Source organism: Streptomyces sp. NPDC003248 (assembly GCF_055563235.1).
Genome location: NZ_JBVHDT010000006.1, coordinates 396,354 through 452,340 on the forward strand (window position 1 = coordinate 396,354; position 55,987 = coordinate 452,340).

Sequence of the window (55,987 nt, forward strand, 5' to 3'; positions counted from 1 at the left end):
GGCCAGGTCACGGGCCAGCTCGTCGGAGAAGTAGGTGCCGGGCACGCTCTGCGCGACGGCCCGCCCGAACAGGCCCCGCGCGCTCGGCACGGCCAGCAGCGCCGCCACCGAACCGGCGCCCGCCGACTCCCCGAAGACGGTCACCCGGCCCGGGTCCCCGCCGAAGGCCGCGATGTTGTCCCGCACCCACTCCAGGGCGGCGACCTGGTCGAGCAGCCCCCGGTTGGCGGGGGCGCCGTCGATCCGGGCGAACCCCTCTATGCCGACGCGGTAGTTGAGGGTGACGACGACGAGGTCGCCGGCGCGGGCGAGGTGCTGGGCGTCGTAGCCGGGGCTGCCGGAGTGGCCGATCTTGTAGGCGCCGCCATAGATCCAGACCATCACCGGGCGGGGCGCGGCGGAGGGACTCGGGTCCGGCGTCCAGACGTTCACCGTGAGCCAGTCGTCGCCGGTGGGGGCGGCTCCCCCGGGGCCGAGGAGGCCCGCCTCCTGCGGGGGCGGCGGGCCGAAGGCGTCCGCCTCCCGGACGCCCTCCCAGGGGACGGGCGGGCGGGGGGCCTGGAAGCGGTCCGCTCCGACCGGGGGCGCGGCGAAGGGGATGCCCCGGAAGACGGCCAGACCGTCCTCCCGGCTCCCGCGCACCGCTCCCGCGGCGGTCCGTACGACGGGTGCGGGCGCCTGCTCCCGGTGTTCGGCTGTCGTCATCGCTTCGCCACTCCTCACTGCGGGGCTACAGGGGCTCTCCGGGGAACGGAGCGGCGGCGCGGAAAGTGCCGGGCGGCCGCCGTCCCGCCGGCGCGGGCGGCCTCGGCGCGGCGCCCGGCCGTGCGCCGCGCCCACGGCGGCCGCCTCGCCAGGCCCCCGCCCCGACATCCCGACACCCCCTCGGCCACCCCTCCCGTTTCCCGACATTTCATCGCCAATTCGCCGTCCGTTACGGGATGTTCCCGGCTCTCCTCACGTGGAGCAGCACCGCTGGGCACCTCGTCGCCGACCGGCTCAGGCTCGTGGTGGAACCCGATCCGAAAGGCCATCACCCATGCCCGTACACGGTTTCGCCCTGACGTCCGCCGCCCTCGCCCTGTCCTCCGTGTCCCTCCTCGCGCCCTCCCCGCACTCCGCGCCCGCCGCCGCCGCGGCACAGGCCACGCCCCTGATCATCGGACACCGCGGCGCGGCCGGCCTCGCCCCGGAGAACACCCTGGAAGCCATCGACCGGGCCGACCGGGCCGGCGTCGACTGGGTCGAAGTGGACATCCAGCGCAGCAAGGACGGCGTCCTGGTCGTCATGCACGACCAAGACCTCGTCCGCACCACCGACGTCCGCACGGTCTTCCCCCACCGCTCCCCCTGGAAGGTGGGCGACTTCACCATGGCGGAACTGGGCAGGCTCCGCGCGGGGGCCTCGCCCCAGTGGAAGGGGACCGCGTACGCGTCGGCCCGTATCCCGACCCTCGGCCAGGTGCTCGACCGGCTCGACCGCAACGGCCAGGGGCTGCTGCTGGAGGTGAAGTGGCCGGGGAACTTCCCCGGCGTCACCCGGGACATCCTGAAGGTCCTCGACCGGAAGGGCTGGCTGGACGCCCACCACGTCGACGACCGCCTCTACGTGATCAGTTTCCTGGCCGGCGCCCTGAAGGAGGTCCGCGCCAGGCGTCCCGACATCAAGCTGGGCATCTGCGACGAGACCCCGTCGTCGGGCGAGCTGGCGTCGTACGCGACGTTCGTGGACGTCATCAACCCGGACCACCGTGCCCTCACCCAGGGCTATGTGCGCAAGGCGCAGGCCCTGAAGGGCCCGCACGGCCGGCCGCTGAAGGTGTGGCCATGGACGGTGAACACCGCCGGGCCGGCCCGCCTCCTGCGCGACTGGCACGCGGACGGCATCACCACCGACGTCCCCGACACGATCGGGAAGGCGCTGGGACAGGGCTGACGGGGGATCACCCGCCGCGCCGGGCGGTCCTGGCGGGCACGGCGGGGCGGCGGGGCGGCGGGGGGCGGGCACGGCAGGCCGGCGGCCCCGGCCCCTGCCCCTGCCCCTGCCCGGGAACGCCCGAGGGCGGCACCCCCTGTGGGAACAGGGGATGCCGCCCTCGGTACCGCGGACGGGTCCGATCCTCGGGAGGATCAGAAGTCCATGTCACCGCCCGGCATGCCGCCGCCGGCCGGGGCAGCGGCCTTCTCCGGCTTGTCGGCGATGACGGCCTCGGTGGTGAGGAACAGCGCGGCGATCGACGCGGCGTTCTGCAGCGCGGAGCGCGTCACCTTCGCCGGGTCGATGATGCCCTCGGCGACCAGGTCGACGTACTCGCCGGTCGCGGCGTTCAGGCCGTGGCCCGGGGTCAGGTTGCGCACCTTCTCCACCACGACGCCGCCCTCGAGGCCGGCGTTGACCGCGATCTGCTTCAGCGGGGCCTCGAGCGCCAGCTTGACGGCGGCGGCACCGGTGGCCTCGTCGCCCTCGAGCTCCAGCTTCTCGAAGACCTGGGAGGCCTGGAGCAGGGCCACGCCACCACCGGCGACGATGCCCTCCTCGACGGCCGCCTTCGCGTTGCGGACGGCGTCCTCGATGCGGTGCTTGCGCTCCTTGAGCTCGACCTCGGTGGCGGCACCGGCCTTGATGACGGCCACGCCGCCCGCGAGCTTGGCCAGGCGCTCCTGGAGCTTCTCGCGGTCGTAGTCGGAGTCGCTGTTCTCGATCTCGGCGCGGATCTGGTTCACGCGGCCCGCGACCTGCTCGGAGGAGCCGGCGCCGTCGACGATGGTGGTCTCGTCCTTGGTGATGACGACCTTGCGGGCCTTGCCCAGCAGGTCGACGGTCGTGTTCTCGAGCTTGAGACCGACCTCCTCGGAGATGACCTCGCCGCCGGTGAGGATGGCGATGTCGTTCAGCATCGCCTTGCGGCGGTCGCCGAAGCCCGGGGCCTTGACCGCGACGGACTTGAAGGTGCCGCGGATCTTGTTGACGACCAGGGTCGACAGGGCCTCGCCCTCGACGTCCTCGGCGATGATCAGCAGCGGCTTGCCCGACTGCATGACCTTCTCCAGGAGCGGGAGCAGGTCCTTGACGTTCGCGATCTTGGAGTTCGCGATCAGGATGTACGGGTCGTCGAGGACGGCCTCCATACGCTCCATGTCGGTGGCGAAGTACGCCGAGATGTAGCCCTTGTCGAAGCGCATACCCTCGGTGAGCTCCAGCTCCAGACCGAAGGTCTGGGACTCCTCGACGGTGATGACGCCTTCCTTGCCGACCTTGTCCATGGCCTCGGCGATGAGCTCGCCGATCTGGGTGTCGGCGGCGGAGATGGAGGCCGTGGAGGCGATCTGCTCCTTGGTCTCGACGTCCTTCGCCTGCTCCAGCAGGGCGGCGGAGACGGCCTCGACGGCCTTCTCGATACCGCGCTTCAGGGCCATCGGGTTGGCACCGGCGGCGACGTTGCGCAGACCCTCCTTGACCAGGGCCTGGGCGAGAACGGTCGCGGTGGTCGTACCGTCACCGGCGACGTCGTCCGTCTTCTTGGCGACTTCCTTGACCAGCTCGGCGCCGATCTTCTCGTACGGGTCCTCGAGCTCGATCTCCTTGGCGATGGAGACACCGTCGTTGGTGATCGTGGGCGCGCCCCACTTCTTCTCGAGGACGACGTTGCGGCCCTTGGGGCCGAGCGTCACCTTCACGGCGTCCGCGAGCTGGTTCATGCCGCGCTCGAGGCCGCGCCGCGCCTCCTCGTCGAACGCGATGATCTTGGCCATGTGAAGTGGTCCCTCCAGGACTGGGGGTGATTCCTTCGGACCGCGCCCGCGCCCGCGACGGACGGCTCGCCTGCCTCGTGGTTCCTTCCCCACCCGGCCTGCGGGCCTCACCGACCCGGTCCTTCGTTGTCACTCTCACCTTCAGAGTGCTAACGCCAATGATTAGCACTCGGGCATGCCGAGTGCAAGCGCCTCGGGGGGATCGTCCCCGGCGCGAACCGGACGAAGGCACCTGCACCACCCCGGTCGCACGGCCCCCGGACCGGAGCGTCCCGGCCCGCCCGGCGCTGCGGAAGGCCTCCCGGAGCGCCCCGGCGCGGGCGGGCAGCACGAAGGGCCCGCACCCCCGTCGGGGTGCGGGCCCTTCGTCGAAAAACGTTGAAAATCGTTCAGGCGGTGACGCGAACCATGTCGGCCTGCGGGCCCTTCTGACCCTGCGAGATCTCGAACTCGACCCGCTGGCCCTCTTCCAGGGTGCGGTAGCCGTCCATCTGAATCGCGCTGTAGTGGACGAAGACGTCCGCACCACCGTCGACCGCGATGAAGCCGTACCCCTTCTCCGCGTTGAACCACTTGACGGTGCCCTGAGCCATGCCTAACTCCCCTATTACTGGCCCTTGCACAGATCCACACTTCGCGGATCCGGGTCAGACCTCACCCCCCAGTTGATTGGAGGCGTGCGCCGGAACGCGTCGACCGCGGCTGAATGTATCTGCCCCACTGCCGTCTGCAACAGGTCAATCGGACGAGAATTCTGGACGTCGACGGTCCGGAATATGGTGAGAATTCTCCCGAATTCAGGGCAATTCGGGCCACATAAAGGGAACAGAAGGCGCAAAAGACCTGCACACTTTGGCTACTTCTCACCGCATGTGAAGTCCGGGCTCATATGCGTTCGGCATGCGATGGGCGGCGCGTTCCCCAACTGTACCGTGCTCAACCACATTGAATTGCCTCCTCCGCTTCTCTTACGGAGGAGGCAATTCGATGAACTCTGGGTAATCGGCGTTACCGAGGGTTACTACCGGTGGGTAGGGAGTGGGCGTCAGCCGCCGGCGACGGCCGGGATGATCGAGACGCCGGCGCCGTCCGGGGTCGCCGTCTCCAGCCCCTGCTCGAACCGCACGTCGTCGTCGTTGACGTACACGTTGACGAACCGGCGCAGCTTGCCCTGGTCATCGAGGACGCGCGCGGCGATACCGGTGTGGTTCTTCTCCAGGTCGGCGATGACCTCGGCGAGGTTCGTGCCCTCGGCGGCGACCTCGGCCTGACCGCCCGTGTAGGTGCGCAGGATGGTAGGGATGCGGACGGTGACGCTCACGGTGTTTCCTCCGGACGGGTAGGCGCCCAGCGGGGCGCGGGGAACTGCGCGACCAGCCCCCGCGGCCCGCAGACGTACAACGGCCTCTCTCAGGCGAGACCGGCCTCGTGGAACGACTCCAGGTTCGGGCGGATGGTGGCCGTCAGCCCGGTCCCGGCGACCGCGTCCAGCGTCTTGAGGCCGTCTCCGGTGTTGAGCACGACGGTCGTCAGCGTCGGGTCCAGCAGACCGGCCTCGATCAGCTTCCTGGTGACGCCGACCGTCACACCGCCCGCCGTCTCGGCGAAGACGCCCTCGGTCCGCGCCAGCAGCTTGATCGCGTCGACCACCTGCTCGTCGTTCACGTCCTCCACCGCACCGCCCGTGCGGCGCGCGATGTCGAGGACGTAGGGGCCGTCGGCCGGGTTGCCGATGGCGAGGGACTTGGCGATGGTGTCCGGCTTCTGCGGGCGGACCACGTCATGGCCGGCCTTGAAGGCCACGGACACCGGGGAGCAGCCCTCGGCCTGCGCACCGAAGATCTTGTACGGCCGGTCCTCGACCAGACCGAGCTTGATCAGCTCCTGGAGCCCCTTGTCGATCTTCGTGAGCTGCGAGCCGGAGGCGATCGGCACCACGATCTGGTCCGGGAGCCGCCAGCCGAGCTGCTCGCAGATCTCGTACGCGAGCGTCTTGGAGCCCTCGGCGTAGTACGGCCGCAGGTTGACGTTGACGAAGCCCCAGCCCTCGCCCGCCGGGTCGCCGATGAGCTCGGAGCAGAAGCGGTTGACGTCGTCGTAGTTGCCCTCGATGCCGACGAGTTCGCCGCCGTAGACCGCGGCCATGACGACCTTGCCCTGCTCCAGGTCGTGCGGGATGAACACGCAGGAGCGGAAGCCGGCGCGGGCGGCCGCGGCGCCGACGGCGCCGGCCAGGTTGCCGGTGGAGGAGCAGGAGAGGGTGGTGAAGCCGAAGGCGCGGGCGGCCTCCAGGGCCTGGGCGACGACACGGTCCTTGAAGGAGTGCGTCGGGTTGCCGGAGTCGTCCTTGACGAAGAGCTTCCCGGCCTCGACGCCCAGCTCGCGCGCCAGGTTGTCGGCCTGGACGAGCTTGGTCCAGCCGGGGTTGATGTTCGGCTTGTCCGCCACGTCGGCCGGGACGGGCAGCAGCGGGGCGTAGCGCCAGATGTTCGCGGGGCCCGCCTCGATGCGCTTGCGGAGCTCTTCCGGGTCGTACCCGGAGAAGTCGTAGGCGATCTCGAGCGGGCCGAAACACTCCTCGCAGGCGAAGACCGGGCCGAGCGGCACGCGGTGACCGCACTCGCGACAGGAGAGCGCCGCGGCCGGACCGAGATCGACGGAGGGGGTGGTGCTTGCAACTGTCTGCGCAGCCATGTGAGGCGAGGCCCTTTCTCCTCATCTTCCCCACGACGCATCTCGCCGTGAGACGGAATTGGCACCTTCCCGAGCCGGGAGCCTCGCGGTGATCGTCGACTGCCTGTGGCAGCGATCCGTACGAGACCGGCTGGAGGGTTGCCGGGGCTTCATCGGGCCGTGTCCCTCTGCCCCTCTGGATGAGCGGTATGTGGTTGTGAGCGCGGGCGACCCCGGACATGCGATGGTCATCCGCGTTGTTCAAGACTGTAACCGAAGGCCAGGACAGTTGAGGGAGACGTCCGAACCGCGAGATGGATCACACTGTCACCTCGCGTGTACCTGGTGTGATCACAACAGTGAGGAGCCGCAGACCGTGCTGGAAGAAGTCGAGCGCTGGCTGGCCGCCCGCTCCTGGTCCGTGACCGATCGCCCGCTGCACCGGATCCTGGCCGCCAAGCGCGCCTCGGGCCAGACGGTGTCCGTCGTGCTGCCCGCGCTGAACGAGGAGGAGACGGTCGGCGACATCGTCTCCGTCATCCGCCACGACCTCATGCACCAGGTACCGCTGGTCGACGAGATCGTCGTCGTCGACTCGGGATCGACCGACCGCACCTCCGAGGTGGCCGCGGCGGCCGGGGCCCGGGTCGTCCACCGGGACACGATCCTGCCCCGCCTCCCGGCCGTGCCCGGCAAGGGCGAGGTCCTGTGGCGCTCACTGCTGGTCACCACCGGGGACATCGTCTGCTTCGTCGACGCCGACCTGAAGGAGTTCTCCTCCGACTTCGTCTCGGGCATCGTGGGCCCGCTGCTCACCGATCCGGGCGTCGACCTGGTCAAGGCCATGTACGACCGCCCGCTGGCCGGCGGCGCCGGCCAGGGCGGCCGGGTGACGGAGCTGATGGCCCGCCCGCTGCTCAACATGCACTGGCCGCAGCTCGCGGGGTTCGTGCAGCCGCTGGGCGGCGAGTACGCGGCCCGCCGCCGCCTGCTGGAGCAGCTGCCCTTCCCCGTCGGGTACGGCGTGGAGCTGGGGATGCTGGTCGACGCCCTGCACCTGGTGGGCCTGGACGCGCTGGCCCAGGTCGACGTCGGGGTGCGCAAGCACCGCCACCAGGACGGGCAGGCGCTCGGCCGGATGGCCGCGGCGATCTACCGCACGGCGCAGCTGCGGCTGGCCCGCGGGCACCTCGTCCGCCCGTCCCTGACCCAGTTCGAGCGGGGCGCGGACGGCTTCGAGCCGCGCACCTACTCGGTCGACACGGAGGAGCGGCCGCCGATGGCGGAGATCGCCGAGTACGCGACCCGCAAGGTCGCGTGACCCGGCGACGACGCCCCGGCGGACGCGCCGTATACGGCCGGACACGACCGGTTCACGCCCCCCGTCCGTACGTTTGAGCGGATCGAGTCCGGGCTAGGTTGAGGCGTATGGCTTCCACGCACGGTCCTGCTGCTCAGGGTGCTCAGGTGCTGGTCGCGTCCAACCGCGGCCCGGTCTCGTACACCGTCGGCGAGGACGGCTCGCTGCACGCCAGACGCGGTGGCGGCGGGCTGGTCTCCGGGCTGTCGGCGATCGGCCCGGACGCGGGCGCCCTCTGGGTGTGCTCGGCGCTGTCCGAGGGCGACCGGGAGGCGGTCCGGCGCGGGGTCGGCGAGGACGGCGTGCGCATGCTGCCCGTCCCGGCCGACGTGCACGCCGACGCGTACAACGGCATCGCCAACTCGGTGCTGTGGTTCGTCCACCACCTGCTGTACCTGACCCCGCTGGAGCCGGTCTTCGACGCGGAGTTCCGGCGCCAGTGGGCCTCGTACGAGACGTACAACCGGGCCTTCGCCGAGGCGCTGGCGGAGGAGGCGGCGCAGGGGGCCGCGGTCCTCGTCCAGGACTACCACCTGTGCCTGGTGCCGGGGATGCTCCGCGAGCTCCGCCCCGACCTGCGCATCGGCCACTTCTCGCACACGCCGTGGGCGCCGGTGGACTACTTCGGGCTGCTCCCCGGCGACATCCGCGTCCAGCTCCTGCGGGGCATGCTCGGCGCGGACCGGCTCGGCTTCCTGACCCGCCGCTGGGCGGACGCGTTCGCCGCGTGCTGCGAGGAGTTCACCGGCGGCACGGGCGGCACCGAGATCGGCGTGCACGGCCTGGGCGCCGACGCCGACTTCCTGCGCGTCCGCTCCCGCGAGCGGGACGTCGAGGAACGCCTGGCGGCCCTGCGCGAGGAGATCGGCACGGCCCCCGACGGCGGCGCCCGCAAGGTGATCGTCCGGGTGGACCGGACCGAGCTGTCGAAGAACATCGTGCGCGGTCTGCTGGCCTACCGGCAGTTCCTCGACGACCACCCGGAGTGGCACGAGCGGGTCGCCCACGTGGCCTTCGCCTACCCCTCCCGCCAGGACCTCGCCGTCTACCGCGACTACACGGCCGAGGTGCAGCGGCTGGCCGGGGAGATCAACGAGCGGTACGGCTCCGCGGGCTGGACCCCGGTCGTGCTGCACGTGAAGGACGACTTCGCCCGCTCCCTGGCGGCGTACCGCCTCGCGGACGTGGCGCTGGTCAACCCCATCCGCGACGGCATGAACCTGGTCGCCAAGGAGGTGCCGGTCGTCTCCGACCGGGGCTGCGCGCTGGTGCTGTCCCGGGAGGCCGGCGCGTACGGCGAGCTGCGCGAGGACGCCCTCACCGTCAACCCCTACGACGTCCTGGAGACCGCCGGTGCCCTGCACGAGGCGCTGACCATGGCGCCGGAGGAGCGGGCGCAGCGCACCAAGCGGCTGGCGGCCGCCGCGACCGCGCTGCCTCCGGCCCGGTGGTTCCTGGATCAGCTGGAGGCGCTGCGGGGGACGCGGGCCAGCTGATCCGCCAGCGCCCGCAGCAGACCGACCACGCCGGCCGGGCCGTCGACGACCAGGTCGGCGCGCTCGGCGAGTTCGGTGACCTCCGTGCTGCCGCTGGCGACGAGCAGGCCGGGGACGCCGTCGGAGCGGAGTTTCTCCACGGCGGCGAAGGCGGGCAGGTCGCCGAGGTCGTCACCGGCGTAGAGCACGGCCTCGGCGCCGGTCTCGCGGGCGTGCTCCAGCAGCGCCACGCCCTTGTCCACGCCCGGCGGCCGCAGCTCCAGGACCATCCGGCCCGGCTCGACGATCAGTCCGTGGCGGGCGGCGAGGTCGCCGAGGGGCTGCCGTACGGCCTCGAAGGCGGCCTGCGGGTCCTCGGCCCGGCGGGTGTGCACGGCGACGGCCCGGCCCTTCTCCTCCACCCAGGTCCCCCGCCACGCGCCGGCCGCCTCCAGCACGCCCGGCAGCTCGGCACGGGCCGCGGCGACGCCGGGGTGCGGGGCGGGGGCGCTGACGGTGTCGGTCCGGGCGTCCCACCGTTCGGCCCCGTAGTGGCCGAGCACGGTCAGGTGCTCCAGCCCCGGCACACCGGCGAAGCCGCCGTTGCGCACGGCCACGGCGGCGGGCCGCCCGGTGACGACGGCGACCGAGGCGACCTTCGGGGCGAGCCGCGCGAGGGCGGGAACGGCGTCCGGGTGCGCCCGCGCGTCGTCCGGGTTCTCGACGATCGGCGCGAGCGTGCCGTCGAAGTCCAGACCGACGAGCGTCCCGGCGGGCCGCGCCAGGATCACGCGCAACGCCTCCCGCCCGGCGGCGGTGACGGGTTCGGGGAGTGCGGGTTCCGTGGAGTACGTCTCTGGGGTGCCCATACGGCGACGATAACCGGCAGCAGCCGCCGCCTCACAACACCGGCCGGGGCAACCCAGCCCGTCCGGCCTTCGAAGAGCAGCGGCCCCTCACAGCGCCGGCCGCCGCAACCCAGCCCGCCCGGCCTTCGAAGAGCAACGGCCCCTCACAGCCCCGGCCGGGGCAACTCAGCCCGTCCGGCGTTTGAGGACGAGGCCCGTCCAGGGCCGACCGGGGGTGCGGGGGCGGAGCCCCCGCATACCGCGGGCCGCACCGCGTCAGCGTTCGGCCCGCCGAGCCTCCCGCACGCGCCGCAACCGGTTCACCGTGACCGGATCGTGGGCCAGCGCCCGAGGGTCGTCCAGCAGCGCGTTGAGCAGCTGGTAGTAACGGACCGGGGACAGGTCCAGCTCCTCACGGATCGCCCGTTCCTTCGCTCCGGGCGCGGAGATCCCGCGCCGTTCCAGGGCGAGGATGTCCCGCTCCCTCGCCCCCAGTTCCGCCTCCGGCCGCTGCATGCCCGCACCGTAACCCAACGGCTCAGCCGGTGGCGCCGCTCTCCGCGGTGGTCGCCGTCGCCTCGATCTGGCCGAGGACGCCCGCCGGGCTGCCGTCGGCGGTCACGGCCTGGCCGATCCGCTTCTTGATGTCCGCGCTGACCGTCGCCCACGAGGTCCGCCCCACCGGATACAGCTCGGACGACGGGAGCTGGTCCAGGAACGGCTTGAGGTCCGCGTCCTCCGACGCCGTGCTCATGACCTGGGAGGCGGAGGTGGTGACCGGCAGCAGGTCGTACTCGCGGGAGAAGGAGAGGACGTTCTCCTCGCTGTAGACGAAGTCCAGGAACTCACCGATCTGCTCGGCGTGCCCGTTCTGCTTGAAGGCGGTCATCCAGTCGGCGACGCCCAGGGAGACCTTGGAGGGGCCGTCGACGCCGGGCATCGCCACCATGCCGAACTTCACGCCCTTCTTCTCGGCCGCCTTCATCAGCGAGGGGTGCCCGTTGAGCATGCCGACCTTCCCGGCGGTGAACGCCTCGAACGCGTCGGCCCGGTTGAGCTTGCCCGGCGCGACCGGCCCGGTCAGGCCCTCGCCGACCAGCTCGTTCTTCAGCCAGGTGAACGTCTCGACGTTCTCGGTGGAGTCGATGCTGTAGCCGGTGGCGGTCGCGGTGTAGCCGCCCCCGCCGCTGAGCAGCCACTGCATCGTCTCGGCCTGTGCCTCCTCGGAGCCGAGGGGCAGCGCGTACGGGTAGTCGACGCCCTCCTCCTCGAGCGCCTCGGCGTCCTCGGCGAGCTCGTCCCAGGTGGTGGGCGGGGTGGTGATCCCGGCCTTCTCGAAGAGGGTCTTGTTGTAGAACAGCAGCCGCGTCGAGGAGGCGAACGGCATGCCGTACTGCACGCCCCGCACCTCGCCCGCGTCGGCGAGCTGCGAGACGAAGTCGGCCTGGACGGGGATGGAGAGGACGTCACCGGCCTTGTAGAGCAGGTCGTCGGCGGCGTAGTCGGCGTACGAGCCGATCTGCGCCATGTCGGGCGCGTCGCCGTCGTCGACCATCTCCTTGACCTCGCGGTCGACGTCGTTCCAGGAGTGGACGGTGACCTCGACCTTGATGCCGGGGTGGTCCTTCTCGAACTCCTCGACCAGCGCGTCCCAGTACTTCTGGGAGCTGTTGGCGCTGCTGTCGCCGTAGTCGGCGGCGACGAGTCTGAGGGTGACGTCTCCGGAGTCGCCGGTGACCCCGCACCCGGCGAGGACCGCCGTCATACCGAGGGCGGATGCCACCGCGATCGTTCCTGACCTGCCTGCCCGCCGCTGCACTGCGCTTCGTCTCCCCAACTGCTTCGTGCGTCCGTTGTCCGCACTCTGGACAACTGATTGCTCATACCAATGGACCGGAATCCGAACTAAGGTCTACACCACCTCTGTGGACTAGACCTCTCGCGGGCCTCGCACCGCCCTCGCACCGCCCCTCGCACCGCCCTCGCACCGCCCCTCGCACCGCCCTCGCACCGCCCCTCGCACCGCCCCTCGCACCGCCCCTCGCACCGCCCTCGCACCGCCCCCGCGCCGCCCTCCCGCGGACCCCGGACGACGCCCCGGCACCCCCCGGACGGACCCCTCCCGACCCCGCACAGCGCACCCAAAACCGTGCAAGTGGACTAGACCTCTCCTGGGTCCTCGGGCCACACTGTCCCCCGTGAGACATGTCATCGCCCTCGACGTGGGCGGCACCGGGATGAAGGCCGCCCTGGTCGGAGCGGACGGCACGCTGCTGCACCGGGCCCGCCGGGCCACCGGACGCGAGCACGGCCCCCAAGCGGTCGTCGCCGGCATCCTCGACTTCGCCGCCGAGCTGCACGCCCACGGCGCCGCACACCTGGGCGAACCCGCGGCGGCCGCCGGCATCGCCGTCCCCGGCATCATCGACGAGGCCCGGGGAGTCGCCGTCTACGCGGCCAATCTCGGCTGGCGGGACGTCCCCCTGCGCGACCTGCTCGCCACCCGCCTGGGCATCCCGGTCGCCCTCGGCCACGACGTGCGCACCGGCGGCCTCGCCGAGGGGCGGATCGGCGCGGGCCGGGGCGCCGACCGCTTCCTGTTCGTGGCGCTGGGCACCGGTATCGCGGGCGCCATCGGCGTCGACGGCCGGGTCGAGGCGGGCGCGCACGGCTTCGCCGGCGAGATCGGCCACATCGTCGTACGGCCCGGCGGCACGCCCTGCCCGTGCGGGCAGCGCGGCTGCCTGGAGCGGTACGCGTCCGCGGCGGCGGTGAGCGAGGCGTGGGCGGCGGCCTGCGGGGATCCGGGGGCGGACGCGGCGGACTGCGCGAAGGCCGTCGCGTCCGGCGACCCGGACGCCGTCCGGATCTGGCAGGAGGCCGTGGACGCCCTGGCCGACGGCCTGGTCACCGCGCTCACCCTGCTGGACCCCCGCACGCTCGTCATCGGTGGCGGGCTCGCCGAGGCGGGGGAAACCTTGTTCACACCACTACGGGACGCCGTCCGGCGGCGCCTCACCTTCCAGAAACTGCCGACGATCGCCCCCGCCGCCCTGGGCGACACCGCCGGATGCCTGGGCGCGGGACTCCTGGCCCGGGATCTCCTGAAGACGACCGACGGTACGGAGGTAACGCCCTGATGGTCACCCACGCAGGGGCGCGGGGAACTGCGCGACAGACCGCACACCACCCGCGGCCCGCGGCCGGCGGGGCGCCCTTCGTCCTCTCCGGCGCCGACGTGGTCCTCCCCGGCGGAACGGTCCGCGGCGGCAGGCTGGTCGTCGACGGCACCCGTATCGCCGCCACGGCCCCGGACGGCGTCCAGGTGATCGACGCGAGGGGGCACTGGCTGGTCCCCGGCTTCGTCGACCTGCACAACCACGGCGGCGGCGGAGCCTCGTTCTCCGGCCCGGCCGAGGACGTCCTGCGGGCCGTGCGCACCCACCGCCGGCACGGCACCACCACCCTCGTCGCCTCCACCGTCACCGACGACATGGACCTCCTCGTCCGGCAGGCGGGACTGCTGTCGGAGCTGGCCGAGCAGGGCGACATCGCGGGCATCCACTTCGAGGGGCCGTTCATCTCGCCGTGCCGCAAGGGCGCGCACTCCGAGAAGCTGCTGCGCGACCCGGACCCGGCGCAGGTGCGCAAGCTGGTCGACGCGGCGCGCGGCCGGGCGAAGATGGTCACGCTGGCCACGGAACTGCCGGGCGGCCTGGACTCCGTACGGCTGCTCGTCGAGCACGGTGTGATCGCCGCCGTCGGCCACACGGACGCCACCTACGAGCAGACCGTCGAGGCGATCGAGGCGGGCGCCACCGTCGCCACCCACCTCTTCAACGCGATGCCCGTCCTCGGACACCGCGCCCCCGGCCCGATCGCCGCGCTGCTGGAGGACGAGCGGGTCACGGTCGAGCTGATCAACGACGGGGTCCATCTGCACCCGGCCGCGCTGGAGCTGGCGTTCCGTCACGCGGGCGCGGGGCGGGTGGCGTTCATCACGGACGCGATGGACGCGGCCGGCAGCGCCGACGGCCGCTATCTGCTCGGCCCGCTGGAGGTGGAGGTCAGCGGGGGCGTGGCCCGTCTGGTGGACGGCGGTTCCATCGCCGGCTCCACCCTCACCCTGGACCGCGCCTTCCGGCGCGCGGTGACGGTCGACCGCCTCCCGGTCGAGGACGTGGTCGAGGCCCTGTCCGCCACCCCGGCCCGGCTGCTGGGCGTGGCCGACCGCGTGGGCTCCCTGGAACCCGGCAAGGACGCCGACCTGGTCCTGCTGGACGAGGACTTCGCGCTGAAGGGCGTGATGCGGCGAGGGGAATGGGTGGTCGATCCCCAACTGGCCTGAAACGTCCGCCCGCTGGGAGACGGCGGACGGGCCGGGGTCTGGGCCGTCCGCCGTCTCTTTGGCATGATCGAGCCCCCGGAAACCCGGGAAGAAGGACACAGAAGGCGAACGCGCGCCATTTCGGGGGAGGTCACGGTGATCCTCACGGTCACGCTCAACACCGCTCTCGGCATCACCCACCGCGTCCCGGCCCTGCGCCCGCACACCAGGCACCGGGTGACCGAGGTGACGGAACGCGCCGGCGGCAAGGGCCTGGACGTGGCGCGGGTGCTGGCCGCGCTGGGACACGAGGTGACGGTCACCGGCTTCGCGGGCGGGGCCACCGGGCGGGAGGTGCGCGACCTCCTCACGGGCGTCACGGGCGTCACCGACGCCCTCGTCCCGGTCTCCGGCACGACCCGCCGCACGGTCGCCGTCGTCGACGAACGCACCGGTGACACCACCCGGTTCGACGAACCCGGCCCCGTGATCACGCCCGCCGAGTGGTCGGCCTTCCAGCGGACGTACGAGGCCCTGGTGGCCGGGGCCCGGGCGGTCGCCCTGTGCGGCAGTCTGCCGCCGGGCGTACCGGTCGGCGCGTACGCGGGGCTGGTGCGCACCGCGCGGGCCGCGGGGACGCCGGTCCTGCTGGACACCGGTGGGGAGCCGCTGCGGCGCGCGGTCGCCGCCCGCCCGGACCTGATCACGCCGGACGCCGGCGAACTGGCCGAACTGACCGGCTCGCACGAGCCGTTGCGCGCCACGGAGGACGCCCGCCGGCGCGGCGCCCGCGCCGTGGTGGCGTTCCTGGGCACGGAGGGCCTGGTCGCGGCGGCCCCGGAGGGCCGCTGGCGGGCCCTCCCGCCCGCCCGGCCGCGCGGCACGCCGGTGCGTGCCGGCGACCGCGTCACCGCCGGTCTGCTGTCGGGGCTGGTGGACCGGCTGCCCTGGCCGCAGCGGCTGGCCCGCGCGCTCGCCCTGTCCGCGGCGACCGCGCCGTCCCCGGCGGCCGGCGGGTTCGACCGGGCCGCGTACGAGGAGCTGGTGGCGCGGGTGGCGGTGACCGGCGAGGCCGGCGCGGCCTGAGCGCTACTCGGTGACCTGCCCCTGCTTCAGCCACAGCTGGTCCAGGAGCGCGTTGCACTTGTCGCCGTTCTCGCAGGAGAGGCTGACGGTGTTGGTGCCCTTGGTGAGGGTCGGGTAGGCGTAGGTGGTGGTCCAGCCCTTGGCGAAGTCCCCGTCGGCGGCGTTCGCGTAGTTCTTCATGCTCAGCGGGGTGCCGAACTTCTTGCCGTTGATGGTGAGCGTCATCGACTGGTCGTCGCCGGCGGTGCTGTAGTGCGCGAAGAGGGTGTAGGTGCCCTCCTCGGGGATGCCGTCGACGGTCCAGGTCACGGAGCTGCCGACCTGGTTGAGGTTGGCGACGTAGATGCCGCCGTCCGCCTGCGCGCCCTCGACGTCGGAGGCCAGCGCGGCGGCGCCGCCGAGGCGCAGGGCCTTGGCGTCGATCGTCGGCAGTTCGGCCTCGTCGTCCGCGTCGTCGGCGCCGGACTCGCTGGGCGAGGCGCTGGCGGTGGCGGTGGGGGCGGTGGACACCTGGTCCGCGGTGTCCTGGCTGTCGTCGTCGCCGCTGCCGTTGGCCATGACGACGGCGATGCCCACGACGACCGCGGCGAGGACCGCGACGGCGCCGATCAGCAGGCCCTTGGTGTTGGGGCCGCGGCCCCGGCCGCCGGAGGGCGCCGGCCGGCGTCCCCCGGGCGCGTTGCCGCCGGGGGCGGTCCCGGGCGCGCTGTGGCCGTTCGGCTGCCCGTACGCACCCTGCTGCGGCACCGTCGGCTGGCCGTACTGCCCGTACTGCGCGGTCTGCTGCTGCGGCTGCTGCCCGTACCTGCGCTCGCCGACGGTGCGCACGCGGCTGACGGAGTTCGGGTAGCCGTAGCCGCCCGAGGGGGGCTGGGCTCCGTTGGCCTGGCCGTCGGCGTAGAGATAGCCGAACGGGTCGTCGTCCTCGGGCGTGCTCGCGCCGTTGTTGCCGGGCGTCATCCTCTCGTACTCCTCAACAGGTGCGGGGCGGATGCGTACGCGTGTGAATAGGTGCGGAGAAGAGCGAGCCTACCCGGTCCGTGGGCCACGAACGGGTGACCCGGATCGCACGAACTCGCCCATCAGGTCCCTGACCTGCGGATCATCCGGCCCGCCTGTGCTGTTTGGGACGAGATCGTTTCTCGACGTACATCCGCTCGTCCGCCGACTTCAGGACCTCGTCGGCGGTCATCCCGCAGTGCGCCCAGCCGATGCCGAAGCTGGCGCCGACGCGCACGGCCCGGCCCTCGGCGCGGATCGGCTGGATGATCTCGTTGCGCAGGCGTACGGCGAGGTCCTCGGCGTCGGCGCGGCCGAGTCCGTCGGCGAGGATCACGAACTCGTCGCCGCCGAGCCGGGCGACGGTGTCGCCGTCCCGGACGCCGTGGGAGAGCCGTCGGGCGACCTCGACGAGGACGGCGTCGCCCGCGTTGTGCCCGAACCGGTCGTTGATCGACTTGAAGCCGTCGAGGTCGCAGAAGAGGACCGCGAGCCCCTTGGTGCCGTCGTCGCGGCCGCTCTCCTCGGGGGCGACGGTGTGCACGTGGTGGTCGTAGGCGTCGTAGGCCTCGCCGCCGCCGGACGGGTGGTAGTCGAAGCCGTGCCCGCCGCCGGTGTCGAAGGCGGGGTGGTCGTAGGCGGCGTCCATCGCGTCGACGGCGGTGGGGTGGGTGGACTGCGGGCGCCGGCAGAGCCGGGCGGAGAGGCGGGAGCGCAGTTCCGCGGAGTTCGGCAGGCCGGTGAGGGAGTCGTGGGAGGCGCGGTGGGCGAGCTGGAGCTCGCGCCGCTTGCGTTCCTCGATGTCCTCGACGTGGGTGAGGAGGAAGCGGGGTCCGTCGGCGGCGTCGGCGACGACGCTGTTGCGCAGCGAGACCCAGACGTAGCTGCCGTCGCGGCGGCCGAGGCGGAGCTCGGCGCGGCCGCCCTCGGCGGAGGTGCGCAGCAGGGTGCCCATGTCCTCGGGGTGGACGAGGTCGGAGAAGGAGTAGCGGCGCATCGCGGAGGCGGGGCGGCCCAGCAGGCGGCACAGGGCGTCGTTGGTGCGCAGGATCCGGCCGTGCTGGTCGCCGCCCATCTCGGCGATGGCCATGCCGGAGGGGGCGTACTCGAAGGCCTGCCGGAAGCTTTCCTCACTGGCGCGCAGGGCCTGCTGCTCGCGTTCGAGCCGGACCAGGGCCCGCTGCATGTTCGCCCGCAGACGCGCGTTGCTGATGGCGATGGCGGCCTGGAAGGCGTACATCTGGAGCGCCTCGCGGCCCCAGGCGCCGGGCCGCCGGCCGTTGCGGGGCCGGTCCACGGAGAGGACGCCGATCAGTTCGCCGCAGGCGCCGCCGCCGGGCGAGGCGGGCATGTACATGGGCGCGAAGAGGCGGTCGGAGGGGTGCCACTCGTCCTCGAAGCGCGGGTCGGGCCCGTCGGTGTACCACTGCGGGACGTCGTCGTCGTCGAGGACCCAGCCCTCGGTGTGGGATATGAAGACCAGGTCGCCCCAGTTCTCGCCCATGGCCAGGCGCCGCTCCCAGGACTCCCGGGAGCCGACCCGGCCGGTGATGAGGGCCTCGGCGGCGGGGTTGCCGGAGAAGGCGGCGACGACCAGGTCGCCGTCGGGGCGTACGAGGTTGACGCACGCCAGCTCGTAACCGAGCGCGTTGACCACTCCGTCGGCGACGGTCTGCAGTGTGTCGGCCAGGCTCCGTGCCGTGTTCATGTCGGCCATGACCTGGTGCAGCTGTCGCAGGGACGCAAGACGGACGTACGGCTCCGACTCGGTCTCCATGCTTCGCCCTCCCCCCGAGACTTCGCAGCGAATCAAGGGTTGTCTTCGGCGTGACGTCGTTTCTCTTCGTCGTGTCTGCCGTTGTTCCGACGCCGTTCCGGCGCCGTTCTGCCGGGTGTCTGAACCAGTGGCGTCTCCGCCACTGAATCACAGCGTGCTCCCCACTCGGTACACAGGGTCAACAATTCCCGACTCTTGTGACTCAAGTCACATAAAAACGTGAGCAATTACGTGGAGATTCCGCGTCTTCCCTGTGCGTTTACTGAGCACATGGCCGTGCACGGCCGAGCGTACGCGAATCCGTCCGCGGACCTACGACCCGTCCTACGACCGTCCCGCGGCCGTTCTCGGGCGGAGGTCCGATGCGGCGCGGACCACGCGGACACTAGCCTCCGGGATGTGCCTCCAGACGTGTCCAAGACGCTCCCCGCCCCCGCCGCCCCCGCCGCCTCCGGGCATGCTGAGGGGGTGAGCGACGACGAGTTCCGCGCCGCGATGTCCCGGCTCGCCGGCGGTGTGGTCCTGGTGACCTCCCAGGAGCCGCCGCTGGACCCGGACGACCCGCGGGCGCCCGAGGGCGAGTACGCCGGCATGACGGCCACGGCGTTCCTGTCCGTCTCCCTGGACCCGCCCCTGGTCCTGGTCAGTCTGCGCACCGGCTCCCGCATGGACGACCTGCTGGACGAGCAGCCGCTGTGGGGCGTGTCGGTCCTCGCCGAGAGCCAGCGCCACATCGCCGGCCGCTTCGCGATGAAGGGCCGCCTCAGCGACCGCCTGCTCTTCGAGGACATCCCGTACACCCCCGGCGAGGCCACCGGCGCGCCCCTCGTCGGCGGCGCGCTGGCCACCCTGGAGTGCCGCACCGAACAGCGGGTGGCGGCGGGCGACCACACCCTCGTCATCGGCCGGGTGCTGCGGGCCCGGGTACCGAGCGCGCAAGGCGGTCCGCTCCTCTATTTCAAGGGCCGTTACCGCCAGTTGAACTGAACGCCAATTCAGTGGCCGTTCCCCGCTCGCGCGCCCTACGGTGCCCGGATGACGAGCAACCGGGGAACGGCGGCGGGAACAGTGACGACGACGGCGGGAACGACGGCGGGAACGACGGCGGGAACGACGCCGGCCGCGACGGTGGCCGCATTGGGAACGGCGTCTTCCGTCAGGCTCGAGGAAATAACTCCCGCGAATATCGAAACCGCGCTCGCCATTCGGGTCCGGCCCGAGCAGGAATTCGCGGTCTCCCCGGTGGTGAAGTCCCTCGCGCAGGCCTACGTGTACCCCGCGGCCGCCTGGCCCCGCCTGATCGTCGACGGGGACCGGCCGGTCGGCTTCCTGATGGCGTTCCTCGACATCGACTGGAAGGAGGACGGCGGCAGCCTCGTCCGCTCCGGCCTGTGGCGCCTGAACATCGCCGCGCGGGAGCAGGGCCGCGGCTACGGGCGCTTCGCCGTGCGATCCGTCGCCGCGGAGATCCGCCGCCGCGGCGGCACCGGGATGTACGTGACCTGGCACCCCGGCGAGCACGGCCCCGAGGGCTTCTACCTGGGCCTCGGCTTCCGGGACACCGGGGAGCGGGCGGCGGGGGAGACGGTGGGGGTGCTGGCCCTGGCCTGACCATCCGACCGGCCCGCGGGCGGGTCCCCTCAGCCCCAGTCCCGCCCGTTCCTCCCCCGCTTGGTCTGCGACCGCTGCTTCTTCTCCCGCAGCCGGCGTTCGTTGATCCCGCGCGGGATGCGGGTGGGCCGGCGCGGCTTCGGCGGGGGCGCGGTGGCCTCGGAGAGGAGGGCGGCGAGGCGTACGGCGGCGGCCTCGCGGTTGCGCCACTGGGAGCGGTGCTCGGAGGCGCGTACGCTCACCACGCCGTCGACCAGGCGCCCGGCGAGCCGCTCCAGCGCCCGCGCCTTCCACACCTCGGGCAGCGCCTCGGTGCGGGCCAGGTCGAAGCGGAGCTCGACCTGCGAGTCGCTGGTGTTGACGTGCTGCCCGCCGGGCCCCGACGACCGCGAGAAACGCCACATGAGCTCGGCCTCGGGGAGCGAGACGGAGCCGCGGACGGGATAGGGACCGGACATGCCGTACATGTTCCCGCCTGTGACCGGTCCACGTCACCCCAATATCCGGCCCCGTCCGGCTCGCCGCCTCCGATTCGGTAAAGAAAGTAAAGACACGGGGAACCTTGGGCGCCCTTCGCCGCGTTCATAGGGATAGCTGTAGCTTCGTGGCGCACGAAGCCTCTACGCACCGAGGGAAAGGACTCCCAACCATGGCTGTAAGCCTGTCCAAGGGTGGCAACGTCTCGCTCACCAAGGAGGCTCCGGGCCTGACCGCCGTCACCGTGGGCCTCGGCTGGGACGTCCGCACGACCACCGGCACCGACTTCGACCTGGACGCCTCCGCGATCGCGGTGAACACCCAGGGCAGGGTCTACTCGGACGCCCACTTCGTCTTCTTCAACAACAAGCAGACCCCGGACAACACCATCGTCCACACCGGCGACAACCGCACCGGCGAGGGCGCGGGCGACGACGAGGCGATCAACGTCAACCTGGCGGCCCTCCCGGCCGACATCGACAAGATCGTCTTCCCGGTCTCCATCTACGACGCGGAGAACCGCTCGCAGAACTTCGGCCAGGTCCGCAACGCCTACATCCGCATCGTCAACCAGGCCGGCGGCGCGGAGGTCGCCCGCTACGACCTGTCCGAGGACGCGGCGACCGAGACCGCCATGATCTTCGGCGAGCTGTACCGCAACGGCGCGGAGTGGAAGTTCCGCGCGGTCGGCCAGGGCTACGCCTCGGGCCTGGTGGGCATCGCCCAGGACTTCGGCGTGAACGTCTGACCGACGGCTCGCCCGTCCCGACGGCTCGCCCGCCCCTGTCGCACGGGAGCCCCTTGCCTTTCCGGCGGGGGGCTCTTCGCGCTGGACGAAGGCATGCGGCCCGCGTCGAGCACCCTCCCTGCGCCCCGGCGCCTACGCCCCGGCCTTGAGACGGCGTATCAGGCCCAGCAGGCCTGCGGGAGCCAGTTCGAGTACGGCTTCGGGGGCCTCGCTCTCACGGAGGAGGAGAAGAGGTTCGGCGGAGGCGACTTCAATGCAGTTCCCACCCTCGACCCCGGAGAACGACGACTTCTGCCACTGCACGGACACGTGTGAACCTCTCAGAGCTCTCGGACAATGCGATGGATGAGCTGCCGGGACTCCAGCACGCTCAGCGACGAGCGCTCGGCGATGTCGAGCAGCATCCGGTACCTGGTCAGCTTGGCCTCGTCCACCAGGAAGAGCACGCCCAAGGGGCTGTCCACCTGCACTGTGTCCAGCTGCGGTACGACGCCCCCGGCATACATCGGGGCATCCGTCGCCTCGATGAACTCCTCGCAGTTGAAGGGAAGTACCCGAAGCGTCACCGTCGGCCACTCCGACGCTTCCAGCAAGTACTCAAGCTGCCCCTTGGCGACCTTGCGCCCTCCAAAGCGCATGCGCAGCGCGGCTTCGTGAACGATGACTTCGAAGGGCAGCGGATCCTCCCTCTCGAAGATGCAGCGCCGCGTCAGCCGAAACGCAACCCGTTCGTCCACGTCCTCCGCGGGCAGCACAGGCCGGTAACTGCGGTGGATCGCCCGGATATAGTCCTCGGTCTGGAGGATCCCCGGCACGTTCACCACGTGGACACTGCGCAAGTACGTCGCGTGGTACTCCGCTTCGGCGATGTCGAGGAAACCGGGGGCGAGAACACCCCGGTACTCCTCCCACCACCCCTTCACTCGCTCCTCGGCCATCGCGCAGAGCGCTTCGACCAGTTTCTGGTCCGAAGCCGAGTACAGCGTGGCCAGCTTCCGCACGCGCTCCGCGCTGACGCCCCAGCGGCCCGCCTCGATGTGGCTGATCTGTGCCTGATTACCGCCGAGGAACGCTCCCGCCTCACGAGCCGCCATCCCCGCCGCTTCACGCAGCTTGCGTAGCTCCGCACCCAATCGGGCCTGACGAGCGGTGGGGTTGCTCCTGGGTGGCATCTGTCCCTCTCCTCATCGAGCGGTCCAAGTCTGCCGCGCGCACGTACGACAGGTCCACTCACTTGAGTGGCTTTTCCGGCACATCCATGTGACGGCGCATGGATGTGCCCTACTGTCGTCCTCGTCAGCGCGCGGCACGCCAGTGAACCGCAGTGCAGGCACTCCACGGTGCCCGAGCCACGGTGGCCCACCCGCGCATCCCCTCGACAAAACCCGGAGCCGAATCCATGGACACCACCCCGCAGACCTACCACCTCACCACCCCCAACTCGCCGCTCAGTCCCCGCATCTGCCGCGACACCGTCGCCCTGCTCCTCACCACCAGCGGTCACGCCCCGCACCTCGCCGACACCGCCCGCACCCTCGTCTCCGAGGTCGTCACCAACGCCGTACGGCACACCTCGGCCCCCACCATCCACCTCACCACCGCGGTCACCAGGGACGGTGTGCGGGTGGCGGTGTATGACGACGGGCCGTTGCCGAATCTGGTGCCGTCCGCGCCCACCGTCAGCGACGAGAACGGCCGCGGCTTACTCCTCGTCCAGGCGCTGGCGCAGGCGTGGGGTACGGGTCCGGCCCACGATCCCGGCCGGCCCGGCAAACACGTCTGGTTCGAGCTGTCCGGCTGATCCGCCCACCGGCCGCCCACTAGCCTGCACGGGTGATCCTCAGTCCCCTCCCCCTCACCCCGGACCGCCGCATCCCCGCCGCCCTCCTCGCCGAGCTCACCGCCCTCTACGCCTCCCAGCGCGCGTTCCACGCGCTCAGCGGCGACTTCCCCGACCCGGACGGGATCCGGCCGGAGCAGGTGGCGGAGTCGCTGGCCAAGGAGGCGGCGCATCCGGACGGGGAGGTGCTGCTCGCGCGGAGCGAGGGGCGGCTCGTCGGGGTCGTGACCACCCTCGGGCGCCATCCCGACCCCGCCGACCCCGATCCCTGGATCGGGCTGCTGATGGTGGACGCGGCCGTGCAGGGCCGGGGGCACGGGCGCCGGATCGCCGAGGCCGTCGAGGACCGTTTCCGCGCCGCCGGCCGCGCCGCCGTACGGCTGGCCGTGCTGGACGCCAATCCACGGGGGCTCGCGTTCTGGCAGGCGCTCGGGTACGAGGTCGTCGACCACCGGTCCGACCTGCGGCTCGGCCGGCCCTGCGCCGTGCTGCGCAAGCCGCTCCGCACCTTCCGGCGCGCGGCCCGCGTCGCCGTGGTCGCCCCCGACGGGTCGGTCCTGCTCTTCCGGTACGACAACGTCGAGGTCGGCGTGCACTGGGCGCTGCCCGGCGGCGGGCTGGAGGAGGGCGAGTCGCCGCGCGAGGGCGCCCTGCGGGAACTGGCCGAGGAGACCGGGTGGACGGACCTGGAGCCCGGACCGCTGCTGTGCACCTGGGAACACGACTTCACCCGGGTCGCCTCCCGCGGGGGGACCCGCGTCCACATCGCCGTCCGCCAGCACGAGCACGTCTACGTCACGCCGGGCCCGCGCCGGGAGCCCTCCGGCGCCGACCTGGCCGCCGCGCACGCCGCCGACGCCATCCTCGCCTGGCGCTGGTGGACACGGGAGGAACTCGCCGAGGAGGCGGAGCCGGTGTGGCGACCGGGCTCGCCCGCCTGCTGGACGAGTGGGACGCCGACGCCTCCCGACGGCGGTGATCCGTGCTCCCGCCACCAGGCGCGGGGCGGCCCCGAAGCGGGGCGGGTCCGGAGCGGGGCGGGTCCGGAGCGGGGCGAGCACAGAGGCAAGGCGGGCGCGGGGCGATGCGGGCGGGGCGCGGAGTCAAGGCGGGCCCGGAGCGAGAGCGGCGCGGGCCCGGAGCGAGAGCGGCGCGGGCCCGGAGCAAGGGCGGCGCGAGGAGAAGGCGGGCCGCGGAGGCAGGGCAAGCGCGGGGCGTGACACCATCGCCTACGTGCTCGACATCGGCTACGCCCTCTCCAACCGCTTCCCCGACCCTCCGCAGACCGACTACCGCCGCGCGGACGTCCACGCGCTGCGGCACGACCTGTTCTGCGGGGACGTCTACCTCGCCGACACCAAGGCGGACCGGGAGCTGTCCACAGCCTGGGGATGGGTGCCGGTGCTCGACTTCGCGTGGGCGCTGTGCGACATCGTGGAGCGGATCGACCGCGACCCGGCGGGCTCCCGCGCCTCCCGCCCGCAGTACGCCGAGCTGGACTTCACCGAGTCGACCGACCGCATGCTCTTCGAGCGCCGCTTCGGCTGGGTGGACGTCGAGGCCGACTGGATGCCGGCCGAGGAACCCCCGCTGACCTTCTCGCACGCGGAACTGCGCCGCGAGGCCCGCGACTTCCTGCACGACCTGATCGCCGATCTGGTCGACCTCCACGAGGACCTGGGCGAGAACCCGGCGATCTGGACCCTTCAGGCGAAGTTCCCCCGGGTGGGGTGACCACCGGACGGCCCCGCCTCGGTCCGCCGCCGGACCCCGGCGCCAGTCCGCACCCGGCCCCCTGTCTCAGCCCTCCACCCTGATCCCCAGCTCCGCCGCCAGCACCGGTGCCAGGTCCAGCAGCTGCGCCGCGCTGATCACCGCGCCCGCCAGCCGGTCGACGCCGCCCGCGACGCCCAGTTCCGTCGCGCCGCGCAGGTCCACGTCGGTCAGGGTGGCCGCGCTGAAGTCCGCCGCTCTCAGGGCGCAGTCCACGAACTCCACCCGCTCCAGCCGGGCACCCCCGAAGTCGGGCTCGACCAGGACGCAGCCCTCGAAGACCACGTCCCGCAGCCGCGCCTGACGCAGGTTCAGGTAGTCGATCTTTCCGCCGCGCACCAGGACCCGTTCCCAGACCGCGCCGTGCGCCTGGCTGCCGCCGAGGCGGGCGTCGACGAGCTCGACGTCCCGCAGGGTCGACCCGGCCAGGTCGGTGCCGACGCCCCGGACGCCGGTGAGGACCGAGTCGAGGAAACGAGCGCGGGACAGCCGTGTCCCGTCCAGGGCGCAGCCGGTCAGCGCGCAGTCCAGGAACCGCGCCCCCGCGCCGTCCTGCCCCGCGAGGTCCGTCCCCGCGAACTCCACCCCGTCGTAGTCCCCGTCGGGCTCCACCTCCCCGCCCCCGTACGCCTCCAGCGCCGGCAGCCGCACCTCCGGCCGCCGCGCCCCCTTCACCCTGCCCGCACCCGCACCCGTCCTTGCACTCGCACCCATCCTCGCCATGCCCCCCATCCTGCACCCCGCCACTGACAATCCCCCGCCGCCAGCCGCCCGCACCGCCACCGACCGCACGCCCGAGCCACCGGCACCAGCACCGCCACCGCCCCGCCGCCGGCACCAACACCGCCACCGCCCCGCCACCGGCACCAGCACCGTCACCGCCCCGCCGCCGGCGCCAGCACCGCCACCGGCCCCCGCCCCCACCGCCACCCGCCCCCACCGCCGGCGGCACCGCCGGCGCCGATGTCACGAACCGCCGCGCCCCGCCGTCATACCGGTACAGGCGCCCCCGACCGGCAAGGAGCCCTCCATGCGCCATCTCACCGTCGTCGGCGGCGGCCTCGCCGGCCTCACCGCCGCCATCGCCGCCGCCGAGGCGGGCGTCAGGGTCACCCTGCACGAGGCCCACCACAGCCTCGGCGGGCGGGCCCGGACCGCCCCGGCCCCGTACCGGACGAACGAGGGGCCGCACGCCCTCTACAACGGCGGCCCGCACTGGACCTGGCTCAAGCAGCGCGACCTCATCGGCCCGCTGGCGCCCCTCCCGCCCCTGGAGGCCGCCCGCCTCCGGCTGCGGCACCGGGGCGTGCTGCGCCGCACCCCGCCGTTCGCGATGCTCAAGCTGCTGCGTCCCGGCATCCGCCGCGCCCCCGTCGACGCCGACTTCCTCACCTGGGCGACCGGGCTGGCCGGCGAGGAGGGCGCCCGCGCCGCCGCCCACTACTCCGCCGTCGCCCTCTTCCACCACGACCCCGGCGCCCTGTCCGCCGCCTTCGTGCAGGAGCGTCTGCGCCGCGCCACCAAGCTGCCGCCCGAGGCGCACTACCCGCGCGGCGGCTGGGACTCCCTCGTCGACCGGATGGCGGCCCGCGCCTGGAACCTGGGGGTGCGCATGGAGACCTGCTCCCGCGTCGACACGCTCCCCACCGGCGCCCCGGTGATCGTCGCCACCTCCCTCGACGCCGCCCGCCGCCTCCTGGGCGACGACTCGCTGACCTGGCCGAGCGGGCGTACGGCGCTGATCGACCTCGCGGTCCGCACCCGGCGCGGCGACGCCTTCGCCGTCTCCGACCTGGACGCGCCCGGCTGGATCGAACGGTTCACCGCCCAGGACCGCACCCTCGCCCCGGCCGGCGAGCAGCTGATCCAGGGCCAGGTCCCGATCGCCCCGCACGAGTCCAGGGCGGCGGGCGTCGCCCGCGCGGAACAGCTCCTCGACCTCGGCCTCCCCGGCTGGCGCGACCGCGTCACCTGGCGGCGCGAGTCCCTCGCCGACGGCCGTACGGGCGCCGTCGACCCGCCCGGGACGAGCTGGCGCGACCGCCCCGCCGTGGACCGCGGCGACGGCGTGTACCTGGCCGGCGACCGGGTCGCCGCGCCCGGCGTGCTCTCGGAGGTCTCCTTCACCAGCGCCCTGACGGCCGTCTCCCTGGCCCTCGGCCGGAACACCCTTGACCTCAAGCATGCTTGAGGTCGAACAGTGGGTCCGTACACGTCGGACGACAGGGGACCCCATGCGCGCCATCCGTCTGCACACCTTCGGCCCCGCCGAGAACCTGACCTACGAGATGGTCGATGATCCGCGCCCCGGCCCGGGCCAGGTCCGCGTCGCCGTCCGGGCCGCCGGGGTGCACCTGCTGGACGCCGCGCTGCGGGAGGGCGTGCAAGGCCCGCTGCCGGAGCCGACCGTCCTGCCGACCGTCCCGGGCCGTGAGGTCGCCGGTGTCGTCGACTCGCTCGGCGACGGCGTCGACGCGGCGTGGCTCGGCCGCCGGGTCGTCGTCCACCTGGGCTTCGTCCCGGGGGGCTACGCCGAGCTGGCCGTCGCCGACGTGGCCCGCCTCCACGAGATCCCGCCGAACCTCGACGCCGCCCAGGCCGTCGCCCTGATCGGCACGGGCCGTACGGCGATGGGGATCGTGCAGTTCGCCGAGCCGGGCCCCGGCTCCGTGGTCGTCGTCCCGGCCGCCGCCGGCGGCATCGGCACCCTGCTCGTGCAGTACGCCCGGAACGCGGGCGCCACCGTCGTCGGCCTGGCGGGCGGCCCGCGGAAGACGGCCCTCGTCCGGGCGAACGGCGCCGACCTCGCCGTCGACTACACCGAACCGGCCTGGCCGGAGAAGGTCCGCGCCCACCTCGGCGGCCGGCCCGCCACGACCGTCTTCGACGGCGTCGGCGGCGACGTGGCCCGCGAGGCCACCGCCCTGCTCGGTCCCGGCGGCCGGCACATCGTCTTCGGCTGGTCGGCGGAGGGGCTGCGCGACGGCACGCCGTACCTCGTCGAGGGCGTCTCCGAGCAGGTCCTCGGACCGGTGATGCTGGAGCGGGCGGGCGGCCCCGACCCGCTGCGGACCCTGGAGCTGCGCGCCCTCGCCGAGGCCGCCGCCGGCCGCCTCACCCCGGCCGTACACCGCTTCCCGCTGTCCGAGGCGGCCGCCGCCCACCGGGCGCTCCAGAGCCGGGGTACGACGGGCAAGGTGGTCCTGGAGCCCTGACGACTCCCCGACCCGGTTCGGGGCGCCTCCCACGACTCCCCCGAACCGGCCCCGGGACACGGCCGCATCCGGAGTGCACAGCCGTCCGTTCTGTGATCTTCTGTCCGCGTGAGTGGCGCCTGGACAGAGGAACCCGACGCGGAGCCGGACCCCCGCCGCTGGTGGGGCCTGTGGACCATCGCCCTGGCCCAGCTCATGGTCGTCCTGGACGGGACGATCGTGAACATCGCGCTGCCCTCCGCGCAGCGGGACCTGGGCATGTCGGACGGCAGCCGCCAATGGGTGATCACGGCCTACGCCCTCGCCTTCGGCGGCCTGCTCCTGCTCGGCGGCCGGATCTCCGACCTGGTGGGCCGCAGGCGCACCTTCGTCATCGGCCTGATCGGCTTCGCCGCCGCCTCCGCGTTCGGCGGCGCGGCCACCACCCCGGCCATGCTGTTCGGCGCCCGCGCCCTCCAGGGCGTCTTCGCCGCCGTTCTGGCCCCGTCCGCCCTCAGCCTGCTGACCACCACCTTCACCGACCCCAGGGAACGCGGCCGGGCGTTCGGCATCTACGGCACGCTCGCCGCCAGCGGCGCGGCCATCGGCTTCATCGTGGGCGGACTGCTCACCGAATACCTCACTTGGCGCTGGTGCCTGTACGTCAACGTGCCCGTCGCGGTCCTCGGCGTGGTCGGCGCCCTCACCCTCCTGCACGACCGTCACGCCCGTGCGGGCACCCGCCTGGACGTGCCCGGCGTGCTGCTGGGGTGCGGCGGGCTGGTCGCGATCGTCGCCGGCTTCGGCGAGGCGGAGCCGCGCGGCTGGACCGACCCGCTGGTGCCCGCCCTGTTCGCGGCCGGGACCGCCCTGCTGGCCTCGTTCGTGTGGTGGCAGACGAAGGCGGCGGTGCCGCTGCTGCCCCTGCACGTCCTGAAGGACCGCACCCGCCTGGGCTGCTACCTCACCATGGCCCTGGCGGTCATCGGCATGTTCGGGATGTTCCTGTTCATGACCTACTACCTCCAGACCGTCCTCGGCTACTCCCCCGTGCGCACGGGACTCGCCTTCCTCCCCATGACCGCCTCGATCCTCACCGGCTCCACCCAGATCTCCGCCCGGCTGATCCACCGCGTCCCGCCCCGCGCCCTGATGGTGCCCGGCATGCTCCTCGCCGCCACCGGCATGCTGTTCCTCACGCGGATGACGGTCCACAGCGACTACGCCACCGACATCCTGCCCGCCCTGGTCCTGATGGGCCTCGGCATGGGCCTGACGTTCATGCCGGTGTTCTCCACGTCGACCGCGGGCGTCGCCCCAGAGGACTCCGGCGTCGCCTCGGCCATGCTGAACACCTCGCAGCAGGTCGGCGGCTCCATCGGCACGGCGCTGCTGAACACCGTCGCCACCTCCAGCGCCGGCGCGTACGTCGCCGCGCGCCTCGGCGAGGCGCACCGCCCGGCGGACCTCACCGCGCAGGGCACGGTGCACGGCTACACGGTGGCCATCTCCTGCGCCGCCGCCATCATGCTGCTGGCCTCGCTGTCCGCGGGACTCCTGGTCACGGCGCGGCCGCCGCGACCGTACACCGCGACGGACGCGCCGGTGCCGGAGTCGGTGGCCTGACCGGCGGGGGGGCTCGGGGGGGCAGCGGGCGCTCGGGGGGGCAGCGGGCGTGACGGCGGCAGCAGGCGTGGCAGCGGCAGCGGGAACTCCGCCGGCAGCAGCAGACGTGACGGCGGCAGCGAGGACTCCGGTGACGGCGGGCGTTGCGGACGTCGCGGGCGTTGCGGACGTCGCGGGCGTTGCGGACGTCGCGGGCGTCGCGGGCGTCGCGGGCGTCGCGGTGTCAGTGCCGGCCCGCCACCCGGTCCGCGACCCGCGCCAGCCGCGACGAGCCCGCGCTGTGCCGGGCGGTCTCCCGCCGGTCCGCCGCCCGGTAGGTGGCGTACATGCCCTGCACGCCGAGCCAGCGCAGCGGCTCCGGCTCCCACCTGCGGACCTGGTGGCCGACCCACGGCAGGCCGGTCAGCTCGGTCGGGCGGCCCTGCCCGGAGTCGAGCCGGACCAGGTCGCACAGCGTGCGGCCGGCGAGGTTGGCGGTGGCGACGCCGGAGCCGACGTAGCCGCCCGCCCAGCCCAGACCGGTCGAGCGGTCCAGGGTGACCGTCGCGCACCAGTCGCGGGGCACGCCCAGCACCCCCGACCAGGCGTGCGCGACACGCACCCCGGCGAGGGCCGGGAAGAAGCCGGTCAGGATCTCCCGCAGCGCCGCCACCGTCGGTTCCTGCGTCCGCCCGTCGCTGTCGGTCCGCGAGCCGAAGCGGTACGGCACCCCGCGCCCGCCCAGCGCGATCCGTCCGTCCGCGGTGCGCTGCGCGTACATGTAGGCGTGCGCCATGTCCCCGAGGGTCTCCCGGCCCGTCCAGCCCACCGCCTCCCACTGTCTGTCGCTCAGCGGCTCGGTGGCGATCATCGAGGAGTTCATGGGCAGCCAGGTGCGCTTCTGGCCCTTCAGCGACGCGGTGAACCCCTCCGTGCAGCGCAGCACGTACGGCGCGCGCACGGTGCCGTACGGCGTGACGGCCTGCCGGGGCCCGATCCCGGTCACGGGGGTCGCCTCGTGGATCGTCACCCCGAGCGACTCGACGACCGCCGCCAGCCCCTTGACCAGCTTCACGGGGTGCACCCGCGCCCCGTGCGGCGTCCACGTCGAGCCGACCGCGCCGGCCACCCGGATCCGCTCCGCGGTCTCCCGCGCCCCGTACAGCTCGCGGTCCTTCTCCCCGAACGCCAGCTCGTGCGCGTGGAAGTCCCGCAGCCGGGCCAGTTGGGCCGGCGTCCGCGCCACCTCGAGCACACCGCCGCGGTGGACGTCGGCCTCGATGCCCTCCTCGCCGGCCACCCGGACGACCTCGGCGACCGTGTCGTTCATCGCCCGCTGGAGCCGTACGGCGGCCTCCCGCCCGTGCAGTCGCGCGTACCGGTCGCGGCCCGCGATGCCGTTGTACAGCCAGCCGCCGTTGCGCCCGGAGGCGCCGTAGCCGCAGAACCGCTGCTCCAGCACGGTGATCCGCAGGGACGGCGCCGCCTTCTTCAGGTAGTACGCGCTCCACAGGCCCGTGTAGCCGCCACCGACGATCACCACGTCCGCGTCGGCGTCACCGGCCAGCGGCTCCCGCACCGCGGGGAAGCCGTCGTCCGCGTACCAGAAGGAGACCCCGCCGTTCACGACACCGCTCATCGAGCTGCTCATGGCCGGACGCTACCCGCCCGGACCGCGGCTGTCCCCTTCGGATTTCGTGGTTCTCCCGCAGGTGGGGACGGCCTCCCGACGCGGTACGGGCGTGCCCGCGCGAGGCCGGCGGGCACGCAGGCACCCGCGGAGGGTGTGCGCGGGGTCCGCCGGGTTCGGGGTGCGCATCAGGGAAAAGGGACTGTCACAGGCTCCGGCTATCGTCGGCCGTACGGATCAAGGCGCACTGCTCGCGGAACTGGAACAGGCCGGACGGGACAAGGAGTTGACGGCGCGGATCGTCCGCCGCCTGGCCGAGCCGGGCGCCGACGCCGCACCCGGCCTGGTCGCCGCGCTGGGCACGGCCTCTTCGAGGCCATGGGGCTGCACGACAGACGGCCCTGCACGGTCTCGATGGGACTGTCCGCCATGGCGAACGACACGGCGGTCGTCACGGCCCCCGACGGCACGAAGCGCACGGCGTACCGCGTGTTCGTCACGCCGGAACTGGACGGCTGGCGGCTGGTCTACGCCGACACCCCGCTGTGGGAGATGCACTGGGACGTCGAGGCCCTCCTCGGCCGGATCAGCGCGGCGTGCGGCCAGGCCCAGCACTTCCTCCAGGACGACCACAGCGACTCGATGATCTGGATCCTCGTCCTCGACGGAGCGGTGCGCCGCGGCTACTGCCGCTACGGCGACCCGGAGTGGCAGGGCGAACCCCTGGACTGGGAGGAGCCCCTCAGCGAGGACCCCGCCTTCGACCCCGACGGCGACCACGACCCGAACGCCACCCTGGCGTCCAGCGTCGACGCCGCCGCCCGCGAACTCTCCCTCGACCCGACCGGCGTCGGCGAGCACACCCCCCTGCGCGGCCACGGCTGGCTGGCTATCACGGAGGAGGGCGTGGGCCACGGCCCGTTCACCGGAATGCTGCGCATCCAGGGCGGGCCGCCCGGACCCGCCACACCCGCCCCGCGCGATCCGTGCGACACCGGCGGGGCGGGAACAGAGCCCCCTGTCGGACTCGAACCGACGACCTTCGCTTTACAAGAGCGGTGCTCTACCAGCTGAGCTAAGGAGGCGTGCACACAGGTGCCCGTGCAGTGTACCCAGCCCATGGGGGTGCCCCGTCGAAAATTTCCGCGAAGTTCACCTCGTCCCGGGTACTGACAGATCAGGCGAACGCCAGGTACGGTCCTGAGCCAGTTCACCCGTGTGGACTACACCAACCACCTTCCTACAACGGATCGTCCGGCACGTTCCTGCCGGTAGAAGGGGGCCCATCACCATGGCCACTGTCACGTTCGACAAGGCGACCCGCGTTTACCCGGGTTCCACCAAGCCCGCCGTCGACGCGCTCGACATCGAGATCGCGGACGGCGAGTTCCTCGTCCTGGTCGGCCCGTCCGGCTGCGGCAAGTCCACCTCGCTCCGGATGCTCGCCGGTCTCGAGGACGTCAACGGCGGCGCCATCCGCATCGGCGACCGCGACGTCACCCACCTGCCGCCCAAGGACCGGGACATCGCCATGGTGTTCCAGAACTACGCGCTCTACCCGCACATGACGGTCGCCGACAACATGGGCTTCGCGCTCAAGATCGCCGGCGTCAACAAGGCGGAGATCCGGCAGAAGGTCGAGGAGGCCGCGAAGATCCTCGACCTCACCGAGTACCTGGACCGCAAGCCGAAGGCCCTCTCCGGCGGTCAGCGCCAGCGTGTCGCGATGGGCCGCGCCATCGTGCGTGAGCCGCAGGTCTTCCTCATGGACGAGCCGCTGTCCAACCTCGACGCCAAGCTCCGCGTGTCGACGCGTACGCAGATCGCCTCGCTCCAGCGCCGCCTCGGCATCACCACCGTCTACGTCACCCACGACCAGGTCGAGGCCCTGACGATGGGCGACCGCGTGGCGGTCCTCAAGGACGGTCTCCTCCAGCAGGTCGACACCCCGCGCAACATGTACGACCGCCCCGCGAACCTCTTCGTGGCCGGCTTCATCGGCTCCCCGGCGATGAACCTCGTCGAGGTCCCGATCACCGACGGCGGCGTGAAGTTCGGCAACTCGGTGGTGCCGGTGCAGCGTGACGCGCTCTCCGCCGCCACCGACAAGACGGTCACCGTCGGTGTCCGCCCCGAGCACTTCGACGTGGCCGGCGCCGACTCCGACCAGGGCGTCGCGGTCACCGTGAACGTGGTCGAGGAGCTCGGCTCGGACGCGTTCGTCTACGGCACCGCCCGGGTCGGCGGCGAGGACAAGGACCTCGTCGTCCGCGTCGGCGGCCGTGACGTCCCGGAGAAGGGCAGCACGCTGCACGTCGTCCCGCGCGCGGGCGAGACCCACGTGTTCTCGACCTCCACGGGCGCGCGCCTCTCCGACTGAGGACACACCACGGGGTGAACCCCCGGTTTTGACGAGAAGGGCCCCGCGGACCGCCGCGGGGCCCTTCTCGTCGTGGTCGAAGACCCCGCACACCGGGTGATCCCGACAGCGCGCGTCAACCCCTTACCCAAAAAGACGCACGACCTCATCCCCCGACCGGGTGACGCGACGTCGCCACACCGTTACCCCGCGCTACCCTCACACGCGTGAAGCACTCCGTGAAGCACTCCAGCACCCCACAGACGCGACGCGGCCGGGGCCCCGCCCGGCGGATCGGCCGCTCCCTCGCCCTCGTCCTGCCCGTCGTCATGGTGCTCTCGGGGACCCTCGCGGTCACCCGGGTCAACTGGACGGGGAACCCCTCCTCCGACTCGGTGCTCACCGCCGCCGACGTCTCCACCGGGCACCGCGCCGCGCGGGGCGCCGCCAAGGCCCCGCAGGACCTCCTGCGCGACCGGCTGCTGGCCGAGCTGCACGAGGAGGACCCGGGCGTCGCCCTGACCCACCTCCAGGCGGCGGTGAACGGCAAGCCGTCCCTGGCGAAGCACTGCGCCGACATCGCCCGCGCCCTGGGCCGCGCCGCCGTACGCGTCTACGGCCCCTCCCGCGCCCAGTCCTACTCCCGCCCCGTCTGCGACACCTCCTTCGCCTCGGGCGTCCTGGCGGCACACAGCTAGCCGCCCCTGCGCGGACGAACCCGCCCCCGGGTCCGGGACACCGGCACCCCTGCTGCCGGCCTGGGGGTGCCGGGGGCCTGGCCCCGAAGCTCCGGCGCCCCGGCACCCTGGCACCGCCGAGGGCAGGCCTGGCCCCGAAGCTCCGGCGCCCCGGCACCCCGGCACCGCCGAGGGCAGACCTGGCCGGATGAGCCCGTACCGCACACCCACCGCGCGACCTCCACCGCAGACCTGCGACCGCACCCCCACCGCACACCTGCACCGCACCCCTCCACCGCAGACCTGCCACCGCACACCTTCCAGCACCCCCCACCGACACACGCCGGACACCTGCCCCTCTCCTCCAGCCCGCCCGGGCGCCGTGCGGCCGTCCGGGGGACCCGCACTCGCCCGAAAGGGTGCCGCGTACAGTGCGGGCATGACCCATCCGCACGCCGCGTCCCGCCCCACGCAAGCCGTCGTCCTGGCCGGTGGCCAGGGGTCCCGGCTGCGCCCCTACACCGACGACCGGCCCAAGCCGATGGTCGAGATCCCGGGGACGGGAACGCCGATCATCGGGCACCAGCTCGGCTGGCTCGCCGAGGAGGGCGTGACGGACGTCGTCGTCTCCTGCGGCCACCTCGCCGACGTTCTGCAGACCTGGCTGGACTCCGCCGATCTCCCCGTGAAGGTCACCACGGTCGTCGAGAGCGAGCCCCTCGGCCGCGGCGGCGGCCTGAAGTACGCGGCCGCCCGCCTCCCCCACCCCGACCGGCCCTGGTACGCCACCAACGGCGACATCTGGACCCGCTTCTCGCTGCGCGACATGGCGGACTTCCACACCGAGCGCGACGCCGTCGCGACCCTCGCGCTGGCCCGGCCGCGCATCCCGTGGGGCGCCGTGCAGACGGACGGCTTCGGCCACATCACCGACTTCATCGAGGCCCCGCCCACGACGTACGAGATCAACGCGGGCGTCTACGTCTTCTCCCCCGAGTTCGCCGACCTGCTCCCCGAGCGCGGCGACCACGAGCGGACCACGTTCCCCCGCCTGGCCCGTGAACACCGCCTGGCCGGCTTCCCGATCCCGCAGGGCGCCTACTGGCGCGCGATCGACACCGCGAAGGACCTCACGGAGGCCGCGAGGGAACTGGCGGCGCTCGGCCGCTGACCGGGCCCGCCCGCAACGGCCAGGACGACGGGGTCCCGCGCGTTCTCACGCGCGGGACCCCGTCGTCGTGATCCATACACCTAGGGCCTGTCGTTCGGATCACGCCGCAGACGCGGGGCCCTAGCCGCCGAGGAGGCCGCCCACCAGGCCGGGCCGGCCTGAGGAGGGGGAACCGCCGTCCTCGGAGCTGCCGGTCGAGCCGCCGCCGGAGCCGGTGGATCCGCCGGAGGTGGGCCCGGAGCTGGTGCTGGGCGCCTGCTCGACGGGGGTGGACACCTCCGGCGGGGCCTCGCCGCCGGTGCCCTGGGTCTGGCTGGGCGCGCCGGTGGTGGCGCTCTCCGTGTCCCGGGTGGCGCCCGGAGCGGACTCCTCGTCCCGCGTCGGCGCCGGCGAGGTGGCGTCGTCCTGGGGCGGCGCGGTGGACGCGGACGGCTTCTCGCCGGGCCGCTGCCGCCGGTCGGACTCCTCGGGGAGCGGGGAACCGGGCAGTTCGTTGCGCGGGGCCTCGCCCGGGCCGGGCACGACCACCCGGTCGGCGTCCCGGACGGCACCGCCGAGCAGGGACCCCACGAGCAGGGTGAGTCCGACGACGATCGTGGTGACGAGGGCGCCGCGACGCAGGACGTAGCGGCGCAGCTCCCACAGGTCGGCGCGCGGGCCCAGCCGGCGCCAGGCGCTGCCGGCGAGCCGGCCGTCGATGGAGTAGACGGGCGCGCCGGCGATGATCAGCGGCGACCAGGCGGCGAGGTAGATGATGTCGGGGGTCTCGTAGACCGGGACGGTCTTCCAGCTGACGGTGACGAGGAGCGCGGCGGAGAGCGTCGCGCCGCCGACGGCGGCGACCCGCTGCCAGCAGCCCAGGACCGTCAGAACGCCCACGACGACCTGGAGGAAGGCGATGACCAGCCCGGAGCCGACGGGGTGGTGCAGGGCGAACTGGCGCAGCGGCTCGGCGACCTCCCACGGGTGCAGGGTGTTGAGCCACTTCACCATGGAGCCGCGCTCGCCGCCGTCGAAGTAGACGGGGTCGCACAGCTTGCCCATGCCGGCGTAGACGGAGATGAAGCCGAGCAGGACGCGCAGCGGGAGCAGGACCACGCCGAGGTTCAGCCGGCGGTCCGGGAAGTAGGCATGCCGGGCGTGGTCCTCGGCGTGCCGCCGGGACCGCGGGCCGGCCTGCGCCGCGACGGCTTCGACGAAGTCCTCGAAACCGTCGCCGTCGAAACCGTCGCCGCCGAAGCCGTCGCCCTCGAAGCCGATGTCGGCGTGACCGGACCGGCCGTGGCCCGAACGGCCGTGGCCCGAACGGCCGTGGCTCGAACGGCCATGACCGGATCGGCCGGGACCGGGCCTGCCCCGGCCGGGCTGGTCGTGTCCGGCCTCGCCGTAGTCGGGGGCGCCGTATCCGGTCTCGTCGAAGACAGGTCCGTCGTAGACAGGTCCGTCGTAGACAGGTCCGTCGTAGGTGGGTTCGTCGTAGGCGCTGCCCACGGTGCGCATCTGCGGCAGGATCCGCTGTTCGCCGGCGCCGGGCGCGCGCGGGGGGCCGACGACCGGGGTCTCGAGGGTCTGCGCGGTGAGGTCGCCGTCATAGCCCTCGCCGACGCGGGGAATGACCTGGGTGGCGCCGGCATCGGTGGCGGGCGCGTCGCCGTGGCCGACGCTGCCCGCCCGCACGGCCTGGAGGAGACGGTGCGCGCCGGTGTCGTCCGGGGCCGACCTGCCGCTCCAGACGACGGGCCGGCGGCGGGCCCCGGCGGCCGGAACGGCCGGGGCCCCCGTGCCCGCTCTGCCCGCCGCCCCGACGACGGGGATGCGCGCGGTGTCCTGGGTGGCGCTCAGGTGCCGGGCGATCCGCGGGGATTGGCCGCGCCGTGCCGACGCGCCCAGCTGCACGCGGAAGCTCGCGTGACTGACGATGACCTGCGCCGGATCGCTCGGCACCTTCACCATGCTCAGCGCGGGAGCGTCGTCGAATCCCGACGAGCGGTCCCCCGTGGGTGTGCGGGGTGTTCTGGTGTCCACACTCATCTAACCGAGTGACGTGTGATTAGGACACTGCCGTGACCCGCCGGATCTGTCCGGACCCCGTCAAGGATGTCCCGCACGCCGGAATTAACCCGTTCGGGTGATCCGACGGACAGGCGTTCAGCCCCTTCGGCGCGCCGCCTCGTACAGCACGATGCCCGCGGCCACACCGGCGTTGAGCGATTCCGCGCCGCCCGGCATCGGGATCCGCGCCCGGAAGTCGCAGGTCTCGCCGACCAGTCGGGACAGTCCCTTGCCCTCGCTGCCGACGACGATGACGACCGGCCCCTCCAGGGCCGCCAGTTCACCGATCTCCGACTCGCCGTCGGCCGCGAGACCGACGACCACGACGCCGGCCTTCTTGTAGGCCTCCAGGGCGCGGGTGAGGTTGGTGGCGCGGGCGACCGGGGTGCGGGCCGCGGTGCCCGCGGAGGTCTTCCAGGCGCCGGCCGTCATCCCGGCCGCGCGGCGCTCGGGCACCACGACGCCGTGTCCGCCGAAGGCGGAGACGGACCGGACGACGGCACCGAGGTTGCGCGGGTCGGTCACCCCGTCGAGGGCGACGAGCAGCGGGTCCTCGCCCTCGTCGGCGGCCGCGTCGAGGAGGTCCTCGGGGTGGGCGTACTCGTAGGGCGGCACCTGGAGGACCAGGCCCTGGTGGTTGAGGCCGTTGGTCATGCGGTCCAGCTCGGGGCGCGGCGCCTCCATGAGGTTGATGCCGCCGCGCTCGGCCGCGAGTTGCAGCGCCTCGCGGACCCGCTCGTCGTTGTCGATGAACTGCTGGACGTAGAGCGTGGACGCGGGCACGCCCTCGCGCAGCGCCTCGACGACCGGGTTGCGGCCGACGACCAGCTCGGACGTCGACCTGCCGCCGCGTCCGCGCGGCGCGGGGCGGCGTGCGGCCTGCTTCGCCTTGGCGGTGGCGAGGCGGTTCTTCTTGTGGCCCTTGCGCATCTCGGCGGGCGGGGTCGGGCCCTTGCCCTCCAGGCCCCGGCGTCGCTGGCCGCCGCTGCCGACCTGCGCGCCCTTCTTGCCGGACATGCGGCGGTTGTTGGCTGCCATGACCTACCCGTCTGTCGTGCGGTGTGTGTGCGTACGTAATGCAGTGTGCCGCCCGGACACCCGGGCGGCACAATCGATCAAGAATCGATCAGTTTCCCTCAGCGCGGGCCGAGCGACCAGCGCGGTCCCTGCGGGCTGTCCTCGATGACGAGTCCGGACTGGTTGAGCTGGTCGCGGATGGCGTCCGCGGTCGCCCAGTCCTTGCGGGTCCGCGCCGCCTCCCGCTGGTCGAGGACGAGGCGTACGAGGCTGTCGACGACGCCGTGCAGGTCCTCGCCCCGGTCGTCCTCCCCGGCCCAGTGCGGGTCGAGGGGGTCCAGGCCGAGGACGCCGAGCATGGCGCGGACCTCGGCGAGGCGGGCCACCGCGGCTTCCTTGTCGTCGGCGGCCAGCGCGCTGTTGCCCTGCCGGACGGTGGTGTGCACGACGGCGAGCGCCTGCGGGACGCCCAGGTCGTCGTCCATCGCCTCGGCGAAGGCGGGCGGCACGTCGGCGGCCGGCTCGACGACTCCCCCGGCCTTCTCGACGACGCGCTGCACGAAGCCCTCGATCCGTGCGAACGCCGACTCGGCCTCGCGCAGCGACTCCACGCTGTACTCGATCATCGAGCGGTAGTGGGGCGTGCCCAGGTAGTACCGGAGCACGATGGGCCGCCACTGCTTGACCATCTCGGACACCAGCACCGAGTTGCCCAGCGACTTGGACATCTTCTCGCCGCGCATGGTGACCCAGGCGTTGTGCACCCAGTACCGGGCGAAGTCGTCGCCGTAGCCCTTGGCCTGGGCGATCTCGTTCTCGTGGTGCGGGAAGATCAGGTCGAGGCCGCCGCCGTGGATGTCGAAGGCGCTGCCCAGGTACTTGTGCGCCATCGCCGAGCACTCCAGGTGCCAGCCGGGCCGGCCGCGGCCCCACGGGGTCTCCCAGCTCGGCTCGCCGGGCTTGGCCGCCTTCCACATCGCGAAGTCGCGGGGGTCCCGTTTGCCGGTCTCGCCGTCGCCGGAGGGCTGGAGCAGGTTGTCCAGCTCCTGGTTGGACAGCCGGAGGTACTCCGGGAAGGAGCGCACGTCGAAGTAGACGTTGCCGTCGGCCTCGTAGGCGTGGCCCCGCTCGATGAGACCGCGCATCATCTCGATCATCTCGGGCACGTGTCCGGTGGCCCGCGGCTCGTACGTCGGCGGGAGGCAGCCGAGCGCCTGGTAGCCGTCGTTGAACGCCCGCTCGTTCTCGTACCCGATGGACCACCAGGGGCGGCCCTGCTCGTGGGACTTGCTGATGATCTTGTCGTCGATGTCGGTGACGTTGCGGACGAACGTGACGTCGTAGCCGCGGTGGGCGAACCAGCGGCGCATGATGTCGAAGTTGAGGCCCGAGCGGATGTGCCCGATGTGCGGGGCGGCCTGCACGGTGGCACCACACAGGTAGATCGAGACACAACCCGGCGTGAGCGGGGTGAAGTCACGGATCTGCCGGGCGCTGGTGTCGTACAGGCGAATCGTCACCACTCCAGGGTAGTGGGCGTGGGGCGGTGCCCCGCGCCCTTCCGCCCGAAGGCCGCACATTCGTGCCGCGGCGCTCCGTCCCGCGACGCTCCGTCCCGCGACGCTCCGTCCCACGGCTCTCCGTCCCACGGCTCTCCGTCCCGCGACGCGGCACGTGCCGGCGGGTGGGCGCCACCGGCTGCCGGCCACCGGCTACCCGCCACCGGCTGCCCGCCAGCGGCTGCCGACTGCCGGCGGGTGCCCGCGCGCCGGCGGTCGGCGGGTCCGCGCCGCGGGCTGCCGGCGGGTCTGGGCCACCGACCGCCAGCAGGTCCGGGGCACCGACTGTCGGCGGGGCCGCCCCACCGACCGCCAGCGGGTCCGGGACACCGACCGCCAGCAGGTCCGGGACACCGACCGCCAGCAGGTCCGGGACACCGACCGCCAGCAGGTCCACGCCACCCACCGTCAGCAGGTGCCCGGCACCGACCGCCGGCACGTGCCCGGCACCGACCGTCAGCGGGTCCGCGCCACCAGCGCCGTCGCGACCGCCATCAGGCCCTCGTCCCGGCCGGGGAAGCCGAGCCCGTCGGTCGTCGCGCCCGACACCGAGACGGGGGCGCCCGCCGCCCCGGAGAGGATCTTCTGCGCCTCGTCGCGCCGCTTGCCGATCTTCGGCCGGGGGCCGACGACCTGGACGGCGATGTTGCCGATGGTGAAACCGGCCTCGCGGACGATCCGGGCGGCCTCGGTGAGCAGGGTCACCCCGGAGGCGCCGGACCACTCGGGCCGGCCGGTGCCGAAGTGCTGGCCGAGGTCGCCCAGTCCGGCGGCGGAGAACAGCGCGTTGCAGGCGGCGTGGGCGACGACGTCGGCGTCGGAGTGCCCGGCCAGACCGGGGCCTTCGCCCTCCCACTTCAGGCCGGCGCACCACAGTTCGCGGCCGTCCTCGAAGGCGTGGATGTCGGTGCCGATGCCGACCTGGGGGAGCGTCAGGGGCTGGTCAGAAGCCATCGTTGAGCCTCCTGCGGGCCAGGACCGCCTCGGCGAGGACCAGGTCGAGCGGGCGGGTGACCTTGAAGGCCTCCTCGTGGCCGGGGACGACCACGACGGTCGGGCCGAGCCGCTCGACCATGCTCGCGTCGTCGGTGACGTCACCGGTGACGGTCTCGTGGGCGCGGACGAGGGTGGCCCGGTCGAAGCCCTGCGGGGTCTGCACGGCGCGCAGGCGGGCGCGCTCGGGGGTGGCGACGACCGGCTCGGGGTCGCCCGGTGCGGCGGCCGGCTCGACCTCCTTGACGGTGTCGGCGAGCGGCAGCGCCGGGACGACGGCCGGGGCGCCCTCGCGGACCGCCTCGATCACGGCGTCGACGGTGTCGACGGGGACCAGGGGGCGGGCGGCGTCGTGCACCAGGACGATCTCGTAGCCGGGCGGCAGCGCGTCGAGGCCGAGCCTGACCGACTCCTGCCGGCTCTCGCCGCCGGGGACGACGAGGAAGTCGGTCCGGTCGGGCAGCGCGTGCGCGTCGAGCAGCGACTTGACCTCGGCGGTGCCGTCCGGCGGCGCCACGACGACCACGAGGGAGACGGCGCGGGAGGCGGCGAGGGCGCGCACCGCGTGGATCAGCATGGGTGTCCCGCCCAGCGCGCGGAGCGCTTTGGGGGCGCCCGGGCCGAGGCGTACGCCCCGACCGGCGGCCGGAATCACCGCGGCCGTGCGGGTGGGGGCGGGGGCGGGAAGCGAATCGTCAGACATCGGTTCCTGTCAGGTTTGTGTGCTCGCCATACGTGGGTACGGAGACAGCGTGCCGGGCGCGACGCCTTGACCGGACCCTTCCGTGACGCGCCGGTCGAGCCAGCTGCCCGGGCCCGGCACACACAGGGCGGGGGATCGTTCCCCCGAGGGGACCAGTCGTTTCCCCAAGGGCTCGGTCGTCCCCCCGAGGGGCGGTCGTCCCCGCGGGGAGGTCAGTGGTCATCCCTGGGGGTTCAGGCGTACGGCGTCGGAACGCGACATGCCGCAGCGCCCGGCGACAGGAGATACGTCATCGGGCACCGCGGCATTTCAGTGTGCTGAGCCTGCTGTGCTGAGCCTGCTGTGCTGAGCCGAGGCCGGCTGCGTCGGCGTCAGGACGCGAGGACCTCGTCGAGGAGCGCCTCGGCCTTGTCCTCGTTCGTGTTCTCCGCGAGGGCGAGCTCGCTCACCAGGATCTGGCGCGCCTTGGCGAGCATGCGCTTCTCACCGGCGGAGAGTCCGCGCTCGCGCTCACGGCGCCACAGGTCACGCACGACTTCCGCGACCTTGATGACGTCGCCGGAGGCGAGCTTCTCGAGATTTGCCTTGTAGCGACGCGACCAGTTCGTGGGCTCCTCGGCGTACGGCGCACGCAGCACCTCGAAGACCCGGTCCAGCCCGTCCTGACCGACCACATCACGCACGCCGACGAACTCCGCATTGTCCGCTGGCACACGTACCGTCAGGTCACCCTGGGCGACCTTCAGCACCAAGTAGGTCTTGTCCACGCCTTTGATCTGGCGAGTTTCGATGGCCTCGATCAGCGCGGCCCCGTGATGGGGATAGACCACGGTGTCGCCAACCTTGAACGTCATGTGACAGGTACCCCTTCCGTGGCTATCCAGGGTAACACGGAAACGGCGGTTCCTGAATGGCGTTTTCGCAGGTCAGGGCATATCTCGGGGCTTGACAACAGCAACAGGAACGTGCTGCGGACGGGCGGCGGAAGCAGGTATTCGCAGGTCGGAGCGGCTGTCCAAGGGGGACGAAACACGCACGTCACAGTCTTCCGGAGGCCGTTCCGAACGGCCGAACATCCCCATATGTCCGGTTCCGGACGTGCGACTTCCGCTACTCCGTTCGGTGTCCGGGGGCGGATCCACGCCGTTTCCGGAATTGATCACACCATCGGCCGAACAGGGCGTGATCAATTTTCCGGACGGCCCCGCATTCCGGTCCGCAAAAACGCGCCCGCCCCGGTGAGCGGCGCTTATGTGAATGGGGGGCGACGTCCGGGCGATCGAGAAGAAGCCGATGTGACTCGCGGGTCACTTGTGGCTGCCGTGACGGGAGTGGCGACAGTCCCGCCGTGGCGGTCATCGGGGCGCTGGAGCACGCTAGAGGCGGGTCGGGTGCGGTGGCGTGAGGACGGCTCGGTAACCTAAGGCCCGCTGACAGACCCTTAGGGCGGCTTTATGAGGTGAGCTGCCCGTGCGTTTCAAGGAGTTGCCGCCGCCGTGAGCAGCAGCCTTCGACGCGGCGCCCTCGCCGCCTCCGCCCTCGCGTTCTCGATCGCCACGCTCGCCGCCTGCGGCGCGGGCAACGACGCCCAGACCCTTCAGATCAAGCCGGACAACGCTGCCACCACCGTCGGCGACATCAAGCTGCAGAACGTCGTCGTCATCACCCAGCCCGACCCGGAGTCGACGGGCCCGGCCGCGGTCTCGGCGACCGTCTTCAACAACAGCGACGCCGCCCAGACGCTGGAGTCGATCACCGTCGAGGGTGTCGACGAGCCGGTGGAGATCAAGCCCGCGAAGGGGGACGGCGAGCTGACCGTCCCGGCCGGCGGCTCGGTCGTCATCGGCGGCGCGGACAACGCCTCCGCCGTCCTGCCCGGCGCCAGCGAGGCGGTCCAGGACGGCAACGCCCAGAAGGTCACCTTCACCTTCAGCGAGACCGGTGCGGTCAGCCTGCGCGCCTTCGTCGTCCCCGCCGAGAGCTACTTCACCGAGTGGGGTCCGAGCGAGGTCCCGACCGCCCCGGAGTCCGCCTCCGCCTCCGCGACCCCGTCCGGCGAGGCGTCGGCCACCGAGTCGCCGGCCGAGGGCACCACGGAGGGCTCGACCGAGTCGCCCGCCGCCGCCGAGTCGGCCGACGCGAGCGCCTCGGAGTCGGCCGCCGCGGAGCACTGAGCGCCGTAGCGCCCCTGACGACCGGAGGGCGGCACCCCACGCGGGGTGCCGCCCTCCGGTCGTGCCGCCCGCCGACGTCACGACGTCACACAGCTCAGCGGCTCACTGCTCACTGCTCACTGCTCACTGCTCACTGCTTACTGCTTACCGCTCACCGCCTACCGCTCACGGCTCACGGCTCACGGCAGGTGGCTCGTGGCTCGTGGCTCACGGCTCGAACTTGTAGCCGAGACCGCGGACCGTCACCAGGTAGCGGGGCGCGCCCGGGTCCGGCTCGATCTTGGCGCGCAGGCGCTTGACGTGCACGTCGAGGGTCTTGGTGTCACCGACGTAGTCGGCTCCCCACACCCGGTCGATGAGCTGCATACGGGTCAGGACCCGGCCCGCGTTGCGCAGGAGCATCTCCAGCAGGTCGAACTCCTTGAGCGGCAGGTCGACCTTCGAGCCCGAGACCGTGACGACGTGCCGGTCGACGTCCATCCGGACCGGCCCGGCCTCCAGGGCCGCCGGGGTGACCTCCTCCGGCTCCCCGCGGCGGCGCAGCACGGCCCGGATCCGGGCGACCAGCTCGCGCGAGGAGAACGGCTTGGTGACGTAGTCGTCGGCTCCTATCTCCAGGCCGACGACCTTGTCGATCTCGCTGTCCTTGGCGGTCACCATGATCACGGGCACGTTGGAGCGGCCGCGCAGCTGCCGGCACACCTCCGTGCCGGGCAGCCCCGGCAGCATCAGGTCGAGCAGGACGAGGTCGGCGCCGTTGCGCTCGAACTCGTCGAGTCCGTCGGGCCCTGTGGTCGCGACGGCGACCTCGAAGCCCTCCTTGCGGAGCATGTACGACAGGGCGTCGGAGAAGGACTCCTCGTCCTCGACGACGAGCACTCGGGTCACGGAAGGACCTCCGGGGCGGAAAGCGTGTGGTACGCGGTGGAGTCGGGGGATGAATCGGCGGGGATTCCTCCGGCGGGCCCGCCCTCGGCCGCGGTGTCGTACGCGTCGAGGTCGGGGTGCTGGCGGACGCGGTCACGGACGGCGCCCGCCTCCGGCAGCCGGAGGGTGAACGTGGAGCCCTGTCCCTCGGCGCTCCACACCGTGACCTCCCCGCCGTGCGAGGCGGCCACGTGTTTGACGATGGCCAGTCCGAGGCCCGTGCCGCCGGTGGCACGGGAACGGGCCGGGTCGACACGGTAGAAGCGCTCGAAGATGCGCTCCTTGTCCTTGTCGGAGATGCCGATGCCCTGGTCGGTCACGGCGATCTCGATCAGGTCCCCGCCGGGGGTGGCCACCCGGCGGGCGGCGATGCCGACGCGGGTGCGGGCGGGTGAGTAGTTGACGGCGTTCTCGACCAGGTTGCCGAGGGCGGCGGCGAGCTGCCCGCGGTTGCCCCACAGGCGCAGCCGGGCGGTGTCCGTCCGGCCGCGGTCGCCGCGGTCGCCGCCCTCGGCGGACGGCTCCTCGGGCTCCTGGATCGCGGCGGCCATGGTGATCTGCTTGGTGCCCGCCTGGTGGCGGCAGCGGTCGATCGCCTCGGCGACGAGCTCGTCGACGCTGACCGGTTCGGCGTCCTCGAGGGGATCGTCGTTCTGGACGCGGGAGAGGTCGATGAGCTCCTGCACCAGGTTGGTCAGCCGGGTCGCCTCGATCTGCATGCGGCCGGCGAAGCGCTGCACCGCCTCCGGGTCGTCGGAGGCGTCCATGACAGCCTCGGAGAGCAGGGAGAGCGCGCCGACCGGTGTCTTCAGCTCGTGGCTGACGTTCGCGACGAAGTCGCGCCGTACGGCCTCGATGCGGCGGGCCTCGGTGAGGTCCTCGACGAGGAGGAGGACCAGCCGGGAGCCCAGCGGCGCCACGCGCGCGGAGACCGCGAGCGCCTCGCCGCGTCCGGTGCCGCGCCGGGGCAGGTCCAGCTCGACCTGGCGTATCTCGCCGTCCCGTCTGGTGTCCCGCGCCATCTGGAGCATGGGCTCCACGGCCAGCTCACCGCCGCGGACGAGCCCGAGGGCGTACGCGGCGGAGCTGGCCTTGACGACGGCGTCGGCCTCGTCGAGGACGACGGCCGAGGAACGGAGGACGGAGAGGACGGTGTCCACGCCCGGCGGCAGCACGGGATCGGTGTGCAAGGAGGTCCTGGTGGGTCGGTTCTGGTCGCGTTCGCTCCAACGGAACGCCAGCATGGCGATGACACCGGTGAGCACCCCGGCGATCGCTGCCGCTGCGGCGACCGCCGCGTTCACGTCCATGCGTCCAGGTTAGGCATGCGATCCTCCCTGGCCACAGCCATCGGAGTGGGACCTCGAACACTCGTCGCCCAGAGTTCACCTTGGCGCCAGGGGTGGTTCATTTGGGGTGACGGAAACCGACGCGTACGGGGCGGACCGTGGCACCGTGGGGTTCACAGCGCCGGGTGCCCCGAACCCCTGAACCGATATGCGACATCACGGCATTGCCGATACTCCGGCATCACGGCATTGCGAAGCCCCGGAAGTACCAGTACGAGAGGAACCCCTGATGCGGGACGCGTACCACGAGGAACTGGACTCGATCGGCGACAGTCTGGTGGAGATGGCCCGGCTCGTCGGGTCGGCCGTCGGGCGCGCCACGACCGCCATCCTCGACGCCGATCTGAAGCTGGCCGAGAGCGTGATCGAGGCCGACCAGAAGATCGACGAACTCCAGCACGACCTGGAGGCCCGGGCCATAGCGCTGCTGGCGCGGCAGCAGCCGGTGGCGACCGACCTGCGGATCGTCGTCACGTCGCTGCGCATGTCGGCCGACCTGGAGCGGTCCGGCGACCTCGCCCAGCACGTGGCGAAGCTGGCGCGGCTGCGCTTCCCCGAGCGGGCGGTGCCGCGGGACCTGCACGCCACCATCCTGGAGATGGGCCAGCTCGCACAGCGCCTGATGGCCAAGGCGGCCGAGGTGATCATCACGAAGGACGTCGACCTCGCGCTCCAGCTGGAGACGGACGACGACGCGATGGACCTCCTGCACCGCACGCTCTTCCAGCACCTCATCGACGAGCGCTGGAAGCACGGCATCGAGACGGCCGTGGACGTCACCCTCCTCGGCCGCTACTACGAGCGCTTCGCCGACCACGCGGTCGCGGTCGCGAAGCGGGTCGTGTTCCTGGTGACGGGCGAGCACGCGGACGACTTCCAGCCGGACCTGCCGAACGAGATCCAGTCGGTCGAGGGGGCGTAGGCGAGCCACTCGGGGGCGTTCGAACCCGCCGGGGGCGCGGGGAAGCCCCCATGCGCCGTTGATGCGCCGGACACAACGGGCATGGAATGGGCACAGGCGCCCTAGCCTCCGGGAGGAACCCATGGCCGAAGCCCCCAGCACCTCCACCCCCGACCCCACCCAGGACCATCCGACCGAACAGCCCGTCGCCGTCCGGAACCTCATGCTGATCGGCGCGTGCGGCTGCGGCTCGGGATGCGGCTGCGGCTGCCAGTCGGGCAATCCCTGCCAGTGCGGCTGAGGACCTCACCTCACCGCCGTACAGGCCGTACGGGAGAGGGGCCGGGCGCTCCGGCGCCGGGCCCCTCGTCCGTCCCCGGACGAGGGCGGACAGGATGCGGCATGAATGAGGCATGAGGCGCGAGACCATGAGGTGTGAGGCCATGAGGCATGAGGCATGAGGCCATGACCGGGTCGCCGTTGCCCGGAGGCTTCGTCAACGCCGTCGTCCGGGTCGGGAACACGGTACGCCGTACGGTGTCCGCACGGACGCCGTACGTCGGTGACCTGCTGGGACTCCTGGAGACCGCGGGCTGGGACGGAGCGCCCCGCCATCTCGGTGTGGACGAGCACGGCCGGGAGGTCCTCAGCCACCTCGACGGGCACGTGGCCTGGGAACCCCGGCAGCCCGCCGCCGTCTCGTCGGACGCGAGCATGGTGGCGGTGGCCCGGCTCGTGCGCGCGTTCCACGACCTGACGGCCGGCACCGCGCTCGCCGGGGACCAGGAGGTCGTCTGCCACAACGACCTGTCACCCAAGAACACGGTCTACCGGCCGGTCGGTGGCGAGCTGCGCCCGGTGGCGTTCATCGACTGGGACCTCGCGGCGCCGGGCGAGCGCATCCACGACGTCGCCCACGTCTGCTGGCAGTACCTCGGCCTCGGCCCGTCCGTGGCCGACGCGACGGAGGCGGCCCGGCGCATGAGGCTGATCGCCGACAGCTACGGGCTGGAACGGCGGCACCGGCGCGGCCTCGTGTCCACGGTGCTGTGGTGGCAGGACCGCTGCCGGCGCGGCATCCAGGCCGGGGCCGACGCGGGGGACCCCGCGATGCGGCGGCTCCGCGACGCCGGGGCGGTCACGGAGGTGCGGACGGCCTACCGGTGGGTGTCCGATCACCGGGACGTGCTGGAGAGGGCACTGGGGTGAGCCGCGGCCACGCCCCCTGAGTGCCCTCGCCATGCGGTGCGTCGCCGGGTCGGGGGATCAGGGGGGCAGGGGGTCAGGTGGCGCTGGTGAACGTGGCGCACTTGGTCCACTTGCTGTTGGTGTTGGCCGGATCGCCCTTCACGAGGGAGACGATGATCCTGACCTTCCGCTTCTCCGGGAGATCGAGGTTCCACGTGTAGCTCTTTCCCGCGCCTCGGGTGACGTGGAAGGTGTCCCAGAAGTAGGGCTTGCCACTGGCCGCTTCGAGGTTGACGAAGACGGTGCGGCCGTCGGCCTTGCGGTCCTTGACGTAGAGGTAGTCGCCCTTCGACGTGTACTTCGCGTATCCGCCGGCGCATCCGTCCGAACCACTGGCCTGCGCCGCCGGGGCTGCCGCGAGGCCGCCCGCGAGGACGGCGGCGACGACGACCGGAATGACGGTGGCGGCGCGCCGCTTGAGTGCTGCCTTCACTCTGTTCCCTCCGTGAATCCGTACATCCGGCTGCGTCGACGACGGCCGGACCGTTGATCACTCTAGGGAACCGACATGGTGATCAAATGGGCGTGTTGAGGCGGAACGGTGGGGCCTGGCCCCCGGCCTCCCCACACCGCGCCCTCCGCCCACACCCTCCGCGCCAAGAGATCTGAGCAGACAAACCGCTCGACAAATAACGTGCGAAGTAAGTGCGGATGACTTTAATCAAGAACGCTCTCCTCAAGATTTCCCCCACGCCAGGGTCACTCATTTGCCGCGCATCTGGAGGAGTGGGAGCGGCGTTAGCGGGATATGGCGAAAGCAGCAAGGTTCCATGGCTTGCCTCACCGCGGCGTGAGGAAGGATAATCTGCCTGCGACCCGTGATGCGACAGCGGGAAAATACACTTACACGCCTGGTGTGGCACTCTCGGCACGTGAGGGCGGCGCCTTCCACGGGACCGGCATGCGGGTCGAACTCCAGGTCACCGAGTCACTGCTCCGCGAGTTCCTCGTCCTGCTGGAGGCGGCCCAAGAGGAACTCAACCAGCGGTGGAACGGCCAGGAAAAGTCCGGCTGTCACGCCGACCGTGCGTGACGGGAGCGGATTTCCATGAATCACGACTATGCGGATCCTCCCTTTGTACGGCATGAATGGTATTCCGATTCATATTCCTATGGTTCCGGCGCCGGGCGGCACGGCGGCCCCGCCGACGCCCTGAACGTCGGAGATCCCTTGGTGCCCCCGGACTCGGCCTGGGACCCGGTCGAGGAACTCGCCTATCTCCTGCAAGAGGCTGTTCCCACGGAGCCGGAGGCCATGGTGCCGCCGCCTCGCGGTGAGGCGTCGCCCGGTGTCGACTACGCCGACCCGATGGAGGGCCTGGCGCAGATCACCGCCCAGTTGCCGCCCATCCGACGTTCTCCCACCGGGCATCGGAAGATCCGGGTCCGAAAACTCCGGCTGAAGTGGATGCAGACGGGCAGCGTCGTCATCGTCGCGTTCGTTTCCGTCATCGTGGCGATGGTCAGCGTCTTCTGCGGCGTGGTGGCCTACGGACCGTTGCAGAGCATCACGTCCGAAACGAAGAGCGGGCTGATTCCCTGGTGGCCCCTTCTCGTGTACGGCCCGTGGACGGTGGCCTCTCTCTCCATTCTGCGAACCGCCCTGCATCAGCGCCGGGCGTTCAATTCATGGTTCATCGTCCTGCTGTTCTCCTCCGTCGCGATGATGCTGTGCGTGGCACAGGCCGAGAGGACCTTCACCGGCATCGCCGGAGCCGCCCTCCCCGCCCTCGCCTGCCTGGCCTGCCTCCAGCAACTCGTCCGGCAGATCACCCTGACCCTGCCCCCACGCAAGGGCAAGCCCCGGCACCGCCAGTAGCGCGGCAGCCGACCTGGACGGCTCCCGCACAGCGACAGGCCCCTGCCGGCGGATCGACCGCCGGCAGGGGCCTGTCCGGACTCACGCGCCGGGGGAGCGAAAGGTGACCTGCCGGCGGGCGGCCTGATCGATCTCTTCGAGGGTGAGGAGCGGGGTGGCCCGGGTGTGGAGGGCTCCGCTGGCCTTGACGGTGAGGCTGACGGCGGCCATGGAGACCGGGTCGGGGAAGTCGACGATGAGCACGATGTCGTCCTCCCCGAAGGCGAAGTACATGGCTTCGACCTGCCCGCCGAGGCCGGTGACGACCTGGTCGACGGCGGCGCGGCGGCCACTCCCGCCTTCCTTGAGCAGCCCCTTGGTGCCCTCGGGCGTGTAGGTGGCCTGGATGAGGAACTTCGGCACCGGCATGCCTCCTGCCCGTCGTTGGTCCGGTGTGCCATGACCTTCCCGCTGTCGCACTGGCCGCCACGCGCCGACCCGCCGGATTCACTCGTTGGAACCCGCGCCCCTCTCCGCTGACCGAGGCCCGTGGAGGAGCGGCGCTGTCCGGCGGCGGCGGAACGGTTCGGCGTCCGTCCGCGTCGTCCCTCTCCGGGGCATGGCCGTGTCCCGGAGAGGGGAGACCGGGTGCGTACGGGCGACTTCGCCGAGTGGACAAGGCGGTTCGAGGACGAGCGCGAGCGCAGGCGCGTCCAGGGCGATCCGGACTGGGGGCAGGGCGCGACGCTGCATCCGGCGGTGTGGGCCGGCATCCAGCGCTTCCAGGTCGGCGAGGACGGTGACGGCGCCGACCTCGTCGGCACAGCGGACCGGGCCGGCGACCCCGACTACGCGCGGGCGGTCCGGCTCTTCGTCGCCGAGGAACAGAACCACGCCCGTCTCCTCGCCCGGCTGCTGGCCGCGGGGGGCGTACCGACGCTGACCGGGCACTGGAGCGACGCGGCCTTCGTACGGCTGCGGCGCCTCATGGGCCTGCGCATGGAACTGCTGGTGCTGATGATCGCGGAGGTCGTGGCGCTGCGTTACTACCGCGCTCTGCGCGAGGGCACCGACGACCCGCTCACCACGGACGTGGCGGGCCGGATCCTGTCCGACGAACAGCGTCACGTCCCGTTCCACTGCGAGCGGCTGCACGCCTCCCTGGCAGAGCTGCCCCGCGCACTGCGCCACCCGCTGATGACCCTGTGGCGCCTTCTCCTGCTCACGGTCTCCCTCGTCGTCGCCACCGACCACGGCCCGACCCTGCGCCGCCTCGGCATCGGACGCCTGCGCTTCGTGACCGACGTCATGGCCTCGTCCCGCATGGTGGTCTCCGCGGTGCTGATGCCCCGGCCGGAGGTGGAGGTGCCCCACCCGGACACAGGGGCGAGCGCGGGCTGACGACTCCCCGCCCCACCAAAAAGCCCCCGCCCTGCCAGGAAACAGCAGGTCGGGGGCTTGATGGTGTCGGGTTACTTCTTCTTGCCCTGGGTCCTGTCGGGGATCTTGGGGAGCTGGGTTTTTGCTGGTCAGGCGCGGTGGGATCGGGCGCTTGGTGGTAGTCGTTGGTCATCATTGGCCACTGTCGAGCGGCCTCGGACGGCCCAGGGACGGCCCAGGTTTGCCGCGCTCGTCTGACGGCCAGCACCTTCGACGCGCCCAGTCTGAACCTCAGCTGACGACAGCCCGCCACGACGGCGGGGCGCCGACCGACCACGCACGCGTGTGTCTCGCTGTACCCCCACTGACCTGAGCCACGTTGCCAACGCCGTTGCCCAGAGCGAGCCACGACGGCCGGCCCACGACGACGGAGTTTGAGCCATTGGCTTGGAATTGGGCTTGGCGGCGGTTGCTGCGCTGACCTACAGCAGAGTGGTGCTGGAGTCCTGGTCGCCCCCGGGCGAGTTCCCGCTGTTCCCCGTGATTGCCTGCAGTATCTGGCACGCGAATGGCACGGTGCCTTCGCCTCGAACGTCCCTTGGCGGAACTGGGCCCCGGAGTGTCTGAGCCTCAGCCGACGACAGTCAGCCACGATGGCGGGTTCACCGACCGACAACGCAGGCGTGTGCCTCGCCGCACCCCCACCGGCCTCAGCCACGCTGCCATGCTGTCGACCAGAGTGAGCCGACCAGCGGAAGCGTGGCAGTAAAACCTTGGGTGATGACCTCATTGTCCCGGAGTTGCTGGAGCGGGGACTCTGCCTTCGCTGGTGTGCTCCTCACCTGTGCTGAAGATCCGCATCCATCAGCGAGCTTGACCGGGCTCCGCAGGCAGTACTCAGGCACGCGCCACCGCAACTTCACCTGGCCCAATTCTGTGATGCACAGGACCAACCCCAACCATGTCAGCTACGGTGATACTCATGCAGAGTTCAGAGCTATCCGTCCAAGGGCAGAACCTCCACCAGCTCTACAATCAGTACTACAGGAATAAACTCCTTGTCGACCGTCGCTATCAGCGGAAGCTCGTCTGGACGCGCGACGAAAAGGAAAAGCTCATCGACTCCGCCGTCAACAAGCTGCCGATCCCACTAATCCTCCTTGCCCAGAGAAGGAAGGGCGGGGTGGAGATCTTTGAGCTAATCGATGGACTTCAGCGCCTCGAAGCATTCTTCTCCTTCATGGAAAATAAGTACCCCTATAAAGGTGAGTACTTCGATTTGGCTACAACGGGCGATACATTGGCCAAGCTCCACTCGGGAGAGCTTAGCCAAAATGAACCCGTAATGTCGCGCGAAACATCCTTGGAAATCGCCAACTATCAGATCCCCGTCTCGACTTATCGCGACGCGGCAACCTCGTCGATCGACGAGGTGTTCCGCCGAATCAATAGCGGCGGAAGGCGCTTGAGCCTGCACGAGATTCGGCAGGCAGGTGTAATGGGGCCGCTTTCAGATGTAGTGCGCCGCACTAGCGCCACCATTCGGGGCGACGGGACTTTCGCCGAGGCTCTGACTCTCAGCGAGATGGAAAAGCTCTCCATCTCACGGAAGGATCTCGAATACGGCCTAGATCTAGATCGCATCTTCTGGACGCGACACGATATTATCGGCGCGGACGACATTCGTTCATCTGGTGACGAGGAAATGGTTTTAGACTTGGTTCTCGATGCCGTCCTAAATCCATGGCCTACAAGCGGGTGGCAGAATCGGGACGTGGCATACGGCTTGCCACGGAAAATCAGGTCAGCTTCCCCGGATGAAGTTAACGCGGCCATCATGGCTGTTGGCGTCGAAAACCTGCAGCAACGCATCGTGGCAGTTATCGAGATGCTGGATGAAGCCATGCAGGACCACGGTCCACTTGGGCGCCACATGGTCCACCTTGAGACCTACGAGAAGGGCACCCGCCGGCAGTTTCAGGCAGTCTTTTCCATCCTCTACGAACTCATCTTCATTGATGAGATGCAGCCTCTCTCATTGGACGCTGTTCGCAACGTATTGGACAACTTCTGGGGGCGCGATATTGCCATTCCAACCGGCGGGAGCGCATGGGGCAGGGATGAAAAGGCCAAACTATATCCGAGAGTGAAGCGACGTATCAAGAAGGCTTTCTTTAAGCCCGAACCCAAAAGCATTGCCAAGCAGCTCAATGCGCGCCTCTTGATCGAAAGCTACCTGCAGGGCCCAGTTAACGAGGATCCCCTAGTCGAGCTTAAGCAAGGATTCTGCGTACTCTCGAATCCCCCAATGGAGAATGCGGATCTGTTTGACGAAGTAATGCAGACCGCAGTTGGCATGGCAAACTGGAGTCGCGATGCAGCCGGCCTCATTCTGATCGGGGTCGCAGATAAACCGTCGGCGGCACAGCGCTCGACAGAACTCTTCGGCGTGACTCCGGTCGAAATTCATGGGCAGCATGTAGTGGGCACTGAAGAGCAGATCGCTCACTTGGGCCACGACATCGACTCTTGGTGGCTCAAATGGCAGGAAAGGATCAAGTCCGCCCCTGTGGACTCTGATTTCTCGGCCGACCTTGTGCACAGCTTCAGCCCACTCGTCTGTGACGGAAAAGTCCTTTGGATTATGAAACCTCGATCACTCGGCAAGCCCATTTCGTACAAGAATCGATTCTTCGTGAGAGTTGGCGCATCAACGCACGAAATGGCAACCGATGAGTTCCTCTCTCATATCTCTCGGAACTTCTGACTCAGAGCAGACGCTCATTTCCTCGCCTGCCTGAGAGTCGATTAATGGTTCTCGGCTAAGATTTACTTGAGGTGGATCTACTTTGGCGTCATGATCTTCGAGGTTCGCTCCGAAATGGCTCCGTGAAGCTGCGGAGCCGACCGCCCCAGCCTCGACGTACCCCTTCTCTGGCATCAGGCGACTGATTGCCGTGAGCGCGGGACGGGCGCCGGCCGGGCTGGAGCGGGACGGAGACAGGAGCGCAGGCCCGGCCGGCGGCCGGGCCTGCGCGGTGAGCGGAGCGAGCCGCCTTGAACCGTAAAGAAGGTTGTTACTCAGGTTGCGTCTGGGATGTGCCACAGTGGGGCCTCGAACTGCTCCGATCGGCTGTCGATGAGCAGTCGGCGCAGGTCATCGCGCTGTGAGCCGTTGAGGTTCAGCACCTCGGTGAGGCGGCGGAACGTCGTGTGAGTGACTCCGCGGCTTCAGGCGGCTGCCTCGAACTGGGCGAGGTGGGGTAGCACCGACTCGGCGTCGAGCTTCGCCAGCCGCTGGTCCTTGAGCCAGAGAGCCTTGTTCCGCTCGTAGTCGATCTCGGAGAAGCCGCAGATCTCGCGGCTCAGTGCCTCTGCTTCGTCCAGGGTGGTGGTCGACATGATGGCGCGTGCCAGTTCGTTTCGGCCTACTGCTTCGTCCAGGTCGACCTCGTGGAGCGTCGGGCTCTCGTCGGTGAGGGGGATGGGCAGGCCGGCGTCTCGGACTTCGCATGTGCCGCGTACTCCTCGGGCTGCTGCCGCGAGCATGCCTGTTGCCTCTGAGGGGTGCCACTCCAGGACCTGGCTGATCGGCTCCGCGTCCTCCGCGGTGAACGTGTGGACGAGTAGGCCGAGTATGCCTCGCAGGTCCTCGTGCGACAGTTCGCCGTCCAGGCCGGGGCCTGCGACCAACAGGCGTACGGGTGCGTTCATCTGGCAGCACGCTGCCAGTGTCAGGGAGTCGGCGAGTGGGCTCTTCAGGGTCGGTTCGTCGCCGCGGGCCAACACGTCGCCACCGACGTCCAGGAGATCGATCGACATCGGCCTGAGGTGGGTGACCAGGTCTTCGAGCTGGCGTGTGACGCCCTCGGCGCCGTCCTTCGGGTCGATCAGGGCGAAGGTGTGTTGCGGGAGCTCCGTCGCCAGTCGGGGGAGTGTGGAACCTGCCGGTGCGATGGGGCGGGCTTCCGCCGGCACTCTCCAGACAGACGGGGTGAGCGCTTCCAGGCGGGTGAAGTCGTCGGCTACTGGGGCCCGGTCCACGACCGCCGCACCGACGGCCCGACTACGAAGCGGCTGTCCTCTGGAACGCTCACGCCGGCGCCCTCTGGCGCCGCTTCTCGATCTACCTCCGCCGCGAAGTCGCCAAGCGCGCCGGCCTCACCCAACGCACCTTCCGCCACCACGCCCGCATCTCCTTCGCCAAGGTCGCCGAGTACCAGAAGCGCGGCGCAGTCCACTTCCACGCGGTCATCCGCCTCGACGGCCCGGAAGGCGGCGACACCCCGCCCCCGCCCTGGGCCACGGCCGAACTGCTGACCGACGCCATCCGCGCCGCCGCCACCGCTTCCCGCGTGGACGGCCCGGAGATCGACGGCCGGACCCACACCTTCACCTTCGGCCGGCAACTCGACGTCCGCCCAATCCGCTCCGCCGACCTCGACGGCGGCCAGGAACTGACCGAACGGGCCGTCGCCGCCTACATCGCCAAGTACGCCACCA

50 protein-coding genes, 1 tRNA gene, 3 pseudogenes and 1 riboswitch (2 of these 55 only partly in view) are annotated in these 55,987 nt (G+C 71.6%); of the genes and pseudogenes, 27 read left to right on the top strand and 27 right to left on the bottom strand.

All coding sequences use genetic code 11. The features are described 5' to 3' along the window. Positions 1-705, bottom strand: the 5' portion of a protein-coding gene (locus tag ACZ3KJ_RS17870) for a carboxylesterase/lipase family protein (protein WP_467527952.1). 843 nt of this gene lie to the left of the window's left edge; the window shows 705 of its 1,548 coding nt (coding positions 1-705); the start codon lies at positions 703-705; its stop codon lies off the left edge, out of view. Between the two features lie 334 nt (positions 706-1,039). Here ACZ3KJ_RS17870 and ACZ3KJ_RS17875 point away from each other — a divergent pair, with 334 nt between their 5' ends. Further along, positions 1,040-1,936 (top strand): glycerophosphodiester phosphodiesterase, encoded by an 897-nt coding sequence (locus tag ACZ3KJ_RS17875; protein WP_467527954.1) that lies wholly within the window; start codon positions 1,040-1,042, stop codon positions 1,934-1,936. A gap of 194 nt (positions 1,937-2,130) precedes the next feature. On the opposite strand, the gene groL is transcribed toward ACZ3KJ_RS17875, so the two are convergent. From groL to thrC, 4 genes are all read right to left on the bottom strand, one after another. Further along, the gene (groL, locus tag ACZ3KJ_RS17880; protein WP_389521345.1) at positions 2,131-3,753 is read right to left on the bottom strand and encodes a chaperonin GroEL; all 1,623 of its coding nucleotides are present in this window, start codon (positions 3,751-3,753) and stop codon (positions 2,131-2,133) included. 389 nt (positions 3,754-4,142) lie between these two features. Then, positions 4,143-4,346 carry a cold-shock protein gene (locus ACZ3KJ_RS17885; RefSeq protein ID WP_004986573.1) on the bottom strand — a complete coding sequence of 68 codons (204 nt, stop codon included), beginning with the start codon at positions 4,344-4,346 and terminating at the stop codon, positions 4,143-4,145. Positions 4,347-4,798: 452 nt separating this feature from the next. Next, a complete protein-coding gene (locus ACZ3KJ_RS17890) occupies positions 4,799-5,074 on the bottom strand; it encodes a MoaD/ThiS family protein (RefSeq protein WP_385069917.1) in 276 nt (91 codons plus the stop codon). An 89-nt stretch (positions 5,075-5,163) separates the two neighbouring features. After that, a complete protein-coding gene (gene thrC, locus ACZ3KJ_RS17895) occupies positions 5,164-6,447 on the bottom strand; it encodes a threonine synthase (protein ID WP_467527957.1) in 1,284 nt (427 codons plus the stop codon). Positions 6,448-6,465: 18 nt separating this feature from the next. Further along, positions 6,466-6,633, bottom strand: a riboswitch (SAM riboswitch). A 169-nt stretch (positions 6,634-6,802) separates the two neighbouring features. On the opposite strand from thrC, the gene ACZ3KJ_RS17900 reads away from it, so the two are divergent. Together ACZ3KJ_RS17900 and ACZ3KJ_RS17905 are read left to right on the top strand one after the other, a co-directional pair. Continuing rightward, positions 6,803-7,747, top strand: coding sequence for a glucosyl-3-phosphoglycerate synthase (locus ACZ3KJ_RS17900; protein WP_467527959.1), 945 nt, complete (start codon positions 6,803-6,805; stop codon positions 7,745-7,747). A gap of 107 nt (positions 7,748-7,854) precedes the next feature. Beyond that, on the top strand, positions 7,855-9,282 hold the full coding sequence (locus ACZ3KJ_RS17905) for an alpha,alpha-trehalose-phosphate synthase (UDP-forming) (RefSeq protein WP_467527960.1): 1,428 nt from the start codon (positions 7,855-7,857) through the stop codon (positions 9,280-9,282). Here ACZ3KJ_RS17905 and otsB read toward each other — a convergent pair. From otsB to ACZ3KJ_RS17920, 3 genes are all read right to left on the bottom strand, one after another. Next, positions 9,246-10,130 carry a trehalose-phosphatase gene (gene otsB / locus ACZ3KJ_RS17910; RefSeq protein ID WP_467527961.1) on the bottom strand — a complete coding sequence of 295 codons (885 nt, stop codon included), beginning with the start codon at positions 10,128-10,130 and terminating at the stop codon, positions 9,246-9,248. The two genes, ACZ3KJ_RS17905 and otsB, sit on opposite strands and share 37 nt — an antisense overlap. A gap of 255 nt (positions 10,131-10,385) precedes the next feature. Continuing rightward, a complete protein-coding gene (locus ACZ3KJ_RS17915; RefSeq protein ID WP_467527963.1) occupies positions 10,386-10,625 on the bottom strand; it encodes a DUF3263 domain-containing protein in 240 nt (79 codons plus the stop codon). A 22-nt stretch (positions 10,626-10,647) separates the two neighbouring features. Further along, positions 10,648-11,928, bottom strand: coding sequence for an extracellular solute-binding protein (locus tag ACZ3KJ_RS17920; RefSeq protein WP_467527964.1), 1,281 nt, complete (start codon positions 11,926-11,928; stop codon positions 10,648-10,650). Positions 11,929-12,307: 379 nt separating this feature from the next. Between ACZ3KJ_RS17920 and ACZ3KJ_RS17925 the strand changes: the two genes are divergently transcribed. The 3 genes from ACZ3KJ_RS17925 to ACZ3KJ_RS17935 all read left to right on the top strand — a co-directional run bounded on the left by ACZ3KJ_RS17925 (position 12,308) and on the right by ACZ3KJ_RS17935 (position 15,522). Next, a complete protein-coding gene (locus ACZ3KJ_RS17925) occupies positions 12,308-13,249 on the top strand; it encodes an ROK family protein (RefSeq protein WP_467527966.1) in 942 nt (313 codons plus the stop codon). Further along, positions 13,249-14,457, top strand: coding sequence for an N-acetylglucosamine-6-phosphate deacetylase (gene nagA / locus ACZ3KJ_RS17930; protein WP_467527968.1), 1,209 nt, complete (start codon positions 13,249-13,251; stop codon positions 14,455-14,457). The genes ACZ3KJ_RS17925 and nagA overlap by 1 nt, the downstream gene beginning before the upstream one ends. 135 nt (positions 14,458-14,592) lie before the next feature. Then, positions 14,593-15,522, top strand: a complete 930-nt coding sequence (locus tag ACZ3KJ_RS17935; protein ID WP_467527970.1) for a 1-phosphofructokinase family hexose kinase — start codon at positions 14,593-14,595, stop codon at positions 15,520-15,522. Between the two features lie 3 nt (positions 15,523-15,525). On the opposite strand, the gene ACZ3KJ_RS17940 is transcribed toward ACZ3KJ_RS17935, so the two are convergent. Continuing rightward, a complete protein-coding gene (locus ACZ3KJ_RS17940; protein ID WP_467527972.1) occupies positions 15,526-16,482 on the bottom strand; it encodes a carbohydrate-binding protein in 957 nt (318 codons plus the stop codon). A gap of 142 nt (positions 16,483-16,624) precedes the next feature. Beyond that, positions 16,625-18,298 carry a diguanylate cyclase CdgB gene (cdgB, locus tag ACZ3KJ_RS17945; RefSeq protein ID WP_467527973.1) on the bottom strand — a complete coding sequence of 558 codons (1,674 nt, stop codon included), beginning with the start codon at positions 18,296-18,298 and terminating at the stop codon, positions 16,625-16,627. 468 nt (positions 18,299-18,766) lie between these two features. Between cdgB and ACZ3KJ_RS17950 the strand changes: the two genes are divergently transcribed. Both ACZ3KJ_RS17950 and ACZ3KJ_RS17955 read left to right on the top strand, forming a co-directional pair. Then, a complete protein-coding gene (locus ACZ3KJ_RS17950; RefSeq protein ID WP_467528082.1) occupies positions 18,767-19,285 on the top strand; it encodes a flavin reductase family protein in 519 nt (172 codons plus the stop codon). Positions 19,286-19,333: 48 nt separating this feature from the next. Beyond that, a complete protein-coding gene (locus tag ACZ3KJ_RS17955) occupies positions 19,334-19,909 on the top strand; it encodes a GNAT family N-acetyltransferase (protein WP_467527975.1) in 576 nt (191 codons plus the stop codon). Positions 19,910-19,938: 29 nt separating this feature from the next. On the opposite strand, the gene arfB is transcribed toward ACZ3KJ_RS17955, so the two are convergent. After that, positions 19,939-20,376 carry an alternative ribosome rescue aminoacyl-tRNA hydrolase ArfB gene (arfB, locus tag ACZ3KJ_RS17960; protein ID WP_467527977.1) on the bottom strand — a complete coding sequence of 146 codons (438 nt, stop codon included), beginning with the start codon at positions 20,374-20,376 and terminating at the stop codon, positions 19,939-19,941. A gap of 182 nt (positions 20,377-20,558) precedes the next feature. On the opposite strand from arfB, the gene ACZ3KJ_RS17965 reads away from it, so the two are divergent. Next, positions 20,559-21,134 (top strand): TerD family protein, encoded by a 576-nt coding sequence (locus tag ACZ3KJ_RS17965; protein ID WP_467527979.1) that lies wholly within the window; start codon positions 20,559-20,561, stop codon positions 21,132-21,134. A gap of 132 nt (positions 21,135-21,266) precedes the next feature. Here the strand turns inward: ACZ3KJ_RS17965 and ACZ3KJ_RS17970 are convergent, their stop codons facing one another. Continuing rightward, positions 21,267-21,443 (bottom strand): DUF397 domain-containing protein, encoded by a 177-nt coding sequence (locus ACZ3KJ_RS17970; RefSeq protein WP_467527981.1) that lies wholly within the window; start codon positions 21,441-21,443, stop codon positions 21,267-21,269. Positions 21,444-21,454: 11 nt separating this feature from the next. Beyond that, positions 21,455-22,306, bottom strand: a complete 852-nt coding sequence (locus ACZ3KJ_RS17975) for a helix-turn-helix domain-containing protein (RefSeq protein ID WP_467527983.1) — start codon at positions 22,304-22,306, stop codon at positions 21,455-21,457. A 227-nt stretch (positions 22,307-22,533) separates the two neighbouring features. Between ACZ3KJ_RS17975 and ACZ3KJ_RS17980 the strand changes: the two genes are divergently transcribed. The 3 genes and pseudogenes from ACZ3KJ_RS17980 (at position 22,534) to ACZ3KJ_RS17990 (ending at position 24,708) form a co-directional block, all read left to right on the top strand. Further along, the gene (locus ACZ3KJ_RS17980; RefSeq protein WP_467527985.1) at positions 22,534-22,935 is read left to right on the top strand and encodes an ATP-binding protein; all 402 of its coding nucleotides are present in this window, start codon (positions 22,534-22,536) and stop codon (positions 22,933-22,935) included. A 32-nt stretch (positions 22,936-22,967) separates the two neighbouring features. Next, positions 22,968-23,953: pseudogene (locus ACZ3KJ_RS17985) on the top strand (GNAT family N-acetyltransferase). Between the two features lie 254 nt (positions 23,954-24,207). Beyond that, complete coding sequence (locus ACZ3KJ_RS17990; RefSeq protein ID WP_389521310.1) at positions 24,208-24,708, top strand: hypothetical protein; 501 nt, start codon at positions 24,208-24,210, stop codon at positions 24,706-24,708. Between the two features lie 66 nt (positions 24,709-24,774). Here the strand turns inward: ACZ3KJ_RS17990 and ACZ3KJ_RS17995 are convergent, their stop codons facing one another. After that, positions 24,775-25,479 carry a pentapeptide repeat-containing protein gene (locus ACZ3KJ_RS17995; protein WP_467527987.1) on the bottom strand — a complete coding sequence of 235 codons (705 nt, stop codon included), beginning with the start codon at positions 25,477-25,479 and terminating at the stop codon, positions 24,775-24,777. 298 nt (positions 25,480-25,777) lie between these two features. Between ACZ3KJ_RS17995 and ACZ3KJ_RS18000 the strand changes: the two genes are divergently transcribed. The 3 genes from ACZ3KJ_RS18000 to ACZ3KJ_RS18010 all read left to right on the top strand — a co-directional run bounded on the left by ACZ3KJ_RS18000 (position 25,778) and on the right by ACZ3KJ_RS18010 (position 29,567). Next, positions 25,778-26,938, top strand: a complete 1,161-nt coding sequence (locus ACZ3KJ_RS18000) for an NAD(P)-binding protein (protein ID WP_467527989.1) — start codon at positions 25,778-25,780, stop codon at positions 26,936-26,938. Between the two features lie 43 nt (positions 26,939-26,981). Further along, positions 26,982-27,962, top strand: coding sequence for a zinc-binding dehydrogenase (locus tag ACZ3KJ_RS18005; protein ID WP_467527991.1), 981 nt, complete (start codon positions 26,982-26,984; stop codon positions 27,960-27,962). Between the two features lie 108 nt (positions 27,963-28,070). Next, entirely contained in the window at positions 28,071-29,567 is a 1,497-nt protein-coding gene (locus ACZ3KJ_RS18010) for an MFS transporter (protein WP_467527992.1), read from the top strand. Between the two features lie 223 nt (positions 29,568-29,790). Here the strand turns inward: ACZ3KJ_RS18010 and ACZ3KJ_RS18015 are convergent, their stop codons facing one another. Beyond that, positions 29,791-31,197: an NAD(P)/FAD-dependent oxidoreductase gene (locus tag ACZ3KJ_RS18015; RefSeq protein WP_467527993.1), complete on the bottom strand. Its 1,407-nt coding sequence runs from the start codon at positions 31,195-31,197 to the stop codon at positions 29,791-29,793. A gap of 991 nt (positions 31,198-32,188) precedes the next feature. After that, a tRNA-Thr gene (locus ACZ3KJ_RS18020) sits at positions 32,189-32,261 on the bottom strand. 206 nt (positions 32,262-32,467) lie between these two features. Here ACZ3KJ_RS18020 and ACZ3KJ_RS18025 point away from each other — a divergent pair. The 3 genes from ACZ3KJ_RS18025 to ACZ3KJ_RS18035 all read left to right on the top strand — a co-directional run bounded on the left by ACZ3KJ_RS18025 (position 32,468) and on the right by ACZ3KJ_RS18035 (position 35,383). After that, positions 32,468-33,556, top strand: a complete 1,089-nt coding sequence (locus ACZ3KJ_RS18025; RefSeq protein ID WP_467527995.1) for an ABC transporter ATP-binding protein — start codon at positions 32,468-32,470, stop codon at positions 33,554-33,556. Between the two features lie 218 nt (positions 33,557-33,774). Continuing rightward, positions 33,775-34,233, top strand: a complete 459-nt coding sequence (locus ACZ3KJ_RS18030) for a hypothetical protein (RefSeq protein ID WP_467528083.1) — start codon at positions 33,775-33,777, stop codon at positions 34,231-34,233. A 418-nt stretch (positions 34,234-34,651) separates the two neighbouring features. Then, entirely contained in the window at positions 34,652-35,383 is a 732-nt protein-coding gene (locus ACZ3KJ_RS18035) for a nucleotidyltransferase family protein (protein ID WP_467527996.1), read from the top strand. A 120-nt stretch (positions 35,384-35,503) separates the two neighbouring features. On the opposite strand, the gene ACZ3KJ_RS18040 is transcribed toward ACZ3KJ_RS18035, so the two are convergent. From ACZ3KJ_RS18040 to ACZ3KJ_RS18065, 6 genes are all read right to left on the bottom strand, one after another. Further along, a complete protein-coding gene (locus tag ACZ3KJ_RS18040; RefSeq protein ID WP_467528085.1) occupies positions 35,504-37,408 on the bottom strand; it encodes a DoxX family membrane protein in 1,905 nt (634 codons plus the stop codon). Between the two features lie 123 nt (positions 37,409-37,531). Beyond that, positions 37,532-38,473, bottom strand: a complete 942-nt coding sequence (gene rlmB / locus ACZ3KJ_RS18045; RefSeq protein ID WP_467527998.1) for a 23S rRNA (guanosine(2251)-2'-O)-methyltransferase RlmB — start codon at positions 38,471-38,473, stop codon at positions 37,532-37,534. Positions 38,474-38,571: 98 nt separating this feature from the next. Continuing rightward, positions 38,572-39,972, bottom strand: coding sequence for a cysteine--tRNA ligase (gene cysS / locus ACZ3KJ_RS18050; RefSeq protein WP_467528000.1), 1,401 nt, complete (start codon positions 39,970-39,972; stop codon positions 38,572-38,574). Between the two features lie 495 nt (positions 39,973-40,467). After that, on the bottom strand, positions 40,468-40,965 hold the full coding sequence (gene ispF, locus ACZ3KJ_RS18055; RefSeq protein ID WP_467528002.1) for a 2-C-methyl-D-erythritol 2,4-cyclodiphosphate synthase: 498 nt from the start codon (positions 40,963-40,965) through the stop codon (positions 40,468-40,470). Continuing rightward, a complete protein-coding gene (ispD, locus tag ACZ3KJ_RS18060) occupies positions 40,955-41,707 on the bottom strand; it encodes a 2-C-methyl-D-erythritol 4-phosphate cytidylyltransferase (RefSeq protein ID WP_467528003.1) in 753 nt (250 codons plus the stop codon). The genes ispF and ispD overlap by 11 nt, the downstream gene beginning before the upstream one ends. Before the next feature lie 371 nt (positions 41,708-42,078). Next, on the bottom strand, positions 42,079-42,561 hold the full coding sequence (locus ACZ3KJ_RS18065; RefSeq protein WP_003953493.1) for a CarD family transcriptional regulator: 483 nt from the start codon (positions 42,559-42,561) through the stop codon (positions 42,079-42,081). A gap of 642 nt (positions 42,562-43,203) precedes the next feature. Between ACZ3KJ_RS18065 and ACZ3KJ_RS18070 the strand changes: the two genes are divergently transcribed. After that, on the top strand, positions 43,204-43,881 hold the full coding sequence (locus tag ACZ3KJ_RS18070; protein ID WP_467528005.1) for a copper chaperone PCu(A)C domain-containing protein: 678 nt from the start codon (positions 43,204-43,206) through the stop codon (positions 43,879-43,881). A 207-nt stretch (positions 43,882-44,088) separates the two neighbouring features. On the opposite strand, the gene phoP is transcribed toward ACZ3KJ_RS18070, so the two are convergent. Together phoP and phoR are read right to left on the bottom strand one after the other, a co-directional pair. Beyond that, positions 44,089-44,760 carry a two-component system response regulator PhoP gene (phoP, locus tag ACZ3KJ_RS18075; protein ID WP_004000192.1) on the bottom strand — a complete coding sequence of 224 codons (672 nt, stop codon included), beginning with the start codon at positions 44,758-44,760 and terminating at the stop codon, positions 44,089-44,091. Between the two features lie 5 nt (positions 44,761-44,765). After that, positions 44,766-46,118: a two-component system sensor histidine kinase PhoR gene (phoR, locus tag ACZ3KJ_RS18080; protein ID WP_467528007.1), complete on the bottom strand. Its 1,353-nt coding sequence runs from the start codon at positions 46,116-46,118 to the stop codon at positions 44,766-44,768. A gap of 268 nt (positions 46,119-46,386) precedes the next feature. Here phoR and phoU point away from each other — a divergent pair, with 268 nt between their 5' ends. From phoU to ACZ3KJ_RS18095, 3 genes are all read left to right on the top strand, one after another. After that, positions 46,387-47,079 carry a phosphate signaling complex protein PhoU gene (gene phoU / locus ACZ3KJ_RS18085; protein WP_467528008.1) on the top strand — a complete coding sequence of 231 codons (693 nt, stop codon included), beginning with the start codon at positions 46,387-46,389 and terminating at the stop codon, positions 47,077-47,079. 121 nt (positions 47,080-47,200) lie between these two features. Then, on the top strand, positions 47,201-47,359 hold the full coding sequence (locus ACZ3KJ_RS18090) for a hypothetical protein (protein WP_385078373.1): 159 nt from the start codon (positions 47,201-47,203) through the stop codon (positions 47,357-47,359). 149 nt (positions 47,360-47,508) lie between these two features. Next, entirely contained in the window at positions 47,509-48,267 is a 759-nt protein-coding gene (locus ACZ3KJ_RS18095; RefSeq protein WP_467528009.1) for a phosphotransferase family protein, read from the top strand. A 73-nt stretch (positions 48,268-48,340) separates the two neighbouring features. On the opposite strand, the gene ACZ3KJ_RS18100 is transcribed toward ACZ3KJ_RS18095, so the two are convergent. Further along, positions 48,341-48,739: a hypothetical protein gene (locus tag ACZ3KJ_RS18100; RefSeq protein WP_467528010.1), complete on the bottom strand. Its 399-nt coding sequence runs from the start codon at positions 48,737-48,739 to the stop codon at positions 48,341-48,343. Positions 48,740-49,162: 423 nt separating this feature from the next. On the opposite strand from ACZ3KJ_RS18100, the gene ACZ3KJ_RS18105 reads away from it, so the two are divergent. Beyond that, a complete protein-coding gene (locus ACZ3KJ_RS18105; RefSeq protein WP_467528012.1) occupies positions 49,163-49,339 on the top strand; it encodes a hypothetical protein in 177 nt (58 codons plus the stop codon). 15 nt (positions 49,340-49,354) lie between these two features. Next, positions 49,355-50,125, top strand: coding sequence for a DUF2637 domain-containing protein (locus ACZ3KJ_RS18110; RefSeq protein ID WP_467528014.1), 771 nt, complete (start codon positions 49,355-49,357; stop codon positions 50,123-50,125). An 81-nt stretch (positions 50,126-50,206) separates the two neighbouring features. Here the strand turns inward: ACZ3KJ_RS18110 and ACZ3KJ_RS18115 are convergent, their stop codons facing one another. Next, entirely contained in the window at positions 50,207-50,527 is a 321-nt protein-coding gene (locus ACZ3KJ_RS18115) for a GYD domain-containing protein (RefSeq protein ID WP_467528087.1), read from the bottom strand. 225 nt (positions 50,528-50,752) lie between these two features. Here ACZ3KJ_RS18115 and ACZ3KJ_RS18120 point away from each other — a divergent pair, with 225 nt between their 5' ends. Then, positions 50,753-51,505, top strand: a complete 753-nt coding sequence (locus ACZ3KJ_RS18120; protein ID WP_467528015.1) for a ferritin-like domain-containing protein — start codon at positions 50,753-50,755, stop codon at positions 51,503-51,505. A gap of 961 nt (positions 51,506-52,466) precedes the next feature. Continuing rightward, positions 52,467-54,251, top strand: coding sequence for a GmrSD restriction endonuclease domain-containing protein (locus tag ACZ3KJ_RS18125; RefSeq protein WP_467528017.1), 1,785 nt, complete (start codon positions 52,467-52,469; stop codon positions 54,249-54,251). A gap of 314 nt (positions 54,252-54,565) precedes the next feature. Here ACZ3KJ_RS18125 and ACZ3KJ_RS18130 read toward each other — a convergent pair. Further along, positions 54,566-55,507 (bottom strand): annotated as a pseudogene (locus tag ACZ3KJ_RS18130) (DUF1152 domain-containing protein); the annotation flags it as partial. A 41-nt stretch (positions 55,508-55,548) separates the two neighbouring features. On the opposite strand from ACZ3KJ_RS18130, the pseudogene ACZ3KJ_RS18135 reads away from it, so the two are divergent. Next, positions 55,549-55,987 (top strand): annotated as a pseudogene (locus tag ACZ3KJ_RS18135) (replication initiator); its annotated part runs 413 nt beyond the window's last position; the annotation flags it as partial.

What these genes read in the sequence shown, in the direction of transcription:
- ACZ3KJ_RS17980 (WP_467527985.1), top strand. Translation starts at nt 22,534, where the DNA reads ATGGACACCACCCCGCAGACCTACCACCTCACCACCCCCAACTCGCCG.
- cdgB (WP_467527973.1), bottom strand. Translation starts at nt 18,298, where the DNA reads ATGGAGACCGAGTCGGAGCCGTACGTCCGTCTTGCGTCCCTGCGACAG.
- phoU (WP_467528008.1), top strand. Translation starts at nt 46,387, where the DNA reads ATGCGGGACGCGTACCACGAGGAACTGGACTCGATCGGCGACAGTCTG.
- nagA (WP_467527968.1), top strand. Translation starts at nt 13,249, where the DNA reads ATGGTCACCCACGCAGGGGCGCGGGGAACTGCGCGACAGACCGCACAC.
- ACZ3KJ_RS18025 (WP_467527995.1), top strand. Translation starts at nt 32,468, where the DNA reads ATGGCCACTGTCACGTTCGACAAGGCGACCCGCGTTTACCCGGGTTCC.
- ACZ3KJ_RS17875 (WP_467527954.1), top strand. Translation starts at nt 1,040, where the DNA reads ATGCCCGTACACGGTTTCGCCCTGACGTCCGCCGCCCTCGCCCTGTCC.
- ACZ3KJ_RS18125 (WP_467528017.1), top strand. Translation starts at nt 52,467, where the DNA reads ATGCAGAGTTCAGAGCTATCCGTCCAAGGGCAGAACCTCCACCAGCTC.
- arfB (WP_467527977.1), bottom strand. Translation starts at nt 20,376, where the DNA reads ATGTACGGCATGTCCGGTCCCTATCCCGTCCGCGGCTCCGTCTCGCTC.
- rlmB (WP_467527998.1), bottom strand. Translation starts at nt 38,473, where the DNA reads ATGGCAGCCAACAACCGCCGCATGTCCGGCAAGAAGGGCGCGCAGGTC.
- ACZ3KJ_RS17905 (WP_467527960.1), top strand. Translation starts at nt 7,855, where the DNA reads ATGGCTTCCACGCACGGTCCTGCTGCTCAGGGTGCTCAGGTGCTGGTC.
- ACZ3KJ_RS17915 (WP_467527963.1), bottom strand. Translation starts at nt 10,625, where the DNA reads ATGCAGCGGCCGGAGGCGGAACTGGGGGCGAGGGAGCGGGACATCCTC.
- ACZ3KJ_RS17975 (WP_467527983.1), bottom strand. Translation starts at nt 22,306, where the DNA reads ATGCCACCCAGGAGCAACCCCACCGCTCGTCAGGCCCGATTGGGTGCG.
- phoR (WP_467528007.1), bottom strand. Translation starts at nt 46,118, where the DNA reads ATGGACGTGAACGCGGCGGTCGCCGCAGCGGCAGCGATCGCCGGGGTG.
- groL (WP_389521345.1), bottom strand. Translation starts at nt 3,753, where the DNA reads ATGGCCAAGATCATCGCGTTCGACGAGGAGGCGCGGCGCGGCCTCGAG.
- ACZ3KJ_RS18090 (WP_385078373.1), top strand. Translation starts at nt 47,201, where the DNA reads ATGGCCGAAGCCCCCAGCACCTCCACCCCCGACCCCACCCAGGACCAT.
- ACZ3KJ_RS17965 (WP_467527979.1), top strand. Translation starts at nt 20,559, where the DNA reads ATGGCTGTAAGCCTGTCCAAGGGTGGCAACGTCTCGCTCACCAAGGAG.
- ACZ3KJ_RS18015 (WP_467527993.1), bottom strand. Translation starts at nt 31,197, where the DNA reads ATGAGCAGCTCGATGAGCGGTGTCGTGAACGGCGGGGTCTCCTTCTGG.
- ACZ3KJ_RS17940 (WP_467527972.1), bottom strand. Translation starts at nt 16,482, where the DNA reads ATGACGCCCGGCAACAACGGCGCGAGCACGCCCGAGGACGACGACCCG.
- ACZ3KJ_RS17885 (WP_004986573.1), bottom strand. Translation starts at nt 4,346, where the DNA reads ATGGCTCAGGGCACCGTCAAGTGGTTCAACGCGGAGAAGGGGTACGGC.
- ACZ3KJ_RS18110 (WP_467528014.1), top strand. Translation starts at nt 49,355, where the DNA reads ATGAATCACGACTATGCGGATCCTCCCTTTGTACGGCATGAATGGTAT.
- thrC (WP_467527957.1), bottom strand. Translation starts at nt 6,447, where the DNA reads ATGGCTGCGCAGACAGTTGCAAGCACCACCCCCTCCGTCGATCTCGGT.
- ACZ3KJ_RS18065 (WP_003953493.1), bottom strand. Translation starts at nt 42,561, where the DNA reads ATGACGTTCAAGGTTGGCGACACCGTGGTCTATCCCCATCACGGGGCC.
- otsB (WP_467527961.1), bottom strand. Translation starts at nt 10,130, where the DNA reads ATGGGCACCCCAGAGACGTACTCCACGGAACCCGCACTCCCCGAACCC.
- ACZ3KJ_RS18005 (WP_467527991.1), top strand. Translation starts at nt 26,982, where the DNA reads ATGCGCGCCATCCGTCTGCACACCTTCGGCCCCGCCGAGAACCTGACC.
- ACZ3KJ_RS18035 (WP_467527996.1), top strand. Translation starts at nt 34,652, where the DNA reads ATGACCCATCCGCACGCCGCGTCCCGCCCCACGCAAGCCGTCGTCCTG.
- ispD (WP_467528003.1), bottom strand. Translation starts at nt 41,707, where the DNA reads ATGTCTGACGATTCGCTTCCCGCCCCCGCCCCCACCCGCACGGCCGCG.
- ispF (WP_467528002.1), bottom strand. Translation starts at nt 40,965, where the DNA reads ATGGCTTCTGACCAGCCCCTGACGCTCCCCCAGGTCGGCATCGGCACC.
- ACZ3KJ_RS18000 (WP_467527989.1), top strand. Translation starts at nt 25,778, where the DNA reads ATGCGCCATCTCACCGTCGTCGGCGGCGGCCTCGCCGGCCTCACCGCC.
- ACZ3KJ_RS17955 (WP_467527975.1), top strand. Translation starts at nt 19,334, where the DNA reads ATGACGAGCAACCGGGGAACGGCGGCGGGAACAGTGACGACGACGGCG.
- ACZ3KJ_RS18095 (WP_467528009.1), top strand. Translation starts at nt 47,509, where the DNA reads ATGAGGCATGAGGCCATGACCGGGTCGCCGTTGCCCGGAGGCTTCGTC.
- ACZ3KJ_RS17995 (WP_467527987.1), bottom strand. Translation starts at nt 25,479, where the DNA reads ATGGGGGGCATGGCGAGGATGGGTGCGAGTGCAAGGACGGGTGCGGGT.